General features: G+C 45.0%; 45 protein-coding genes, 4 pseudogenes and 1 other annotated feature. Of the genes and pseudogenes, 28 read left to right on the top strand and 21 right to left on the bottom strand.

Annotated features, from left to right (window positions below; translation table 11 throughout):
- Both JL57_RS25930 and JL57_RS25925 read left to right on the top strand, forming a co-directional pair.
- A pseudogene (locus tag JL57_RS25930) lies at nt 1–251 on the top strand (hypothetical protein); the annotation flags it as partial.
- 507 nt (nt 252–758) lie between these two features.
- Complete coding sequence (locus JL57_RS25925; protein ID WP_291300582.1) at nt 759–995, top strand: hypothetical protein; 237 nt, start codon at nt 759–761, stop codon at nt 993–995.
- 330 nt (nt 996–1,325) lie between these two features.
- Here JL57_RS25925 and JL57_RS25920 read toward each other — a convergent pair whose 3' ends face one another.
- The 6 genes from JL57_RS25920 to JL57_RS25895 form a co-directional block, all read right to left on the bottom strand.
- Nucleotides 1,326–1,604 (bottom strand): hypothetical protein, encoded by a 279-nt coding sequence (locus JL57_RS25920; protein ID WP_034144781.1) that lies wholly within the window; start codon nt 1,602–1,604, stop codon nt 1,326–1,328.
- Nucleotides 1,594–1,905 (bottom strand): AbrB/MazE/SpoVT family DNA-binding domain-containing protein, encoded by a 312-nt coding sequence (locus JL57_RS25915; RefSeq protein WP_034144780.1) that lies wholly within the window; start codon nt 1,903–1,905, stop codon nt 1,594–1,596. The genes JL57_RS25920 and JL57_RS25915 overlap by 11 nt, the downstream gene beginning before the upstream one ends.
- Before the next feature lie 176 nt (nt 1,906–2,081).
- Nucleotides 2,082–2,267 (bottom strand): hypothetical protein, encoded by a 186-nt coding sequence (locus JL57_RS25910; protein WP_034144779.1) that lies wholly within the window; start codon nt 2,265–2,267, stop codon nt 2,082–2,084.
- Between the two features lie 77 nt (nt 2,268–2,344).
- The gene (locus tag JL57_RS25905; protein WP_034144778.1) at nt 2,345–2,698 is read right to left on the bottom strand and encodes a DUF6262 family protein; all 354 of its coding nucleotides are present in this window, start codon (nt 2,696–2,698) and stop codon (nt 2,345–2,347) included.
- A gap of 116 nt (nt 2,699–2,814) precedes the next feature.
- Nucleotides 2,815–4,656 (bottom strand): tyrosine-type recombinase/integrase, encoded by a 1,842-nt coding sequence (locus JL57_RS25900; protein ID WP_291300581.1) that lies wholly within the window; start codon nt 4,654–4,656, stop codon nt 2,815–2,817.
- Nucleotides 4,649–5,701, bottom strand: a complete 1,053-nt coding sequence (locus JL57_RS25895; RefSeq protein ID WP_366557107.1) for a tyrosine-type recombinase/integrase — start codon at nt 5,699–5,701, stop codon at nt 4,649–4,651. The genes JL57_RS25900 and JL57_RS25895 overlap by 8 nt, the downstream gene beginning before the upstream one ends.
- Before the next feature lie 297 nt (nt 5,702–5,998).
- On the opposite strand from JL57_RS25895, the gene JL57_RS25890 reads away from it, so the two are divergent.
- Nucleotides 5,999–6,328, top strand: coding sequence for a hypothetical protein (locus JL57_RS25890; protein ID WP_034144777.1), 330 nt, complete (start codon nt 5,999–6,001; stop codon nt 6,326–6,328).
- Nucleotides 6,329–6,471: 143 nt separating this feature from the next.
- Here JL57_RS25890 and JL57_RS35590 read toward each other — a convergent pair whose 3' ends face one another.
- The 9 genes and pseudogenes from JL57_RS35590 to JL57_RS35575 all read right to left on the bottom strand — a co-directional run.
- On the bottom strand, nt 6,472–6,852 hold the full coding sequence (locus JL57_RS35590) for a FadR/GntR family transcriptional regulator (RefSeq protein ID WP_291300583.1): 381 nt from the start codon (nt 6,850–6,852) through the stop codon (nt 6,472–6,474).
- A 9-nt stretch (nt 6,853–6,861) separates the two neighbouring features.
- Nucleotides 6,862–8,244 carry an LUD domain-containing protein gene (locus JL57_RS25880; protein WP_291300580.1) on the bottom strand — a complete coding sequence of 461 codons (1,383 nt, stop codon included), beginning with the start codon at nt 8,242–8,244 and terminating at the stop codon, nt 6,862–6,864.
- Nucleotides 8,245–8,249: 5 nt separating this feature from the next.
- Entirely contained in the window at nt 8,250–9,422 is a 1,173-nt protein-coding gene (locus JL57_RS35585; RefSeq protein ID WP_291300579.1) for a (Fe-S)-binding protein, read from the bottom strand.
- Nucleotides 9,343–10,413 carry an LUD domain-containing protein gene (locus JL57_RS35580; RefSeq protein WP_291300578.1) on the bottom strand — a complete coding sequence of 357 codons (1,071 nt, stop codon included), beginning with the start codon at nt 10,411–10,413 and terminating at the stop codon, nt 9,343–9,345. Before JL57_RS35580 ends, JL57_RS35585 begins: the two co-directional genes overlap by 80 nt.
- Nucleotides 10,414–10,508: 95 nt before the next feature.
- A pseudogene (locus JL57_RS25870) lies at nt 10,509–11,225 on the bottom strand (ABC transporter ATP-binding protein).
- A 3-nt stretch (nt 11,226–11,228) separates the two neighbouring features.
- Nucleotides 11,229–11,990: an ABC transporter ATP-binding protein gene (locus JL57_RS25865; protein WP_034144776.1), complete on the bottom strand. Its 762-nt coding sequence runs from the start codon at nt 11,988–11,990 to the stop codon at nt 11,229–11,231.
- A complete protein-coding gene (locus tag JL57_RS25860) occupies nt 11,987–12,931 on the bottom strand; it encodes a branched-chain amino acid ABC transporter permease (RefSeq protein WP_034144775.1) in 945 nt (314 codons plus the stop codon). Before JL57_RS25860 ends, JL57_RS25865 begins: the two co-directional genes overlap by 4 nt.
- Nucleotides 12,932–13,333 (bottom strand): branched-chain amino acid ABC transporter permease, encoded by a 402-nt coding sequence (locus JL57_RS25855; RefSeq protein ID WP_291300577.1) that lies wholly within the window; start codon nt 13,331–13,333, stop codon nt 12,932–12,934. It abuts the gene before it with no gap.
- A gap of 96 nt (nt 13,334–13,429) precedes the next feature.
- Nucleotides 13,430–13,570, bottom strand: a pseudogene (locus JL57_RS35575) (Fic family protein); the annotation flags it as partial.
- A 167-nt stretch (nt 13,571–13,737) separates the two neighbouring features.
- Here JL57_RS35575 and JL57_RS25850 point away from each other — a divergent pair.
- The 4 genes and pseudogenes from JL57_RS25850 (at nt 13,738) to JL57_RS25835 (ending at nt 21,361) form a co-directional block, all read left to right on the top strand.
- On the top strand, nt 13,738–15,534 hold the full coding sequence (locus JL57_RS25850; protein WP_291300575.1) for a sensor domain-containing diguanylate cyclase: 1,797 nt from the start codon (nt 13,738–13,740) through the stop codon (nt 15,532–15,534).
- A gap of 40 nt (nt 15,535–15,574) precedes the next feature.
- Nucleotides 15,575–18,958 (top strand): [Fe-Fe] hydrogenase large subunit C-terminal domain-containing protein, encoded by a 3,384-nt coding sequence (locus tag JL57_RS35570; RefSeq protein ID WP_291300574.1) that lies wholly within the window; start codon nt 15,575–15,577, stop codon nt 18,956–18,958.
- A gap of 25 nt (nt 18,959–18,983) precedes the next feature.
- A pseudogene (locus JL57_RS25840) lies at nt 18,984–19,340 on the top strand (response regulator); the annotation flags it as partial.
- A gap of 629 nt (nt 19,341–19,969) precedes the next feature.
- Nucleotides 19,970–21,361: a pyruvate carboxylase subunit B gene (locus JL57_RS25835; RefSeq protein WP_045691673.1), complete on the top strand. Its 1,392-nt coding sequence runs from the start codon at nt 19,970–19,972 to the stop codon at nt 21,359–21,361.
- 282 nt (nt 21,362–21,643) lie between these two features.
- On the opposite strand, the gene JL57_RS25830 is transcribed toward JL57_RS25835, so the two are convergent.
- The 3 genes from JL57_RS25830 to JL57_RS25820 form a co-directional block, all read right to left on the bottom strand.
- A complete protein-coding gene (locus JL57_RS25830; protein ID WP_291300573.1) occupies nt 21,644–23,560 on the bottom strand; it encodes a cell wall-binding repeat-containing protein in 1,917 nt (638 codons plus the stop codon).
- Nucleotides 23,561–23,639: 79 nt separating this feature from the next.
- Nucleotides 23,640–24,776 (bottom strand): HD domain-containing phosphohydrolase, encoded by a 1,137-nt coding sequence (locus JL57_RS25825; RefSeq protein ID WP_034144774.1) that lies wholly within the window; start codon nt 24,774–24,776, stop codon nt 23,640–23,642.
- Between the two features lie 72 nt (nt 24,777–24,848).
- On the bottom strand, nt 24,849–25,196 hold the full coding sequence (locus tag JL57_RS25820) for a DUF3307 domain-containing protein (protein WP_034144773.1): 348 nt from the start codon (nt 25,194–25,196) through the stop codon (nt 24,849–24,851).
- A 234-nt stretch (nt 25,197–25,430) separates the two neighbouring features.
- Here JL57_RS25820 and JL57_RS35565 point away from each other — a divergent pair, with 234 nt between their 5' ends.
- The 3 genes from JL57_RS35565 to JL57_RS25805 all read left to right on the top strand — a co-directional run bounded on the left by JL57_RS35565 (nt 25,431) and on the right by JL57_RS25805 (nt 33,100).
- Nucleotides 25,431–27,632 (top strand): cell wall-binding repeat-containing protein, encoded by a 2,202-nt coding sequence (locus JL57_RS35565; protein ID WP_291300572.1) that lies wholly within the window; start codon nt 25,431–25,433, stop codon nt 27,630–27,632.
- 100 nt (nt 27,633–27,732) lie between these two features.
- Nucleotides 27,733–29,490 (top strand): adenylate/guanylate cyclase domain-containing protein, encoded by a 1,758-nt coding sequence (locus JL57_RS25810; RefSeq protein WP_291300571.1) that lies wholly within the window; start codon nt 27,733–27,735, stop codon nt 29,488–29,490.
- Nucleotides 29,474–33,100, top strand: coding sequence for a SwmB domain-containing protein (locus JL57_RS25805; protein WP_034144771.1), 3,627 nt, complete (start codon nt 29,474–29,476; stop codon nt 33,098–33,100). Before JL57_RS25810 ends, JL57_RS25805 begins: the two co-directional genes overlap by 17 nt.
- A 24-nt stretch (nt 33,101–33,124) precedes the next feature.
- Here JL57_RS25805 and JL57_RS25800 read toward each other — a convergent pair whose 3' ends face one another.
- Nucleotides 33,125–33,247, bottom strand: a complete 123-nt coding sequence (locus tag JL57_RS25800; RefSeq protein WP_034144770.1) for a hypothetical protein — start codon at nt 33,245–33,247, stop codon at nt 33,125–33,127.
- A gap of 315 nt (nt 33,248–33,562) precedes the next feature.
- Nucleotides 33,563–33,647: a sequence feature (ribosomal protein L21 leader region), on the top strand.
- 12 nt (nt 33,648–33,659) lie between these two features.
- Between JL57_RS25800 and rplU the strand changes: the two genes are divergently transcribed.
- The 8 genes from rplU (at nt 33,660) to yhbY (ending at nt 39,731) form a co-directional block, all read left to right on the top strand.
- A complete protein-coding gene (gene rplU / locus JL57_RS25795) occupies nt 33,660–33,971 on the top strand; it encodes a 50S ribosomal protein L21 (RefSeq protein WP_034144769.1) in 312 nt (103 codons plus the stop codon).
- Nucleotides 33,877–34,323: a ribosomal-processing cysteine protease Prp gene (locus JL57_RS25790; RefSeq protein WP_366557106.1), complete on the top strand. Its 447-nt coding sequence runs from the start codon at nt 33,877–33,879 to the stop codon at nt 34,321–34,323. Before rplU ends, JL57_RS25790 begins: the two co-directional genes overlap by 95 nt.
- Nucleotides 34,317–34,625 (top strand): 50S ribosomal protein L27, encoded by a 309-nt coding sequence (gene rpmA, locus JL57_RS25785; RefSeq protein ID WP_034144768.1) that lies wholly within the window; start codon nt 34,317–34,319, stop codon nt 34,623–34,625. Before JL57_RS25790 ends, rpmA begins: the two co-directional genes overlap by 7 nt.
- 102 nt (nt 34,626–34,727) lie before the next feature.
- Nucleotides 34,728–35,231, top strand: coding sequence for a Spo0B domain-containing protein (locus tag JL57_RS25780; RefSeq protein WP_034144767.1), 504 nt, complete (start codon nt 34,728–34,730; stop codon nt 35,229–35,231).
- A gap of 136 nt (nt 35,232–35,367) precedes the next feature.
- Nucleotides 35,368–36,636, top strand: coding sequence for a GTPase ObgE (gene obgE, locus JL57_RS25775; RefSeq protein ID WP_034144766.1), 1,269 nt, complete (start codon nt 35,368–35,370; stop codon nt 36,634–36,636).
- 49 nt (nt 36,637–36,685) lie between these two features.
- Nucleotides 36,686–38,038, top strand: coding sequence for an efflux RND transporter periplasmic adaptor subunit (locus JL57_RS25770; protein WP_034144765.1), 1,353 nt, complete (start codon nt 36,686–36,688; stop codon nt 38,036–38,038).
- A complete protein-coding gene (locus JL57_RS25765; protein ID WP_034144764.1) occupies nt 38,035–39,234 on the top strand; it encodes an ABC transporter permease in 1,200 nt (399 codons plus the stop codon). The genes JL57_RS25770 and JL57_RS25765 overlap by 4 nt, the downstream gene beginning before the upstream one ends.
- Nucleotides 39,235–39,437: 203 nt before the next feature.
- On the top strand, nt 39,438–39,731 hold the full coding sequence (yhbY, locus tag JL57_RS25760) for a ribosome assembly RNA-binding protein YhbY (RefSeq protein ID WP_034144763.1): 294 nt from the start codon (nt 39,438–39,440) through the stop codon (nt 39,729–39,731).
- 525 nt (nt 39,732–40,256) lie between these two features.
- Here the strand turns inward: yhbY and JL57_RS25755 are convergent.
- Nucleotides 40,257–40,565, bottom strand: coding sequence for a PIN domain-containing protein (locus JL57_RS25755; RefSeq protein WP_291300570.1), 309 nt, complete (start codon nt 40,563–40,565; stop codon nt 40,257–40,259).
- Complete coding sequence (locus JL57_RS25750) at nt 40,558–40,845, bottom strand: AbrB/MazE/SpoVT family DNA-binding domain-containing protein (protein WP_034144762.1); 288 nt, start codon at nt 40,843–40,845, stop codon at nt 40,558–40,560. The genes JL57_RS25755 and JL57_RS25750 overlap by 8 nt, the downstream gene beginning before the upstream one ends.
- A 290-nt stretch (nt 40,846–41,135) precedes the next feature.
- Here JL57_RS25750 and JL57_RS25745 point away from each other — a divergent pair, with 290 nt between their 5' ends.
- The 10 genes from JL57_RS25745 to JL57_RS25700 all read left to right on the top strand — a co-directional run bounded on the left by JL57_RS25745 (nt 41,136) and on the right by JL57_RS25700 (nt 53,621).
- Nucleotides 41,136–42,029, top strand: a complete 894-nt coding sequence (locus tag JL57_RS25745) for a xanthine dehydrogenase family protein subunit M (protein ID WP_034144761.1) — start codon at nt 41,136–41,138, stop codon at nt 42,027–42,029.
- 211 nt (nt 42,030–42,240) lie between these two features.
- The gene (locus JL57_RS25740; RefSeq protein ID WP_034144760.1) at nt 42,241–43,656 is read left to right on the top strand and encodes a sigma-54-dependent Fis family transcriptional regulator; all 1,416 of its coding nucleotides are present in this window, start codon (nt 42,241–42,243) and stop codon (nt 43,654–43,656) included.
- Between the two features lie 224 nt (nt 43,657–43,880).
- Nucleotides 43,881–44,537, top strand: coding sequence for an ABC transporter permease (locus JL57_RS25735; RefSeq protein WP_291300569.1), 657 nt, complete (start codon nt 43,881–43,883; stop codon nt 44,535–44,537).
- Nucleotides 44,538–44,601: 64 nt separating this feature from the next.
- The gene (locus JL57_RS25730) at nt 44,602–45,717 is read left to right on the top strand and encodes a betaine/proline/choline family ABC transporter ATP-binding protein (RefSeq protein ID WP_034144759.1); all 1,116 of its coding nucleotides are present in this window, start codon (nt 44,602–44,604) and stop codon (nt 45,715–45,717) included.
- Nucleotides 45,718–46,362: an ABC transporter permease gene (locus JL57_RS25725; RefSeq protein ID WP_034144758.1), complete on the top strand. Its 645-nt coding sequence runs from the start codon at nt 45,718–45,720 to the stop codon at nt 46,360–46,362. It abuts the gene before it with no gap.
- Nucleotides 46,363–46,986: 624 nt separating this feature from the next.
- A complete protein-coding gene (locus JL57_RS25720; RefSeq protein WP_291300568.1) occupies nt 46,987–47,937 on the top strand; it encodes a glycine betaine ABC transporter substrate-binding protein in 951 nt (316 codons plus the stop codon).
- Between the two features lie 474 nt (nt 47,938–48,411).
- A complete protein-coding gene (locus JL57_RS25715) occupies nt 48,412–49,506 on the top strand; it encodes an ATP-binding protein (RefSeq protein WP_034144756.1) in 1,095 nt (364 codons plus the stop codon).
- Nucleotides 49,507–49,974: 468 nt separating this feature from the next.
- Nucleotides 49,975–51,462: a trimethylamine methyltransferase family protein gene (locus tag JL57_RS25710; RefSeq protein ID WP_034144784.1), complete on the top strand. Its 1,488-nt coding sequence runs from the start codon at nt 49,975–49,977 to the stop codon at nt 51,460–51,462.
- A 15-nt stretch (nt 51,463–51,477) separates the two neighbouring features.
- A complete protein-coding gene (locus tag JL57_RS25705; protein ID WP_034144755.1) occupies nt 51,478–52,935 on the top strand; it encodes a trimethylamine methyltransferase family protein in 1,458 nt (485 codons plus the stop codon).
- Nucleotides 52,936–52,988: 53 nt separating this feature from the next.
- Complete coding sequence (locus tag JL57_RS25700) at nt 52,989–53,621, top strand: corrinoid protein (RefSeq protein WP_034144754.1); 633 nt, start codon at nt 52,989–52,991, stop codon at nt 53,619–53,621.
- Nucleotides 53,622–53,977: the final 356 nt, after the last annotated feature.

Here is a 53,977-nt window from a genome sequence, read left to right as displayed (position 1 = left end):
TTAAGAGCCAACTTATTGACCGTCTGATGAAGGATACATGTGAATTATGTGGATCAAGTGGAAATATTGAAATGCACCACGTCAAGAAGCTAAAAGACCTAGAGAAAAACGGTAGGAAAGAAAAACCGGAATGGATGAAACGAATGATGGCGATGAGAAGAAAAACACTCGCAGTATGTCTCGAATGCCACACCAAAATCCACTCAAGTAAATATGACGGTAAGAGATTTATAAACGCTAATGTCGGCTGACAGTTAATCACTGGCGAGCGGAGTGCACAGGAAACTTGCACGCTCCGTTCTGAGAGGGGCATCTGGAAAAGTACTATTTTAGGATAGCAACTCGCTGGGTGCCTACTCTACGCACGTCCGGTTCTGTGAGGGCTTGGGGTCGTGAGACCCCGGCTACTCGATCCTGACACCAACATATCAACTTATTCAACAACAATCTTGTCCCTGCAGTCGGGGCTGTGGATAGTACTCGCCGGAACGGCTCCTGGTGGTCACCGTTCCGGTCAGGTTCCTGGAACCTTTCTTTTCTTTAAAAATTCGACATTTTACTTAATATACTTAGAGACTTGGTGCTATTGCTATTGCCATAATGCTACTTATCGGACGCAAATATGAAGGAATTACTAAATAATTGATGAAGATCACTCCATGTTGAGCAGCTTAATAATTATCCTTTTACTGTGTAATATTCCCATACTTGTGTTATAATTGTTATGGAAGTTTAGAAGTAGGGTGATGGTCAACAACATGAAGATATATTTTGATATGAACGTATATAATCGTGTTTTCGATGACCAAAGCCAGATGAGAATTCGATTTGAGGCAATGGCTATAGACATATTATTTGAGCTTGTTGAAAAGGGACAGCATGGGCAGGACTATTTAAAAGAGCAGGGAGAGCTTTATAGAGATATGTCTTTAGATGAAATTTTTGAAGAAGCCCAGAAACATTGGGAATCTTCAGAGGTACGTAGTGCTCGATAATTTTTTTGATCGAGGGAAGGTACTATTGATGTTATCTATTGTAAACAAGAGCGAATCCACATTAATTGCGGGTTCGCTCTTGTTTGATTAGTTTGGTTACGCCCAGGGTCCGAACGGTTCCCCTCAGGATTCGACAAAGGGTTTGGACTCGGGCATACTTCACTTAACTCTCATTATCGGACGCAATGTTCACACTAATTTAAAGTCACTCTCGAATTAGAGAGACCTCCCGATAGCATCGGCCTATTTTTTTCAATAAGAAGTATCACTGTGTAGGGCATCAGATGCAAGGTGTTTTCGTCTATTTTCGTAAGGCTGCGATACATGAGCTCAGTATGGAGGACGCAAACAATGGTCATAGTCCCCAATATTTCGCATTAAACAATCATCGTTACCTTCATCGTCAGCAATCCATTCAAATGTAAAACGAATGGACATATTCAAGCTGCCTTCCCAAAGGCTATCGGTGCCTTGAATTCGTTTGACTCTGAAAGAAGGATGCTGCCAATCGTCCTGAAACTGATACATCTTGTCCATAAAGAGAGCTTGAACATTCTTAGGCAACTTTTTGAATGCTCGCTTGAAACGAGAGATACTATCAATCTTCATCTTCTTTCCCCAAATCTGTAAGGAACTCTTCCATGGAGTCAAAATGTTTAACTTTACCAGCTTCTATTTCAGCTTGAGCTTCACGTTCCCCGACTTGCCATTCTTCAGTCCAGAACCACTGCTGGTCTGCTGGAATGAGCTTTTTAGGTTCTAGAATTATTTTTCCATCTTCAACACATAACTCGAAAACGTCACCATCTGCCAATCGAAGCTCCCTTTTAACCTCGGCCCCAAGCGTGACCACAGTACGTTTTCCTAGTCGCACAAAGCCGAAGGATTTCTTTTTTGCTTGTGCTTGCACATCATTACCGCCTTTCAGTATTTCAGACATTCTGTTAAGCATAGTATACCATTTATTACTCAAACCTAGTTAATTTTTCTGATCGAGGGAAGGCCTCCCCCAAGGTTATCTATACCAAAGAAGAGCGAACCCGCATTAAATGCGGGTTCGCTCGTTGTTTACATATAAACAACGTACTACTTAGATTTCCTTGGTTGAGATATTAAATCAAAGAAAATTCTCATTCCTTCTGCTTCATATTTAACAACCATCGTGGTAACCGCAAGATTTATTAGAGCATTTTGCGTCATGCCAAAAGCTGTAGCCATCTTATCAAGCCCTTCTTTGACCGTTTCAGCTAGTTCAATAGACTGTCTAGCCAATTTTTCACCTCCTCATTTTGGTGTATTGGACTACGATTTTTACACCAGCACAACACCAATCTGCACCACTGTTTACGTTAAACACTATCGTACAATTCTCCACCAAGGCGCTTTAGCTGCTCTTTGAGGTGTTTGACCTCATCTTCCAATACCTTAATGCGTTTATTTTTAGCGGTTAGAAGAACATCTTTATTGGAATTTGTCATATCTTCTTTTATGTGTTTTCGAGAGGGCAGCCCTTGCTGTTGCTTGCGAAGTGCCTCAATGCGTTCGCGAATAGCTAGGTGCTCATACAAGTAAGTTTTCGAAACACCTGACAGTTTAGACACACAATTAAAATTGATGGCTCCTTTGTCTTTTATTAGAATCGTAATTGCTTCATCAACTTTCTTCGCCGTTTCAAACTGTTTCTGCCTAGAATAGGTTTTCAAGCCGTCTGATTACGAGGATGATCACCTAGCACTGCGGTCCCTCCCCAACATATTCACGGCCTTTCTTGCTTGCTTTGTTGTGAGTCTTGCCTTCTTTTAAAACAACTAGGATGGACTCATAACGCTCCAATAAGGTTTGGGTTTTTCTCCATCCAACTCGAACGCCCTTGGTCTTTACCGCGTTCAATCATTGCTTTCGTTTCCTGCATTTCAAGTTCATATTGAGGGATAAAGTCAGTGGTCGTGCAGAGGTTTCGGCAGGTCAGACAAGGGATTAATTGTGTGTGACATTCCTGCTTTTTAGGCTTCATGCAGTAACCAAGAGGCATTCTGACGGCATCAAGATTGGAACGAATATATTCCCATTCAACGAGATCCTCATTTCCTATGCCTGTTATGTCAATTCTCGCAGGTTTTCCGGATTCATTAATACGAAATAGACCTTGTTTAGTCGCTGTTTCCCAAGACGTTTGCATAGTGGTATCAAGGATTCTAGCGTATCTAAGGGTCATTTCAGGTGATACATGAGCCATCCACTTCTGAACATGGAGTAAATTCATACCATTGTTAATAAGTTCGACTCCTTTTGTATGACGAAACGCATGATTACCAAAGTGAAATACATTTCCTTGGTCGTCGACAATGTTTCGCTGTTTAGCAAGGCGATTTAATGCCTTCTGAATGGCATGTCCTTGTGGGCAACGCCCCTTACGTCTACCGTCAAAACGAACAAAGAGAAGTTTATTGGGGTTATTGTCAGGGGTGCTATTCTCTTTAACTTCCTCAACGACCGCTACTTGATCAGTAATCGGAACACGGTGATTGAGTACTTGTGTTTTTACAATATCGCCGCAAAGATACCAACCTTGACTGGTTCTATCTAAGCATGTATTAAATTTGAGGTTTAAAATATCGGAAATACGCCAACCGGATGCTCGTAAAATAAGAACGACGGGGATGTACTCAGCAGGGTATATATGTTCTAGCTGATCCTCTAGTTGTTGAAGGACTCCGTCAGGAATGTATTTAATATCATTTTCGGTTCTTTGGGATTGCCGTGGCAAATCTTCCTTAAACAAAAGCAACGCGGAAGGAAGTTCTGGCGCTTCTGGATATTGGGCTCTTTGAATGTAGTCTAGAAATGTTCTGATTCCAATGAAATATTTATAGTGCTGTTCTTTCCAGCCTTTAGTGTATACTCTAAACCAATATAGATAGGCTTCCATGTCTTTTCTGTCCAATTTATTTAAATCGTTCCATGTTACATATCGTTCGTGCAAGAATACCAAGAACAAACGCAGGCTCATTAAGTCCGTTCTTCCCTGACTATAAGAAATAATGGTTACTCTGAATTTAAGATACCTTTTTGCAAGGCTGCGAAACGGTATTGGTATTTTGATGAAATCAAGCAAATAATCACTTTTGTTTTCGGTAATTCTTGCCCCTGGAATCTTTCTCACATCCCATATGTCTTTTTCAGTTTCCTCACGAGTATCATAAAAGTTTACAAAGAAAGAGTATAGTTGGTTAAATACAACCTGGTAGATACTATTTACATACTTATAGTTGACCTTAGAGTCCCCTTCAATTAAAAATGTCCTCCATTGAATGTGTGCTTTATCATAGGGGAGATCAACGATGCTCGACGCTCCAGGGTAGTATGTGTTTAAAAATATCCCCAATCGTTTGATTGCGGGGCCGTATGCAAAGACTGTACTTAGCCGTAGTTCTTGGTTTTGCATACGGGTTGCAAGCATAAATTTTACTTCATCTCGTTGCAAAGGAGGGAAGAATGAAAAATTTACAGACTTGGTAGTTGATGACCACTTTGGGGGGCGTAGTTCATTTAAGAAGGAGTCATCTATTTTCCATACATCGTTCTTCCAGTAGCTCGTAAGACACTTGATGATCTCCTGCTGTTTTACACGGGTAGGTTCTACTCGGAAAGCTTCAATCAATCTGAGTGGCTCCTCTCTTGGTTTTATTTATCCGTATTCTTGCTTCGGTCTTTTCCCACGCCTCACGAACTTCTTCATCCGTTACATGGTAATACTCTTGCACAGTAGTTTGGTAATTCGCATGACCTGCACGTTTTTGTACCAGTTCGGGGGCCCAGCCGAGTCTTCGTAAGCTATCCAAATGGGTATGACGAAACATATGCGGGTGGACTTGAATTCCCGTTTTTGTACATAACCGTTTAAACAGGGAAGTAATATCACCATACTCTAGAGGCTGATATCTGTTTTCACCTGACATTTTAATAAAGACATGGTTAGTATCCACCTCGTCCATATGAAATTCCGTAATATAGTCCAAATACATATTCATTAAGTCGGCACTGACATCCAGCGTTCTGGGGCTGCATACCGTCTTAATCTCGGCTAAGTTAGACAGCTCACCACGGTCTCTAATGTGAATCCTTCGACCGTCAATTTCAAAATCCTCAAGCCATAGGGCTAGAGCTTCACCAATCCGCATACCCGATTCCCATAATAGGTACAATAAAAACTCATCCCTAAAATTGGTACATGCTTCAATCATTAAAGCGATGTCTTTCTTGGGTAGCGTTTTTGGACGAGATTTAGCCACTTTCAACTTAAGGATTTTTTTGTTAAAGAGCTTGTCCTTATTGATGTGATATAGAAAATCTTTAAAACCTCTTCGGGAACCCATCATCTGTCGTTTGAGTCTGTCTGAAAGCTTAATTGAGTAATCAACGTGCCGGTTCAAGTAATCGTAAAACACTTCAACGGCCGTCATTATGGTGTTAATGGTGCTGGGTTTCCTCATTGGAGCCCTTGGTGAAATAGAAAACACCTTGACGTTTGCATGTGGATTTTGAAGCCACCGCATGAATTCAGCCATTTCATCGATTCCTAAATCATAATAAAGTAAACCTTTTTGCTCTAGGAACTCAAAATAGAGTTTTAAGTGATGACAATAAGCTCTCAACGTTTCTCTCGCTGAACCGCTATTATCCTTAAACTTCAAAAACTTTATCACAGGCTCTACGAATTCCCCCTTGTTATTTAGCAAGATATACCTTGTCTTGCCTTCTTTTGTTAAGACTTCTTCAACTTCACGTCATTCTTTTCTCCTTTCTTCATGTTTTTTGCAAACAAAAAAGACATTTTACATACTCTCAAATGGGAATGGGAATCCCACCGTCAGTATAAAAATGCCTTTTCACAGTATACTCTGGAATAATAGTTGAACCTAACCGGTATTGGTTTATTTAAAGCTTAACCCACAGAAATTAAAACAGTGATAGCTCTGTTGGGCTGTGGATAGTGCCGCATTATGGACAACCCTGCGCTATCGCTGCGGGTTGACCACAATGCTTGGACAAGCCATTTGGGGTCTGTCTTAAAAGAGCTTGACCACACTATCCACAGCCCCGACTACACCGCTGCTGTCTTATTCTGCGCGCATCTTGATGATTATGGGATTATGATGGCTCAGTTCAGAGAATATTTTTGTGTGGCCAAGTCTCTGGAAGGGTGGCTCATTATTCCCGGAGATGAAGTAACGAAATATTCATCGCCCATTAAAATGGGTGTAAGGTTACTCTATGGTTGTTCCTGTGTGCTTAAAAACGCCATACTATTTTTGTCAGGGTTGCTTACGTAACTACGTTGACTACGTTGTTTATTTGGTATAGTTAAGCTGTAAACACAGTAAAGAAATAAGGGATAGTTTGTTCATAGACTACTATGACTACTATCCCTTTTCTTAGTATAGTTAAGATAGCAGGAGGTTTTAGTGCCCTATTTCTACCCCTCGCCCCTCGACCCTTCCAGATGTCTTCTCATAAGAAGCATTGCTTGTTCTGCGTTATGACTAGCAATAGCCTCGTATATGGAGATATGCTCTTGAATTGTGCATAGTCCCCCGATATCATGACTAAAACGGAGCGGTCCGGCTTTCTTGATGAGTTCTAAGATATGGACTACAAAGGTTTGCAGCAGTCGATTCATCATTAAATTCTGAGAAGCTTGAGTTACCAGAAAGTGAAACCGCATATCCGCTTTAGCATAAGCGTCTAAATTTTTTAAGGAAGACTGCATATCACGTAGGGCTTGGGAAATCCGCTGCAAGTCTTCACCAGAGGCTCGTATTGCCGCTAAGCCTGCACATTCGACTTCGAGGGCAATCCGAGTTTCCTAAAGCTCCTCTAATTTTGTCGGTTCAGCCGATAAAGCTAACGCCAAAGGGCTAATTACCTCATTTAACTGAGCGTTACGGATGAATGTGCCGTCTCCAGGTATAATTTCAACCCATCCTAAAAACTCCATGGTTCTTAAGGCCTCACGCAAGGTTGTCCGGCTAACACCCAATTCTACAGCCATTTCTCTTTCACCCATCAGTCGATCGCCGGGACGGAGCTTGCCACCGATGATCAACTTATTGATTTGCTTCAAAACTTCTTGATAGGTTCGGTGAGGTTTCGTAATCTTTTCAAACTGCATTAGTACCTCCCTAAAGTGTGCAAAGCTAAACTTGTATGCCTGTAGGGCAGTTTTATTACACAGTGAGCAGTCTCCACAATCCGCAGCGTCGACTTGTTTGGAGCCCTCTAAAAAAGCAGCTAAGACCTGTGCCTTTTTCCCGGTGTAATAATAGCCGCGCTCTAATCCTTCTCCGAGATATTGTGGGCAATCGACGAGACACCCTCCGCAGTGCAGGCATTTTAGTAAATCCCACTGCTGATTTTCAGCCGCTGCTAAACGTCCATTATCGAGCAAAATAACATACACCTCTTTGGGGCCGTGCATACCTTGGACCATTCTAAACTCGATATCAGCCGTTCTACTAGGGCCGCTGATAAAGGAGATATATTTAAGAACATCTTTTCCCATTCCATACACACTTGTGGCCCGACAAACCGTCAAAGCATCTTCGAGGGAAGGGACGATCTTATCGATTCCGGCCACCACGATATGATTATACGGCAGATTCGAGGTGAATCGTACATTTCCCTCACTTTCTAACAGGGCAAGGGTTCCATTTTCTTCAACAATAGCCTCGGCACCGGTAATTCCATACTGCATCTGAGCTGCCTGCTGTTTGATCTCATCCTTAATCTGAGCTACCCATTCTTTGTTGGGGATGGGCGTATTGATACTGGCAATCCAAGGGTGCGCGTCGACCTTTGTCCCGGCAACTCGTTCCCCCAGGTCGGTATCAAGAACCTCAACATTCTTTGATTTTAAATACTCTCTCAGGGCGATTTCGGTGAAAACAGAGTTTTTACTCATTGCTACGCTCTGATGACCCGCGAGGATTTTAAGGATTTGCTCTTGAGCCTCTCTGGTATCCTTAGCCAACGTCACATGGCATCCTTTACTTTTAAGGGAAGAAACCGCCTTTTCGACAGACTTTTGGAGATTATTCGCGATCCTACTTTTGATCTCCTGCACTTGGCTAGCTAAATCTGGGTACTCTTGAAGAAGCGTATCGCGGCGAGAACGAATTCCCTTTAAGATCCTTTGAGCTTTTGTACTGCTTGAATTGCTTGGACTGCTCGAAATACTCGTACTTTTCATCCTGCTCATCTCCTCCCATAGGCTCGGCTCAGAATCTGAACAACGTGAGAAACCTTTTGCTTCATTCCATGCTGAGCAAACCCATCGCGGAAATGAACCATGCATCCAGGACAACTCGTCGCCAACGTGGTGGCCTTAGTACCCGCAACGGTCTCTAATTTCCCTTGGTTAATCCGTTGCGAGAGTTCATAAAAACTTAAGCTAAAGGATCCACCAAACCCACAGCAGGTATCGGCATCCTGCATTTCTACATAATTTACTCCGGGGATCTTCCAGATAATTTCCCGGGGCTCCTTTTTCACACCCATACTTCGAGCGAGATGACAAGGATCATGATAGGTCACGGTTTCTGGGACTCTTTGGGCTGGAAGCTTCAACTCAATATCCTGGCTAAGAAATTCATTAATATCTTTGACCTTCAGAGCAAGGTTTTTCACTTTTTCCTGAAGCTCAGGGGAATCTTCGGCGAACAGTTTTGGGTACTCTTCTTTGAAAGCAACTGCACAACTCGGGCAAACAAAAACTAAGGCATCTATATCAAAGGAACTATAAGTTTCGATGTTTTTATGGGCCATGGTTTTGGCATGAGCTATATCTCCACTCACAATACTTGGGATTCCACAACAGACATCCTCTTTGGGGAGTTTCACCTCAACGTTGTTTTCTCCCAAGACGTGAAGCAGCGCTTCTCCCAGATCTGTCTCGGTGTAATTTACGACACAACCTGGGTAAAAGCCAACTTTTTTAGTTGGTTTAGCAATTGTTTTCGGTTTGGCGATTTCCATAAAGGACTTGCCGGAGAAGCGGGGAATGACACGCTCTTGCGGTAACCCGAAGGAATTGAAGGTCAAACGAGAGGTCATCCCTTGATCCGCCTCTTTTAAGGCCAGCTTCCCGAAGGTCGTCGCTAGTTTACTGACTACCGGTAGTGTCTGAGGTTTGGTTAACATTGAGAAGATTAAATCCTTCTTCCAACCAACCCCTTCTTTGGCCACAGCATTTTGCCGAAGCTTCCATATCATAGCCGGTGTCGCCATCTGTACCGGGCAGGCCGTTTGACACTTTTGACATCCGATACAGAGGGATAAGCCATTTGCTTCAGACTTTTCTAAGTCGCCATGAAAGGCGGCAAAAACCAGGCCGCGCCCCCCCCAGATATTTATAGCCGTACTTGCCACCAACCTCCTGATAGACTGGGCAAAAGTTCAAGCAACTTCCACAATTGATACAATAAAGGGACTCTTTAAATCCTGCCTCCAGCGCTGCCTTACGACCATTTGTTAATAAAACGATATGTACTTCTTTAGGGCCCTGACCGTGGATATCCTCTTCCAGATCGGGATCGAGGGATTCGCTGACTCCTGAGATCACCGAAACATAGGTTCCGATGTCCTGACCGACCCCGTAGACCGCTGCCGCTCGTACAACTTGCATGGCATCTTCAAGGGTCGAGACAATTTTCTCTACACCTGCGATCACAATGTGGATTTTAGGCATCATGGAAACTGCCCGAATATTTCCTTCGTTCTCAGTTACGAAAACGCTCCCCGTATCAGCTGCAATTGCATTGGCTCCCGAGATCCCCACATCCGCTTTAACCAAAAAGTCCCGGAGCCCTTTACGGGCAGAAATAACCAAGGCTTCAGGGGTACATTCTAACTGGGTTCCCTCTTCTTCAGAAAAAAGCTTAGTTACTTTTTCAATGGGAATATGGATCGCTGGTGCCAGGGAGTGACTGGCTTCACACTTCGCAAGCTGATTAATTCGATCTCCCAGATCCGTTTCGACGACCTTCACGCCACGATCTTCGAGGTAGTGGGAAATATTAATTTCTTTACCGGCATTTGACTTAGACTTGACGACCAAGCCGACCTTTGGAATAAGCCTCGCAATATAGTTCTGAGCATCCTCAGAGGTTTCGGCAAGATAGACTTTACAACCCTTTTCTTCCAACGACCGTTGTGCTTTGGCGATCATGTCATTTAAATGATCCATGCTGTATTCTTTGATACTCCGCAAACGATTGGAAAGCTCAGGATAATGGGGAACCATCTTCAACATGGCGGGGCGAATCGCATCAAAAGCGCGAAATCTCCCTTTCCGTGACTCCATATCATGAAGCCCTTCGGTGACTTTATTTTTTACGATTTTATGGGTTTGATTTCCCATGGATGAATGTCTCCTCTCTTCGGTTTACAGGTTGGACCACGATACCAAGCCCCCACTCCTTCAGAGAAAAGCGGGGGATGATCTTGGTCTTATCCTTAGGACCCCGACTTCGCTCCGCCCAGGTAGGCTTCCATAACACGAGGATTTTTGGCCACCTCTTCGGCTTTCCCATACAGGACGATTTTACCTGTTTCAAGAACATAGGCATAGTGAGCAATCTTTAAGGCTTAACGAACATTTTGCTCAACGAGAAGAATGGTCGCACCTTCTTGATTGATCTCTTGAATGACCTTGAAAATATCTGCAACGACCAGAGGGGCTAGGCCCATGGAGGGTTCATCAAGCAAGAGAAGCTTTGGTTTAGCCATGAGTGCGCGGCCGATGGCCAGCATTTGTTGCTGACCTCCAGACAGTGTTCCTCCTAATTGTTGCTTGCGTTCCTCTAAGATCGGAAAACGTTTGAAAACCTTCTCTAAATCTTCCTGAACGCCTTTATCTTTTCTCTGATAGGCTCCCATTTCCAAGTTCTCAAGAACCGTCATCCCTGCTAAAATATGCCGACCCTCTGGGACTAGAGACATTCCAAGGTTTACAATTTTATGAGGGGCGAAACCTCGAATCTCCCGGCCTTGGAACTTAATCTGTCCAGCCTGAGGTTTAAGAAGCCCAACCAGAGATTTCATCGTGGTCGTCTTTCCGGCCCCGTTCGCGCCGATCAAGGAAACAATCGAGCCTTCGGGAACGTCTATGTCAATCCCTTTAATTGCCTTTATACTACCATAGCTCGTCGACAAGTCTTTAATGTTCAGCATCTCTTAGCCCTCCTCCCGGCCCAAATAAGCCTCAATGACCAATGGGTTCTGCTGAATCTCAGCCGGAGTGCCCTCAGCAATCTTTTGTCCGAAATTTATGACCATAAGGCGGTCACAGACGTTCATGACAAGGTTCATATCATGTTCAATTAAGATGACTGTCTTGCCCATGGTTTGAATTTTCTTGATCAGATGACGTAAGTCTTCGGTTTCATTTTCATTCATCCCCGCCGCCGGTTCATCGAGAAGAATTAATTCGGGTTCTGTAGCGAGGGCTCTGGCAATCTCCAAGCGACGTTGTTGTCCATAGGGAAGTGAGCTTGCTGGGGAGTCCGTGTCCTCTTCTATTCCAACTAATTTAAGGAGAGCCTGGGCACGTTCCCGGGTTTGCTTCTCTTCCTTGCGTTGGGCAGGGGTGCGCCATAGCCCTTTCCATACCCCGGCTTTCGTTCGACAATGGGCCCCGACCATGACATTTTCTAAAGGACTCAAATGACCAAAGAGACGGATATTCTGGAAGGTTCGAGCTAAGCCTAGCTCCGTAACCCTATAGGGCCGTAATCCTAATAAATTCTTGCCTTGATAGGTGATATTTCCTTCAGTGGGAGGGAAAATTCCAGTGATTAGATTAAAGAGCGTTGTCTTTCCAGCACCATTTGGGCCGATAATTCCAACGATTTCCCCCTTATTCACCTTAAAACTTACGTTACTTAAGGCGGCCAAACCGCCAAAGCTTTTGCTTACTTGGTCAAGGACTAACATCATTGCTTACTCCTCCTTCCAAGCTTACCCTTCCAAAAACGAACCGTGTCCTCACTTATGAGGCCTTGAGGTCGGAAAGCCATCATAGTGACCAAAAGAGCTCCGTAAATCATAAGTCGGTAGTTTGAAGCTGAGCGCAACAGTTCGGGCAGCAAGGTTAGGAGTAATGCCCCGATGATAGGGCCAATAACCAAGTCGCTTCCTCCCAAGACTGCATAAAGAAGGATTTCAACGGTACGGTGATAAGCGAAATCTTTCGGTCCGATAAAAAAGGTTAAATGAGCGGATAGACCGCCGGCAATCCCGGCGATTAAAGCCCCTAAAGCAAAGGCCAGCAGTTTATAATAGGTCGTATTGATGCCCATGGCTTCGGCCGCCGACTCATCTGCTTTAATAGCTGCAAATGCCCGCCCGACTCTGGAGCGGTTAAGTCTTGTACAGAAAAATACCAGAAAAGCGAGGATGAGAAGTAGAATAACTAGCACCAGCAAGGTACTGCTCTGCTGTGCGCTTAAGCCTCCAAATCCCTTGGGGAAACCTAAGGAAGAAAGCACTTTGCCGATCTTTGTTCCAAGGGTCGGGATTCCGGATATCCCTAAGGCACCATTGGTAATGGTTAAATTTAAAACGATAACTCGAACGACTTCTCCGAATCCGAGGGTGGCAATCGCCAGGTAAATCCCCGTAAGTCTTAAAGCGGGAAAGCCTATGATGATGGACATCAAACTTGCGGCAATACCACCGATTGGAATGGCCAAATAGACAGGAAAGCCTGCTTTTACGGTCAGGATCGCACAGGTATAAGCTCCAATACTCATAAATCCGGCATTCCCCAGAGACAACTGGCCGGTGGATAGTGTCATATAAATGCCCACCCCAAGGATGGCATTCACCAAGACAAAGACTGCGATTTGCAGATAATATTGGTTAAATATAATATCCATTTAAAAACGTCCCCCTTGCCGTTTTCCAAAAAGTCCTTGAGGACGAATAAACAGAATCAGAATAATCATACCAAAGGCTACGGCGTCCCTATAGGAAGATGCACCATAAGCGACGGTGAATACTTCTGCAATTCCTAGAATCAGGCCTCCCAGCATTGCTCCGGTGATATTTCCCATACCACCAAGGATCAGAACGGCAAGGCCTTTCAAACCCATCGATAATCCCATCGTTGGCTCGACGGCATTAAAGGAGAGTCCAACTAGAACTCCTGCGATTCCCCCTAATCCTGAAGCAAGTGCAACGGTTAAAAAGATGATTTTGTTGGTGTTGATACCAAGAAGGTTGGCTGTCTCACAACGATCTAGCTGCTCCTGCACGTACTCGGCGATCATTTGGATCATCGGTATGGCATTACTATCGCGGTAATAGGCGTCAAAGGCCTCGTAATAGCGTTTGCGATCAGTAAACTTTACATTAATGGTAGGGTAGCCGTTTTACATCAAATTAAAATTGAGTAGCAGTCTTCCCGTTCTGCCGTTGCCGTCGATGAAGGGATGTATGCCCTCGAATTTAAGGTGGAACAGGGCTGCTGGTTCCAGCGGGTGCCGCTTGAACTTGGCAAACTCAGAAACCAGCTGATTAGAAAGAAGATTCATAAGATTTTTTTTATATTAAGAATTTTATCCCTTAATTTTAATGTATAATGACAATATGTGACATAGTAAGTAGATTACTGCCAAAGTTTGGAGTTCGTCTGGCAATTAACCGATGGGAACTAGTTTAGTGTAAAGAAGGTGGAGAGGCAATGCAGACGAGAGGATTAAGAATTACTGAGTTACAAGAACTCTTTTCTCAATGGCCCAATGGCCCGGTGGATTGGTTAGTGGCTAATCGAGATAAGCTGATCTATGCTTCGCCTGATGCGGAACTAAAATTAGGACTTAGATCAGGGCAACATGTGGCGAAACACCCATTTGTGCGTAAGGCTGTAATGAGTAGACGATCTTTGGTGGAGCACTATCAAACTTGGCAGGATGATCAGTTGGTGAGTACCACGGTGGTGGCAGTGCCAATGGAAATAGACGATGTGGAGGATGGCTCTGTATTAGTATATGGGGTGACTAATTCTCCTTCTGTTTGGAAGGCTGAGGAAATCATCACTCTAATTCAAGAAATAAATGGGCAAACAAGTTCCGTAGCTGCTTTACAAACCTTTGTCCGGGGCTGTATAACGTTGTTCGGTTGTAAGATGGCTGCTATTTGGGTGGCACGATCGGAGAAATATTACATACTGGCCCAAAGCACGGAAAACTCGCAAGATGAAAGATGCTTGAATGATTTCAGGGTTTCTGATGTTATGCGTGATATCGAAGAAAATAGACTGGCTTCAACTTGGGACGAACAGTCTGATGAGTTTATAAGTAGGCCAGTCGATAGACCTATTGCCGTCTTTAATCGTCCAGGTTATAAACATGTACTTAGTTTTCCCTTGAGACACCTGGGAGAAGAACTTGGAATATTAGAGCTGTTCTCCCAGGATGCGCTGTCGTTTGACGGAAGTGCTATGCTGTGGCTTAATCAATTAGGTCCTTTGGTGGCCTCCCTCGTATATGGACACGAAATGCGTGCAGTTGCATTGGAGCGAGAAAAGGACTTAAATCTATTATTATGGGGAACTGAAATCCTTGTTCAAATTCAGACAGAAGCCGAGTTGCTGGAGGAAGCAGGAGAGATGGCTATGGTCTTAAACCTTGAGGCTGGATTTTTCTTCATGCGGCAAGGGAATAACTGGCATGTACAGGCCCCCTTCGGTCGCCTTAAGCAAAATGACAAAGGTTGGGAGCAATGGGTTTTTGATCAAATACAGTTAGATCCGGACAATTATACTGGGAATAAGCAAACCGACGTATACGTTTTTTCTCCCCCTCGGCCCGGGCTGAAAGAGGATTTTCCTTGGCGCAAACTCCTAATTCAGCCGGTGGAGACGAATAGCGGAATCATTGGAGAACTGTGGTTACTAGATTTTGTCGATACCAAGTTGGAGTCTCGGAAAGAAGTTTTCGCGGCCTTTGCCCGAAGTTTAGGAGTGGCATTGGAAACTATCCGACAGCGCCGGAAGTTAGAGCAGATGGCTACTACCGACTCTTTGACCGGGATCCTAAACCGACAGGGGTTTAGTCAGCGCCTCTGGGCAGAAATCGCATCGACTCAACGTCGTGGTTCAACCTTTCTACTTTTGTTACTTGATTTAGATGGATTTAAAATACTGAACGATACTCAGGGGCACCCGATGGGAGACCGGGCCTTGGTCGTAATTTCAAATAACATTCAAACCTTTATCCGCGAAAATGATATTCTGGCTCGTAGTGGAGGAGACGAACTTTCTTTGGTATTGGTCGATATGCAGAAAGGTCCCGAGGCCGAAAGTGTAATTAATAGATTAAAGGAACGGATGGGGCTGGAAGAATTTATGCTTGGAGTAAGTATTGGGGTCGCGGAGTTTCCTACGGAAGCGGATAATTACGAAAGATTATACCATCTGGCTGATGAACGGCTGTATATTGGAAAACATTCCGGAAAGAACAAAGTTGTATTTGAATAAAGCCCAGATCATGGGGCTAATTTGAAAGGGTGAGTGGGAATTGGGCCTGCCTGAAGTAATCAGGGTCGATAAAACAAAATGCCAGCACTGTCTGGCTTGTATTCGAGTTTGTCCGGTAAAACTATGCAATGTGGTCGAACCGGATGGGATTTCTGTGAATTCCGAGCTGTGCATCGGTTGTGGTGAATGCATTAGAGCTTGTGTCGAAAAGGGTCATTTCGCACGTTATGGAGTAGACGATTTCCCAGAGTTCCAGCAAGACTTAGCGGCAGGAGTTCCTTTAGGTGTCTTGGTTGCACCGGCAGCCGCTGTTAATTACCATCCTTGGTTCCCACGATTACTAACCGCACTACGCAGTTTAGGTGTACGTTATGTCTTTGATGTGAGTTTTGGTGCGGAAATTACAACCTATTTATACAAGAAGGCTTTGGACGCCGGTGTAAAAACCCCAATTATTGCTCAACCATGTCCAGCTGTCGTTAGCTACATAGAGACTTACCACACTGATCTGGTACCCTATCTCGCCCCTACCCATTCACCGTCCCTGGATGCGGCGATCTGGCTCAAAAATCAACCGCAGTTTCGAGACCTGAAACTTGCGTTTCTCGGCCCTTGTCTAGCTAAACGTCGAGAATTTCATGATCCGAATACGGGTGGGGTCATAGCCTATAACGTGACCTTTAAGTCTTTAACTAGTTATTTGGAGCAGCAAGGAATCCAGCTAGATCAGCTGGAACCGTCAGGTTTCGATACGCCCGAGGCTGAACGAGCTGTTGGGTATTCTCAGCCGGGCGGTTTAACAGATACATTTAAACGTTTTGGGATGGAAGTCCGAAAGGCAGATTTTCCTAGGGTAGAGGGTCCAAGAGAGATTTATGGAAAATATCTACCGGAGTTGAAAGAGGATATCCGCTGCGGGCGGGTTCCAGTGTTGGTTGATATTCTTAATTGTACCCATGGTTGCAACGGCGGGCCTGCCGTGAGTCATAGGTTTTCTCAGTATCAGATTGATTTGATCATGGATGAACGTAAAGCGGCGCAGATTGAAAAATATCAGACTATGATGGAAGGTGACCCAAGGGACGTTTTCCGAGACTTTTATCGCAGTCTTGAGACCTCTGAGTCAACGTATTTACGACTTTACAGTGATAAAGGGTTCAACCGGTATCTTCGCTCTCCGTCCCCGGAAGAGGAAGAAAATCTCTGGCAACTCATGCATAAGCCCACCCCAGAAGAGCAGGGAATTAACTGTGCCTGTTGCGGTTACGGCAATTGTAGGGACATGATGTTAGCAATTTACAATGGTCTAAATCCTGTAGAAAGTTGCAAATATTATCTTCTCAAAGAAAATGAACGTAATCTGCACCAGGTTCAGGATCTGGCCTCGGAGATTGAAGAACAGCGAGACGAGATCGCAGCCTGGAATGAAGTGCTGGAACAAAAAGTTGTGGCGCGAACCATCGCTTTACGTAATCTATTAAATAACGCAGGCCAGGGTTTTCTGTCCTTTGGACCGGATTTAATCCTTCGCGAGGAGTACAGCAACGAATGTGTAAGAATTTTTGGCGGTCAGATTGCAGGGGTAAAATTTGCCGACCTTATTTACCCTAAAGACCAGGAACAACGAGATTTCGTAGAATCCCTGTTTATGGAAATCTTTAGTCAGCGGGACCAACATTTACGGGAAGTTTATCTACCCTTACTACCTACAGATGTATTGATCAACTCCAAGTACATAAATGTTGAGTATAAATTAATTGAGGATGCCGGACTTGAAGGCGCAGAAGTTTGTATGGCTATATTAAGTGATGTTACCGAGAATCGACTTTTGGAAAGCCAGGTGGAACAAGAACGCAATCTATTAAAAATGGTCGTTAAAGTGATTGTTAACCGAATTGACTTTATCCAAAATATCAAGGACTTCCACCGATTCTGTACTTCGGGCTTACTGAGTATTCTGGCAGAGCCGACAACCATCGAAGAAAAATTGGCCGCGATTTTCCGCCAGGTCCATACGTTTAAGGGTAATTTCAGTCAATTGAATATGAGCAATGTTGTTGAGCAGTTACACCAACTTGAAACAGAGATGACGAATTTTAAAAATGAGAGAGGATTAAACGTGGATCAACAAGAACTTATGCAATTATTTAGTGAGTTAGAGCCGGAGACTTGGTTGCAGGAAGACTTGGCTTATCTAGAGCAAGTTCTGGGGCCAAAGCTATTTACCCAGGATGATGAATTGGTCATTAGTAAGATCAAATTGATGGAAATTGAGAAAAGGATTGAAACCCTCTTGCCACCCTCCGAATGTAAACTGCTGATTCCCGAACTTCGTAGGCTCCGTTATAAGCCTCTGGCTGAGTTATTAAGCTCCTTCCCTGATTATGTAAACAGGTTAGCAGAACGCTTTGAGAAACCTGTGTATCCGGTTGAGGTTACGGCGGAACCGATCCAAATAGATCCGGATGCCTACAAAGGTTTCATAAAGGCTTTGGTTCACGTTTTTCGTAATGCGGTCGATCATGGCCTTGAGAATGTAGATGAACGGATTGAACAGGGCAAAGAGGAATATGGCCAGATCTCTATAACTATTTCTAGCAACGAAAGGTATATTATCGTGGCGATCAGCGATGACGGTCGGGGTATAGATGCCACTGCTGTACGTACGAAGGCTTTGGCTCAGGGGTTACTTCCGGAGGAACAATTACTTGCCGCTAGTGACGAAGAAATAATCCAACTTATTTTTGTCGAGGGTTTTTCTACCAAAGATGCTGTGACAGATGTTTCCGGTAGGGGTGTGGGTCTGGCTGCCCTAAAACATGAGTTAACAAAGCTCGGAGGTTATCCCAGAGTAGAAACTGTTTTAGGTCAGAGTACCATCTTCAACCTATATCTGCCGTTGGAGAACGAGGAGGTATGGACGTTACCTGTCAGTGATTTATTAGCACCCTTGCTTGAGACTGCGCAGGATTTTCTGGCTAAACAAATTGGTCTAGAAGCGGAACCCGCCGATCAGACGGCGATTATCCGGCAAAATTCCTTGGAACTCAATCGAAAAACTGCATTGTTACCGATTCGAGGAGCTATTGAATGCTACTTTGTTTTAAGTGTTGATGACGAGGTTTTGCGCTTAATGGTTCGTAATTATTTAATGGACGACCTCCAACCTGGTGAGGAAGAGGAGTATATGCAGGATATTTTAGGTGAAAGTGCTAATACAATCTTAGGAAATTCAGTAAAATATTTCCCTGGCCTAGAAGAATTGTTGATTATCGACTGTCCTGTTGCCCTAGCATCGGAGGAAGCTTTAATGAGATATAAAGAAGCGCAAATCTGGAATTGCCAATTACAAACAAGTGCTGGGCGATTTAGCCTAGGGCTGGTTGTACCTCGGGGTACTGCCGGTGGACGACTGGTTGATTAGATATAAGGGAGGAGGAAATATCAGTATGGCACGAATTCTTATCGTTGATGATTCTGCAATAATGCGCCGAAATTTAAAAACTATCCTCGTTCAAGCGGGTCACATAGTGGTTGGGGAAGCAATAAACGGAGGACAGGCTCACTTAATGTACCGTACGCATGTTCCGGATCTGGTAACTATGGATATCACGATGCCTAATGTTAACGGGATTGAGGCCGTTAAGTTAATTAAGAAAGAATTTCCAGATGCTAAAATAGTAATGGTTAGTGCTCTAGATCAACGAAGTATGGTATTGGAAGCTTTAAAACTGGGAGCAAAGCATTATATTATCAAACCGATCACTCCGGAAACAGTTATTGACGTGGTCAATAAGGTATTAGGTATCACCCCAATCGAAGAGACCCATGAGACAAACTTGCAGCCGGAGGAAACTGTACCAGAAGGAGCCGATGTTGCCCCGTTTATCATTGAAAACGCTGATAACACGTTTCAGATCAGGCTTTCTCCAAGTCTCACCGAAGAAAGCTTTGCTATGCTCATGCAGGCGGTTCAAGGGTTAATGTTTGTCAAGCCTTTAAAAGTCGTTTTGAATTTTGGCTCAATAGAAACATTGCCTGACTCGCTGCTTAATAAGATTGCAGGTATTGTTAGATCAGTTAAAAATTCCAAGGGAATGATTAGAGTCATCGCCAGAAACAAAAACCTTGTTAAAACCGTCAAGGAAAAAAAGATTGATAACTTAACCGAGGTTATCGAAGTTATTTAAGCTAAGAGCTTTAGGATACTAGAAACAGGGGAAACCAATCATGGTTTCTCTGTTTCTGCAAAAATGAAGGGGTTAGAATCCCCTTTGTTCAATATTCGACATTTTGTAGATATTTGTATCCATGAATATTGTATTCTTCTTGAAATACCTAATGAGTTTATGCTAGCATAGATGTATGTTGGCTGAATAATCACTAAAATCTAATTAGCGTCATAACTTTGCAAAGATTTATGAGGTGGAGAAACATGAGAAAAATTAATTTTACAGAAACCGTCTTAAGAGACGGCAACCAATCACTAATCGCTACAAGGTTGGCTTTCGAACAATTTGCTCCTATTCTCGAGGAGCTTGATAAGGTCGGGTACTACTCCTTAGAATGTTGGGGAGGAGCAACCTTTGACACCTGTATAAGGTACCTAAATGAAGATCCCTGGGATAGGCTGAGAAAAATAAAGGCGATTGTGAAAAAAACTCCCTTACAAATGCTGCTTAGGGGCCAAAACGTCCTGGGTTATAAACACTACCCTGATGACGTCGTCCGAAACTTTGTCAAGGCCGCTGTGGCTAACGGTATTGATATTCTCCGTGTTTTTGATGCCCTTAATGACTTGAATAATATTCAAGTCGCTATGGATGAAGTCAAGAAACAAGGCGCCCATGCCCAAGGAACCATTGTCTATACAGTGAGTCCTATTCATGATGTTAAGAATTACCGGAACTTGGCTAAACAGCTGGAGGAAATGGGGGCAGACTCTATCTGTCTCAAAGATATGGCGGGCCTTTTAATGCCTCAGGTGGCCTTTGATCTCATCAAGGACTTAAAGCAAACGGTTAAAATACCGATCTTCTTACATGCCCACTGTAATAATGGGCTGGCAGAAATGGCCTACTTTAAAGCTATCGAGGCTGGTGTGGACGGGATAGATTGTGCTATTTCTTCGTTCTCCAGTGGTTCATCCCAACCTCCTACTGAGACCATGCATTTCGCCTTAGAGGATGCTGGTTATACTACTGGCTTGGATGCTGTTAAATTGAAAACGGTGAATGACTTCTTTAAGCCTCTCAGAGAAGAATTTATCTCCTCTGGACTACTGGATAGTCAATTACTTACTCCTCAACCAGGAAGTTTACTCTACCAGGTTCCTGGCGGAATGTTATCTAATCTAATATCCCAACTTAAAGATCGTAATGCTCTTGATAAGTTGGAGGCTGTGCTTAGTGAAGTCCCTCAGGTTCGCAAAGACCTCGGCTATCCCCCTCTCGTAACTCCGACTAGCCAGATTGTTGGAGTTCAAGCTGTCTTTAACGTCTTAACGGGTGAACGGTATAAGGTGGTTATTAAAGAAGTTATTAATTACTTCATGGGAGAATACGGCAAGGTGCCAGGACCTATTAACGAAGAAGTTTCTAAAAAAGCTCTGCGCAAGAAACAACCTTTAGCAGGACGCTATGCCGATACCTTAGAGCCGGCTTTTGAAAAGGCCAAAGAACAGCTCAAGGATATTACTTCTAGCGATGAAGATGTCCTAACTTATTTGTTGTTCCCGCAAATTGCCGAAGAGTTTATCAAAAAGAAAAATGGCATGGATAGTTTTCCACCAGCCTCAGAAACCGTTTCCCAGCGGAGGATTGGTTAGGTGTATTTTTCCGTTGATAATTGTCGCTTTATGTAATAAAATATCACTAGAAGTTCGTTTCAGTTGAAAGGGGTAGCTAGTGATGTCCTTGCCATGGCATAAACTCAATTATAAGAAACAGAATTACTATATAATCTTAGCCGCGATTTCCTTGGCCTCGGTCTTGATTGGTATTGTTTATGTAATTAATGTGGCGTAGGCAGTCTAGTCTAGCAACAAAATCGAAAATCCCCCTCACCCATTGCGTATAGATGAGGGGGATTTTTCATGTCTGCTTCAGGGTTATAGCTTGAAGTCCTTGCGGGTTAGATTTTTATAATAGGAGCGGACTGGGCTATAATCAGGCGTATAACCAGGGATCTCAACTAAAGGTTCGTTATACTTCAGATAAAGGGTGGTTAATTTGGTCAGATATTTCAAGGGCGTAAAATCCTTAATATTATTATCGGATACGTCAAGATAGGTGAGGGAGGTTAGACCTTTTAGGGCAGTGAGATCCTTCAGTCGAGTATTCGTCATCTTTAAGGTTTTAAGATTAGTTAGCTTGGCTAGTGAAGAAACTTTCAGGAGGGGATTATTACCGAGATCAAGGGTTTTTAAGTTGGTCAAATACTCTAACCCGGTCAAGTCCGTGATCCCTTCACTGCGGGCATCTAACGAGGTGATATCCATAACATCACTCTTATAGATCGTCTCATCGCTATCCTTTTTCAATTTATACCCAATGGCTTCTTTTAAGGCTAGATCGGGGAAATTTATTTTGGCATCTTCGGAAACTTTAAGGGATAGGCTGACCTTTTGAGTCAAACCATCAATCGTTCCTTGAAATTGGTAAGTGCCAACTTTATTGATAGGGATAATATTACTACTCCAAGTAACGGGAAGAGTCTCTGTGCTGCCATCACTCATGGTTGCAGTCACCTTATCCGGGAAATCATAGGAATCGCCGAGAATGATCTCTGCGCTTATATTGTCTATTTTCGTCACTTTTGGATAGATCGTTAATTTAAGGTAAACATGACCATTATAGTTTTTTAAGGTGCCTTCGAATTGATAGGTCCCGGCACGAAGGGTGTGCACGGAGGAAAGACTCCAAGTTACGGGGACCTCTTCATTTAAGCCATTGGTTTTGGTAACTGTGATGGTTTTCGGTGGTTCGTATTTTTGTTGTTCTTGAACACTATCCGTGATGTCGGTCACTGACTTAATCTCGGCTGGCAGTCTCCGGAGTGTGGATTCAGTCGAGAAATCAATGACACTCGTGCCACCCAAAATCTTAAGTTTGGAGATGATTTTAGAACTAAGGAAGGAATTGCTGGAGAACGGAATGGAGTTTCCTTGAAGCAAGATGATGGGGTTTTTCCCCTTTTGAGCTAAGGCAGAGGCGGCAAGAGCATCTGGGAAGTTCTCACCGGTCGAGATATAAAGAGTGTCTAAATCTAGACTGTCTGCAAATCGTCTAATCAGGCTGATATTCCGATCATAAGGGTTTGGGCCGTAAATCAGTTCGTGATTCGGAAACTGATTGATCACGTTATCGCTAAGATCAGAGTAGCCAGTCACGATGACAATCAGGGGGATTTTATTGTTACTTAAGAAATCTTTCTGTGTTGAAGTCAGATCATTAGGAGGTACTAAGAGAAGGGGCATCTCATTGGCTGCGGCAATGGGACCTATGGACAAGGCATCCGGAAAATTCGTACCGCTGGTTACGATAACCCCTTTTTTGACACCGATTTCTTGAGCTACTAGGAGTGCTGTTTCATAGCGATCTGGGCCGGCTATTCGCTTAGCGGTGATATTCATTAAGGAAAGTTGATTTTCGACTTCTCCCGAGACAACTGCATACCCGCCAACAATGTAGACGTTTTTGACCTTCAGGCGTTTCAATTCGGCAGCAGTGTCACTATTTAAACCATAGGAACCGGTCAATAATATGGGGGCATTATACTTATGGGCTAATGGTCCAGCGCTTAAGGCGTCTGGAAAATTCTCTCCGAAGGCGAGAATTGCCGAATCTGCCCCATCCGGCCAGCCGTTTTGACTGATGGCAACGGCTGTTTGATAGCGGTCATAGCCTGCAATTCTGTCGGTCGAGGTAGAAGCGCTAGCTTTAGGCGGGTAGGCCAACATCAAGATGCTAATCAGGAAAAGACTTAGGAAAAAGTATTTCTTCGTCATCGAGAAAGTAATCCTCAAAGTGTACGCCTCCTTTTACGTATAACTTTCTCGAAATATTGACTAAATCCTGCTTTATATTTAAAAAATAGCGTAATTCCTAATCCGCGTATTGTTCTTTTAAAGCGAGGATTTCTTCTAGGCAGTTCAGAAAGGCATCGACGAGGTGGGGGTCGAATTGCACACCACGCTCCTCTTTGAAGAGATTGATGACCCGGTCGATTTCCCAGGCTTGCTTATAGCAACGATCACTGGCTAGGGCATCAAACACGTCAGCAAGGGCTGTTATGCGACCGTAGATGTGAATTTCTTCTCCTTTGAGGCCTTGGGGATAGCCGGTACCATTCCATTTTTCATGGTGCTGGTGGGCAATGATGGCTGCGGATTGCAGAATTTGGCGGTTGGATTTTTTCAGAAGTTGATTGCCAATGATGGTATGTGCTTGCATCTCAGTAAATTCCTGATCTGTGAGTTTGCCGGGTTTCTTTAAGATGGCGTCGGGAATGGCGACTTTACCAATGTCGTGCATGGGAGAAGAGATTTTGATCAGCTCGGCTTCTGCGGGGCTCATGCCTAGGCGAAGTGCGAGGATCTTAGAGTATTCTGCGACGCGTTTAACATGGTTGCCGGTTTCCTTAGAACGGCTTTCTCCGATTTCGCCCATGAGATAGATGATTTCCTTTTGAGTTTGCTCTATCTCCTGATTCAGCATGGCGGATTCTAGAGCCTTGCCGCTATAGGACGCGGCGAGGGTTAAGAGGTGCATGTCCTGATAATTAAATACTCCCTCAGTGGTCAATTTATTAATGGCTTGGAAGATACCCATGTTTTCTCCGTGCTGATTTTGGATCGGGATTACGAGGACAGACTTTGTATGGTAACCTGTCTGGAGATCAACTTCTGGGTTAAAACGCGCGTCTTGATAGGCATCCTCTATGAGGATGCTTTTATTATTTTTCAAAGCGTAGCCTGCAAAGCCTGCTTCCTCGGGCATAGTTAAGGCTTTTACGCCATGGGCGACTTTCGTCCAAAGCTGATGAGTCTCCTTATCATGGAGCCATAGGGTGCAACGATCCGCCAGAATTAGTTCTCGACCCATGTCTGCCATATAGAGCAAAATACGGTCTAAATCTTTTTCTGGGGCGATTAAGGATATGTAATGAAAGATGATGCGTAACATTTGCTCCGGCGCCAGGTCTTTTTTTAGCTTAACCTCAAGATCTTGGAGTTCGTGCATGAGAAGTACTCCTTTCGACAGTAGGTTAGAAGGGGCTCACCACTTTAGAAATTGTGGTCGCGGAGTCAATATTTAGGATATCTGCAAAATGAGGGCCAGGAGGGTGACGTGAAAAACTTGATCGACCATAATGCCGAGCCACTGATTTTTAGAGAGATCGGTGCGCATGACCTGAGTGATCCACCAAGTGACGAACCTACGGCGGTCCAGGAGGACATGGGCTAAAAAGATGGCCAGGAGTTGCCACCATGCTAGACCGCCAAAGCCAAAGAAGGCAATAACTCCTAGGGTAGCCGTATAGAGTAGGGAATGGGCGATCAAGGGGAACCACTTGGTTGTTTTATTGATGGCCATCCAACTGGTTTGGAGGGGGAAATCCCCCAGAAGATGGGCTAATATTAAGTAATCAAAAGGACTCAATTTCGGCAGCCCTCATTTCTTTAATTGACATTATTTTCATCGTCATAATATCATTTTCGTTAAAATTTGTATATATTCTTAGGCTATCTCGCGGATCATCAAGATTCAACCCTTGCTTTTTTTGCTATTTAAGATTATTTTGTAATACTCCCTAAAATTGCAGGATTTTTCTAATTAATGATGAATATTCTCAAATTAGACAGCTTTAGTAAGCTTAAGAAAGCAGGGATATTCGTGAAAAAAAGTTCTTATCGTCATGTTCTTCTTTTGATTAGCCTGAGTGCCTGCTTGGTTTTACAACCCTTGTTTGTTTTTGCCAGTCAAGCGACGAACCAACTCGAACGGTTATATGGTAACACACGGTTTCAGACTATGGCTCAAATTGCCTTAATGTTCCCAGGCATTGTGGATAATGTGGTCTTAACAACGGGAAGTAATTTTCCCGATGCGCTGGCGGGCGTGCCTCTAGCTCACCAAAAACAGGGCCCCCTTCTCTTGTTAGAGAGTACGCCGGAATTAAGTCAGGAAGCCTTTAATTATATTAAAGCACACCTCAAGCCAAACGGGCATATTTACATACTCGGGGGGACGGTGGCGGTTCCTGATCAGTTTCTCACTGCTCTGGAGAACTTAGGGTTTAAGCGCGAAAACATGCACCGGATTGCTGGGTATGATCGTTATGAAACGGCTTTAGCCATTGCTCAAGAACTTCAGCATGATGGATCTGAATTTTACCTTGTCCAAGGAGATAATTTCCCAGATGCCTTGTCCGCTTCTGTGCTGGCAGCGACAACTGGGTATGTCAGTGTGGATAAATCGAATTACTTTAAGGCGGAGGGTCAAACGCTGCCGCCTTCTCTGGGCGGGATTCCCTTGATTTTAGTACCTTCTAAGGGTGCTATCCCGGATTCGATCATTCAGTATCTCAATTCCCTACCCGGCGATAACACTTTAAAGCAAACCTTCCATGTGGTGGGAGGAACGGCCGTGATCCCGGAAGAACGTTTACTGCAACTTAAATCCCAGGTCAAACGGCTGGCACCTGACGGATTAACCCGGATTAGTGGAGACAATCGCTATGGAACCATGGGCCAACTTAATGCCCTGACGAGTAATTTTAATGCCTCTTGGCAAAACGAGGGAAGCGGTATTCCAATTCCTCATATTTATCTAGCCTCAGGAGAGAATTTCCCGGATGCTCTCACGGGTGCAGTACTTGCTGCTAAAAACGAGGCTCCCTTGGTTTTGGTCAATGACTTGCTGCCTCAGGAAACGATCGATTTACTGATGGGGTATTTTGAGCGTAACCAAAGGGGGATTCAACAGGGAGCAGCGGTTACGGCCTTAGGAGGTTCGAGTGTTATCTCAGACAAAACGATGACTGTTGTGAGTTACATTTTGAACTACGGAGGATCCATCACTAATCAACCGAGTGTGCAAACCTTGGCGGGTTCGGGGAGGCTCGGCTATCTGGATGGTCAAAACCAGAGGGCTGAATTTGCCATGCCTTCGGGAATTGCCGAAGCTAAGGATGGAACGGTCTATGTAGCGGATACCCAGAACCACAGAATTCGGGCTATCTCTGGCGGGAGTGTTCGTACGGTTGCGGGTGCTACTACGGCTAAGGATGACTATGGCATGTCGGTGGGTGGTTTTCAAGATGGTCCAGCGACACAAGCCCTCTTTAATCAGCCTAAGGGGCTCGTTGTCGATGACGGTGGAACGATTTTTGTCGCGGATTCTGCCAATGGTGCCATTCGCGTGATTGATAAGTCCGGTCAAGTGACAACTTTAGTGAAGGGATTAAAGGCTCCGTCAGATCTCGTACTGGGGACTAAGGGAGATCTTTATGTCACGGAAACCTTAAATCATCGGATTTTGAAGGTTGATAGAAATGGGAATTGGTCGGTTCTAGCGGGCGGTGGGTACGAGATGAGGAATAACTGGCTCTTTGGTGGCTATGCGGACGGACAAGGAGAACAGGCACGATTTAACGAGCCTTCCGGCCTGGCTTTAGGACCTCAAGGTTTCTTATATGTAGCCGACACGGGGAATCAAAGGATTCGGGTGGTTTCTCCCCAGGGGGAAGTAACGACGCTGGCTGGATCAGGTAGCACTCCGATTGTGGACACGACTTATTATAAGGGCGGGTTCCAGGATGGACCTGGCCTAAATGCTCAATTCCATTTTCCCAGTGGGATTGCCGTCAGCGCGGAGGGTACTGTTTACGTGGCGGATACGTATAATCATCGGCTTCGAGAGATCAGCCCTTTAGGAGTGGTCAAGACGTTAGCGGGAAATGGTCTGCACGGCAAGGAAAATGGATTTCCGGAACAAGTGCAATTTGATAGCCCGGTGGCAGTCAAGATCAGTCGAGAGGGTGACCTTTTGATTGTCGATCAGTTCAATAATTTGATTCGACTGCTTAAATGGTAACCGTAAGTAAGCTTTAGGACGAACGACTTATTAAAGAAGTTGAATAGGGGAGTGGTGGGCTATCCGAAAGATTTATGCCGTTTTAATCATCCTCTCAGTGATGTCGTTTTTTTACTATCAGGAAGTTCTTTATAATGCGGAGCGTAGTTTTACGGATCGTGTGACGATCGAACCGAGGGACGTTGATCCGAGAATCAAAATTCTGGCCATCGATGATCAGAGCCTTGCCGCAGTCGGAAAATGGCCTTGGCCACGCAACATCGTAGCGGAATTAAGCGACAAGCTTATGGCCAACGGTGCCCTTGCTGTTTGGCCGGACATCTTTTACAGTGATAAGAGTCAAAATCCGGAGGAAGATCAGGCTTTGGCGAAGGTAGTCGCAACCTATCCTCATGTTTTTCTCCCAGTGTACTTTGATTTTCAGACCAGAAAAGTGGACCATCAGGTGATCGTAGAACGCTTACAAAAACCCGTGATTCCCATTGACCCCCAACAAACCGGGCATATCAATGTGATTGAGGATGATGATCGGGTGGTGCGTAAGGTGATGCTGGGAATTTCAAGTGCTGAAACTCGAGTTCCGGCTATTAGTGTGAGATTGGCGAATTTGCTTTTGCCGTCAGAACGCAAGTTAGTCTGGACTGAGGATAACCGCTGGCTACAGGGTGACACTTCCCTGGGGACGGGTCCTCAACATGAACTCTTTTTTTCCTATGCTACAAAGCCACTCGATCAAAGGATCGAGACGATCCTCATTACTAAGGTCCTAAGTGGAGAGGTGGGTCCCGCCCATTTTGCGGGGTCTGTGGTGATGATTGGACCTTATGCTCTGGGTCTTGACGATGCGTATTACACTCCTGCGAGTAAAAAGTTAGAAATGTATGGGGTGGCGATTCATGCCAATATCATTCAGAGTTTGCTGGATGGGAAGGTTTATACTAGGGCAACTCCACTTGTGGGTATCGCCTTGATTTTTGGGCTTGGGCTGGGCGCATATTTGAGCATGGAACGGGTGCGTGCTAAGTGGTCCATCCTGATTATGATGGGGTTTTTAGGAACCTATCTTGTGGCCCATGTTCTGGTGTTCCAGTCGTTCAAGATTTTACTTCCCTATCTATATCCCGTCTTGACAATAATCGCTTTATATATCTTTTCTGTCGTTTCTCAATACCTTAAAGAGCGGAAAGAGCGCGGACGAGTCACTGGGATCTTCGGTCGCTATGTTTCGAAAGCAGTGGTCCAAGAACTCCTGGCCTCTCAGGAAGAGATTAAAGTAGGTGGGGTTCGCAAAGATATCACCTTGATCTTTGTCGATATCCGTGGCTTTACTCCCCTATCGGAAGCGATGGAACCCGAGGATATTATCAAGATTCTCAATGACTACTTAGACCTCTGTTCGCGAGCGGTGTTTGCTTATGAAGGGACCATCGATAAGTTTATCGGCGACGGTGTGATGTCCATCTTTGGGGCACCGATTGAGCAAGAAGACCACCCAGAAAGAGCGATTCGGGCGGCCCTACAAATGCAACGAGAGTCAGGTAACCTGGCGAAGCGCCTGCAGGAACAATATGGCCGTTCAGTGAGCTTTGGAATAGGGATTAATTCAGGGCCAGCGGTCGTGGGGAATATTGGCTCTCAGGAACGCCTAGATTATACGGCGATTGGGGATACGGTAAATTTAGCGGCTAGGCTGGAGTCAAATGCCAAACCAGGGCAGATCCTGATTAGTAAGGCGACCTATGAACGGGTCAAAGAGAGATTTCAAGTCACTGCTTTAGAGCCTATTAAGGTCAAAGGAAAACAAAGCCTAGTCGAGATTTATCAAGTAGAGGGAGAGTTCGATGAAACTAAAGTATAAATTTCTAACTGCCTCAGTGTTAGTTTTCCTCTTCTTTTTTAGCCAAATGATCATTCTTTCCCCTCAGGAGGTTTCTGCTGCCCAGCCGACGGTCATCCTGAGCGGGGTCAAAGGAGAGGTCATCGTTAAGAAAGGGGGCGGGCTGCGCGAGTTGCCCGCTGTCAATGGAATGGAGCTGGTTCAGGGAGACTGGCTGCGCACGGGTAAAGCGGGAATGGCCAAACTCATCTACCCTGATGGTACAGAGGCAACGCTAGGGTCTAATTCCACTTTAAATATTCAACGCTTAACCACCAGTGATAGGGTGGGGGTCTCTGTGCTTTCAGAAACCGGCAGCTCAGCCTCGTCACAAGGGCAGCAATCTTCCCTGCAATTGTGGGCGGGTAGTGTCTGGAGTAAAGTGAAAAGTCTTGTGAATCTGGATGATGAATATGAAGTGGAGACACCCACGGCAGTAATGGGTGTGCGGGGTACGTTGTATTTGGTCAGTGTTAATCCTGAAAATGGCTCTACTCAGGGGGATGTGATCGATGGGGTGGTAGGAGTCTCGCAAAATATCGAAGCGACGCAGGCTGCCCCGATCCAGCTCGTAACGATGGGTCGGACCCTAAGGTTAGTTTCTTTAAGCGAGCCTTTGCCCAATCAGCAAGTGATCAGCTCTCAGGAATTAATCAAGACTACTCAACCCGAAATCTTAGTGCAATTAATCAATGATATTCTGGAACGGACGAAGGAATTGGTCATACTAACGAAAGAGCAACAGCAGGCCTTCAGCCAAACTGGAAATGTGGAGGATATTAAAAGTGCGGTTGGAACGTCCTATAAATTAGACGAGTTAACTAGTTTTTCTAAGGAGTTTATGGCTAGTCTGGAGACGTCGGACAAGTTAGAAGAGATTAACCAGGTTTTGGTCGAAAATAATCAGTCTCTCGATCAGTTGCGATCAACGACAGAGACTCTGAGAACTGAGACTGAGCAATTAAGGACTGAAGTCGTAGAAACAGCTGAAGAGGCTGGAGTGAGTCAGGAAGAGATTGAGGATATCGGAAATCAGGCTGTAGGTGTACCGCCAAGTGCGGGGTCAGTACCGCCGCCCCCAACTCCGCTTGCGCCACCTCCAACACCACCGCTCCCGCCGGTTACTACACCGGACCCGAGCAATGGGGGAGGCGGTTCGAACAGTGGTGGCAGTAGCAGTAGTAGCGATACGACGGTATTATCCACTAATTATTTAGTAAGTTCAAGTACGATTAGTAATGTGTCTTATGCGACAAGCCGCGCTAGCTTTCTAGCCAACTTGGCGAAAGGTGAGAGCCATCAGAGCTGGGATACCTCGGGAGTACATGATCCAGTGCTGAACAACGATCGAATTGTGATGACCGCACAGAATAACACGCCAATGATCTACACCATTTCCGTGGCTTCAGCTCCCCTGTCGGCATTAGTACCCATATCTCAAGGTCAGCCGATCACATTTACAAATGGGGTAAACCTTGACTTTGGTGATTTAACCATTCCGTCTGGCGCGCAAGTCAGAGCAGAGGATGTATCGTCCTCGGTAGGGGAGAGTATTCCTGAGGGGATGGCCCTGGCCGGTGGAGCCGTTAATTTTACACTCAGTGGAATGGGGACGGGTTTATTAGAAGCGCCTGTTAGTTTAATCATGCCCTTGAATGGAGATGTAGACCCAGCGCAAGTGGGGGTTTATTATCTTAATGGCTCAGCGTGGGACTACCAAGACTCTGCCGTCCGAGATGGAACGGTGGTGGCCCAAGTTAATCACTTCTCCATTTATGCCGTTTTGTCGAGGGAGGATCCTGTTAATCTTCTGAGTCAATCGGTCTCGTCAGATGGTACACAAATCAAATTGTCGTTTGATCAGAGTCTTCATAGTAGTTCTAAACCAGAGACAACTGATTTTTCTATCACTTCGAATGGCACTCGGATCAATGTTCTAAGCGTAGCCGTGGATAATAAATCCCTTTACCTAGACCTTGAGCAACCAATCCGTAAGAATGACCACGTAAAGATCTCCTATAGTGTAGGACCTTACCACATCCGGGATTTAGAAGGAAATAGTGTTCGGGATTTTAGTAATCGCTCAGCTTTAACTGATTTTTTGCCGGGGCCCAGGGTAGTTATGAATAACCCTGGCACGGAGACTGTTCAGGAAATTACGGTGTATTTCTATAATAGTGAACTGAGTGCGGAAACATTATCCCTCCAAGCTGTGGACCAAGTTATCAAAGGGTCACAAATTATTCTTAATCCTACGGCGAATCCTGAGAACCCGATAGGTTTAGGAATATGCGAGATTGCTTGGGGACAAGAAGTTATGCCAACAGTGGAGACAAACGGTGATTTTGGTCAGAGTTTGAGCTTAACACTGTCAGAGCCCTATACCTTCAGCACAGGTGATACTATCGATATCCATTTTGTGCGCGGTGCTGTGAAGAATGCCCTAGGTGAGGTTACCGGGGCTGCAGAAACAGAGCTCGTTATTCCGTCTCCGCCCAGGTTTACTGTTAACCGTGATAATGTAGTTGTTCAGGGTATTGCTGGCGCGGAAGTAAAACTCTATCGATGGGGAGAGGTTACTCAATACGGTGAACCCCTTAGCTTGGATGCCAATGGGCAAGGGAATTTCTCTGACCTGATCGACTTAGACTATTATTTAGTTCAAACCGCAAATAATATTGGAGGTATGCCCAGTGACCGCTTTTTTGCTGGACCATCCTCGCGGGTTATAGCCGGAGTAATCTCATTACCGGAAGGGTCCGTGGCCTTGAGGAATATTCATGTTTATCTTAATACGGAGGGAAATGACTATAACGCTTGGACGAAGGTGAACATTAAAAAAAGTACGTCCTCCACGCCTTATTTTTTAACGCTGCCTGCCAATCAATCTGCTGAAGAGGGTTACCGTGTTTTCTATCATCTCAATTCATTAGAGGGATATTTCCCTGTTGGTTGGTACGCGGGTCCGGATAGAATGACGTTGAATCCCTATTTAGCGACGGAAGTTTACTTTACCAGTGAAGGGAACCATGAGATCGATCTCACACTCATGAAAGAACTAGCAGGCAGTACACCGCCTCTGGAAGAGGATATTGATGTGACTACTAACTTGGATGCTGAGGACAGTGTAACGGTCAGAGGGTTAGCGGTGGGGGATTTATTAAGAATTTATGACGCACCGATAGGCGGTAGTTTATTAGGAGAAGCGACTGTGAATGAAGCTGAAAACTCGACCACAGTGTCTGGCCTCAACTTGGGCTATGACGCTGGGAGTATTTGGGTCACAGTAACGAATCTTGGGCTAGGGGAAAGTAGCCTTATTCAAAAAGATTTCGCGGCAGAATTGTTACTTTCGGCAGCCGTTACTCCGATCACGACAAACGGGGCGATCAGTAGGGTTAGGGTGACCATCAAGAGTTCTGCGAGTGACCACTTTGTTGTGATTATTACGGATCAAGGGATAGATACTCCAGATGTTGGAGACCCTGTCCCTACCTGGCAGCGAGGAGACTTCCCTAGCTCTTCCGACTTCGACTTAAAGAAAAACAAAAAAGCCCCTAGATTAAGGGCTCGGTGCAGTGCAATGATTTGATGTTGAGATTATAGATTACTTATGTTAAGTAGTCAGAGCGAAATAAGCAATCACAATTATGCAGATTACTGCCGAAGCTGCAATTATCAAAATCTCTTGGCGAGTTGGTAAATGAAACGGGGATTCTTTATATTGCTTCCATGGCATACAATTTCACTCCTAACATATTTTGGTACTATTAATGCTATTCGGGCACTGACATGCTTATTCCTTCTTGAACCAGCATGAAAGCTTTGCTAAATTAGAGCTTATAATTCTAAATTTCAACAAAAAAAGACTCAAATCCGTTCTCTAAAAGGTTATGATCACAGAATTCGTTCTTTTGTAACTATTCATGAAAAGATATTCCCAAATTAGAGTTAAAGTAGGATGAAAAACATAACTCTGCGATCTTAGCCATTTAGATTTTTAAAAGGTTGACAAATGAAGTGGTCAAATGCTAAAATAATTAAATGTGGTGACTTCTCACCGCAACCGCTCGAATCAGGTATTAACGGGTTTTTTAGCTTTAAGAAACCGACCTGCAATGGCGAGTCTAGGGCATGGGAGGTGTATTTATATGTATGCAGTGATTGAAACTGGTGGTAAGCAATTTCGCGTTCAAGAGGGCGACGTACTTTACGTTGAGAAATTGGATGCTAACGTCGGAGATGCCGTAACGATTGATAAGGTTCTCCTCGTGGAAAAAGACGGAGCAGTTAATGTCGGAACCCCTGTTGTGGCGGGTGCTACAGCAGTGCTGAAAGTAGTGGAGCACGGTAAAGGGGAGAAGATTATTGTCTTCAAATTCAAGTCCAAGAAAAACTATCGTCGCAAGCAAGGACATCGTCAACCCTACACAAAAGTGGTTGTCGAGGCACTCCAAGCGTAAGCGCCAAGATGGCATTCGCTTCATAGTATGGGCGGATGAGCAAGGGCGAATTCGTGAATTTGAATTGTCTGGACATGCTGGGTTTGCCGAAGAGGGTCAGGACATAGTCTGTGCGGGGGTTTCTGCACTGAGTATTGCGGCTGTCAATGGGTTGGAGCATTTCTTATCGGTGGTCCCTAAAGCTCAGGAGGCTGATGGACATCTCTCCTGTCGGCTGGAGGGGATTTCTGAGCAAGACTTGGAGAAGGCCCAGTGGATTTTGCAAACGATGGCGTTAGGTATTGAAAAAATACGAACGACTTATAGTCAAAACTATATAATTATTGATCGAAGGAGGTGGACTCCATGCTAAAAATGAATCTTCAACTGTTCGCCCATAAAAAAGGGGTAGGTAGCTCACGAAATGGTCGTGATAGTAACGCTCAACGTCTGGGTGTGAAACGCGGCGATGGTCAATTCGTCAAAGCTGGTACGATTATTGTGCGTCAACGTGGAACGAAGTTTCATCCCGCTAAAAACTGTGGTCTGGGTAAAGATGACACCTTATTTGCTTTGATTGACGGCTACGTCAAGTTCGAGCATAAAGATCGCTTGCACAAACAAGTTAGTATTTATGCAGAACGTGCAAAAACCCCGATAGCTATCGCCCTATAAGCTGTTTCTTATTGACCCCTGGGTTTTCCCAGGGGTTTTATTCGTATATACAACTATCGATCAAACTGATTTGCAGAATTTAAGTGAGGGGGAAGGGTAACGATGTCAGAGGTTGAAGAAACTTTGTTGTCAGAGATGTTACAATGGTATCGCCTTCAGAGGCATGACTATCTAAATCACTGGCAGGTGATTATGGGCAATTTACAGCTCAACCATCCGGAGGAGGCTCTTCAGTATATGCGGGATACGGTCACCGGGTCGCAGGAAGAGCAAAAGATAGGGCATCTGGCCGAACCCCACTTAGCTGCAATCATGCTGGGTTTATTAATTCGTCTGAGTCAGAACAGGATTACTGTGACGATCGATTTTCCCGAGGAGATGAAACAGAACGAGTTTTGGCAAGATCATTGGCAAAAGGAATATGTAGAGCAGTTATACGGGTACACTAAAGAATGCATGGAAGCTTCTTTGCGGTCTAAGTCGTTGAAAGACTTGCAAGCTGAGCTGTATTTATTCGATGAGCCGGGTGGTTTCTCTTGCCAGTTTATCTTATCGGACGAGGAGACGGTCCTTTACGATAAAATGGTGCCGTTTAACGGGCTTTGAAATAAGTAATCCGTTGAATGTGGTAAGGGAAAGGCTAGATTAATCTAAATAGGCTAAAGTGAGTTAGAGTAAGTAGAGTAAGTAGAGTAAGCTAAGCTAAGCGGTAAGAGTTAACTTGATTAAGGAGATTTTAGGTATGTTTTACGATCAGGCAAAGATTTATGTTAAAGCTGGAGATGGCGGAGCGGGTGCTGTTGCCTTTCGCCGTGAGAAATATGTTCCGGAGGGCGGACCGAGTGGTGGAGACGGTGGTCGTGGGGGAAATGTAGTTTTCATAGGGGATGAGGGTTTAAGGACTCTTGTGGACTTTCGCTATAAACGCCATTATAAAGGGGATCGCGGTGATCATGGACAAGCCAAGAATATGAGCGGCAGGGGCGGAGAAGATATTATTCTGCGTATTCCCGTCGGAACTGTGGTCCTCGATGATAGTACAGGAGAGCCTATAGCCGATATTATTGAACATGACCAGCGTGTTGTAGTCGCAGCAGGTGGACGAGGTGGACGGGGTAATGCTCGGTTTATGAGTAATACTAATAAAGCGCCTACTTTGGCGGAAAATGGTGAACCGGGTGAGGAACGCTGGCTGCGTTTAGAGTTGAAGCTTTTGGCTGATGTAGGGTTGGTCGGGTTTCCAAATGTGGGAAAATCCACGATGATTTCCAAAGTGTCTGCGGCAAAACCCAAAATTGCCGATTATCATTTTACCACCCTGATACCTAATTTGGGGGTGGTCGATATCGAGGATGGGGAAAGCTTTGTGATGGCAGATATTCCAGGCTTGATTGAGGGTGCTCATTCGGGAGCGGGCTTGGGACATGAGTTCTTACGTCACACCGAGCGAACTCGCTTGATTCTGCATGTCTTAGATATTTCTGGGTCAGAGGAACGGGATCCCTTGGAGGATTTCCGGATTATTGAAGAAGAACTTCGGCTTTATAGTCCGGAGCTTGCTCTGCGACCGGTGATTATTGTGGCTAATAAAATGGATATCCCGGGTTCTGAGGAAAACTTGCAGCGTTTAAAAGAAGCCGTGGATGGTCGTAACGAAATCTTTTCAGTTTCGGCTGCGAAAGGGGAAGGCTTGCAAGCACTAATTTATCGTATTGCCCAGATCCTGCCGGATATCCCGGTTCCTGAGATTGTCAGCCTTCCGGTTGATCATCGTGTTACGAAAGCAGAATCAGATCCGCGCTTTGAGATCTTAAAGGAAGAGGATCTGTTTATCGTGGTCGGTAAAGAAATCGAGAGGCATGCTAAGATGACCTTGTTTGATCGAGAAGAGAGTGTCTATCGTTTCCAAAATATTATCAAGGCTATGGGAATTGACGATGCTTTAAATGCGGCAGGGATCAAAGAAGGGGACAAAGTGGAGATTGCGGGCTATAAATTTGATTGGGTCTAAGGGCCAGGTTCCTATGAGCTGGACGGATGGTTGTTAAGGGGGGAGCGCGGTGAAGAAGCAGCTTTGGTTAGGAATACTAACTGGATTCTTGATTCTGGCCTTAGCCCTTGGCGGATGGTGGATTTGGGGAACCCCTCAGGGTCCACTGAAGGTCAAAGCTGGAGCTGTAGCACCTATCTCGATGCAAGAAGACGTCTATGCGACGGGCAGCCTTGTTCCGGTGTCTCGTCAAGAGGTGCGTGTCCTAACGCCCGGGCGTGTTACGAGTGTGGCGGTGAAAGTAGGGGATTCCGTTCAACTGGGACAAACCCTGGTCACACTTGATACAACCCTTGTCGATGCCCAAGTAGCCCAAGCAAAGGCGAACGTTGAGGCCGCCCAAACGGGTGTCAATGTGGCGCAAGCTAATTTGGCGGATTTGAAGAAAGCTCAAAGTGTTAGTGCTGATGCTAGTGCTAGTGCTAGTGCTAGTGCTAGTGCTAGTGCTAGTGCTAGTGCTAGTGCCAATGCCAATGCTAGTGTTAGTGCTGATGCAGATGCAGATGTAAGTGCGGTCACTGTAGCCGGTCTCTTAGCCGATGCTTATGGAAACGGTATCGCTGGTGGTTTAGGTGATTCTGCCGGAACTGACAGTATCGGTGGAACTGCAAATGGTACTGGCGCTGGTGATTTACATAATAGTGGGATCTCAGTAAGTCCCGGCGTTGTTAAGCAAGCTGAGGGAGTACTATCCCAAAGTAAAGCGGCATTAAAGCAGGCGCAAGAGATGCTTAAAGTGGCTCAGGCGCAACAGGGGCAAATGATCCATAAAGCGATGATCCCTGGTACTGTCCTGGAGGTTAATGCTGAGGATGGAAATCTCTCGCCTGTGCAGGTCCCGCTGGTGGTTGTGGCCGATCTAACTCAGATGAACGTCGAGGCGCAACTGAATGAGGTCGATGCGGGAAAGGTGCAAATGGACGGGAAAGTGGCGATGACCAGTAAGGTGCTGGGAGATACGACGGTTCAAGGCAGAATTGTCGGGATCGCTCCGGCGGCGGTGACTAAGCCCAGCCTCCAAGGAAATGCTTCCCCGACGGTAGGGATAAAAATCCGGTTAGATCAAGTGCCAGCCGGATTGAAGCCAGGATTTACAGTGAGCATTCAAATAATTGTGGCGACCAAAGCGGGGATTTTGGCGGTTCCTCAAGAGGCCCTTTTTCAAGAAGGAAACAAGAACTATGTCTATCGGATTCAAGAGGGTCGCCTGCGTAAGACCGAGGTGAAGCTGGGAATCGGGAACGATACCCATCAGGAAATTTCCTCTGGTTTAAACGCCGGGGACCAAGTGGTCCTGAATCCCTCTAAGGAATTATCGGAAGGAATGACGGTAGCGCCTGAAGTAGGGAGTGGGGGAGCATGAGTCTCCTAGAAGGATTACGAGGGGCTCTCTTTAGTTTGCGGACTAATAAATTACGGACCGGCTTGACAATGCTGGGGATTATCATCGGAATTGCTGCAGTCATCGCTGTGGTCACCATCGGGCTGGGTGGTAAAGCAGCCATCATGCAGGAGATGGAGAAAAGCGGAGTTAACCTGTTCGTCTTGTACACGAAATCTGTCGGACAAACCGGACAAGCCGAAGCAAACCGCTTAACCCTTGCGGATGGAGAGAGTTTGAAACGGGCTCTGCCGCAAATTAAAAGCTTGCTGCCGGCCAGCATTGAGTATACTGCCGTAGAGGTGAGTCAAAAGCGTTCTTCCGCTATGCTCGTCGGAACAACCCCGGAGTTTGCAGATTTGAGGCGTCGAGATATTGCGAAGGGTCGCTTTTTCTCAGAAGAAGAGTTTTCCGCGGACCGTCGCGTAGTGGTGATCGACCAGACCTTAGCCGACAATTTAATAGGGGCTGGGAATCCTTTGGGGCAGCAGGTCATGATTCATAATGTCCCTTGCCGGGTGATTGGGGTTTTGGCTAAGGATCAATCAGCCTTTGCGCAATTTAATGTGGGTCCGCAGAATGCTTATGCCTATATGCCTTGGGGGACCTGGTCGGATATTTTCCAATCTCAAAGGGTGGATCAGCTAGAAGGTGCGACCTATCGGGAAACGGATTTGGAAAGCGTGATTGCCAATGTTAAGTGGATTTTGAATGTACGTCATGGGACCACTAATCAGTATGAGGCCTTTAATGTCCAACAATTGGTTCAATCGGCCAATAAGATCATGCGCATTCTGACAAGCTTTATCGGTCTCGTCGCTGGAATCTCCCTTTTGGTGGGGGGGATCGGCATTATGAATATTATGTTAGTTTCAGTAACAGAACGCACTCGTGAAATTGGCTTGCGCAAAGCGGTAGGAGCTAAGGAACGGGATATTCTGACCCAATTCTTATTAGAAGCCATCGTCTTATCCTTGATCGGAGGAATCGTGGGCATCGCTCTAGGGATAGGGAGTGCGCTGACGGTAGCCTATCTTTTGCACTGGCCGCCGCTTTTCTCAGGCTGGGCGATTCTAGCGGCCGTGTCCTTTTCCGTCGGAGTGGGACTGTTCTTTGGATTTTATCCAGCATTAAAGGCGGCTAAGCTCGAACCCATGGCCGCTTTGAGATATGAGTGAGTAATGCAAGTTGTGCAAGTTGGGGACGGTTCTTGACTTGCATTAATGCAAGCAAGACCGCCCCCATGTTCCAAGGACCGATGGTCGCTTTGAGATATGAGTTAAGTAACGTAAAAATTAGATACGTGTGAGTCAATGAGATATGTGATGAGAAACGAGATATGAATAATGGGTAATGAGTAATATTTAGGGGGAGATTATTCGTGTTAACAGGTAAACAAAAACGTTATTTAAGAGCTATGGGCAATGAAATGGATCCGATCTTGCAAGTGGGTAAGGGCGGAATCGCAGAAAATGTGGTCACCCAAACGAACGAAACCTTGGAGGCTAGAGAACTCATCAAAGGCCGTGTCTTGCAAAACTGTATGGAGGAGCCAAAAGCCGTGGCTGCAGAACTAGCTGAGCAGACAGGGTCCGAACTCGTGCAAGTTATCGGGCGGAATTTTCTACTCTTCAGACAATCTAAAGACAAGCCGTTCATAGTTCTACCCAAGTAAGTGTAATAGTGTAATAGTGTAAGTAGGGGACGGTTCGTGCATTTACTTGCACAACTTATATCAGAACTAAAAATACAATCAAGGACCTCTCTTATCAGGGGTCTTTTCTAGTACATTCAGACCTCCATGCCGCTGCCCGGAACCATTGATGAATGCAAATAGGCTATTTCCAAGGTAGATGTATTCACAATTATTTTTGCTAAACCCTGAACCTTATATTTGCAAAGCAGAAAAGACCTCACGTTGAGGTCTTTTCTGCATGCTTATTAGGCTCTTTCTCAAAGACGATGCTTTGTTACACAAATTGGTAGTTATCTTTCTTGCAAATCCTTGATATGACTGTATTGTGTTTTTCAAGTTTCGTTCAAATCATCTTATTTGAGAAAGAGCCGCTTATTATTCAAGAAATTTAAAAATAGCCTTATATTAAAAGATCGCGTGGTCTATAAAATTCACAGTCTAACTTTCTAAAATCCTTATTGTTCCAGGTCAAGATTGGTAGTTCCAAAATCCTTGATTTCTCGGCTAGTATACGTCTACAAAATCTATGTTTACGTCTCGAAACCGAGCTAAGACATGTTGCATCAGAATTTCTTCTTCGAGTTCAACACCGTCAGATTCAACAAAATTCTCAAATACTTGTATAATAGCATTTTTTTCAAATTTATATAATTTACGTAAGACCCAATAGGCTTCGATAAGGACAAGTGACAAAATATAGAACTTCGTGTCACCTTGTTCAATAAGTCGTACCAATTGTTCGGCTTGAACTTCGTCGTCTTTAACGAATAGACGAATGAGAATGTTGGTGTCGGCGATCATCGGTTTACTCATTTTCCGACTCATTTAACTGGCTGACAATTGCTTTCGCGCGTTCAATTCTTGCTAATTCAATAGCTTCGTCTACATCTATGGGGAACGTAGGTTTTAATGCTCCCATGACCCCTCGAATTGATTTTTTGGTTTTAGGCTGAACTTCAATAATTCTGTCGCTTTCATCTAAGACAAAAGCTAATCTATCTCCCTCTTTAATGTTTAAAAGAGTTCTTAGTTCAACCGGAATAGTTAACTGTCCCTTGCTAGTTAACTTTCCAGAGAGAAGTTGCTTTCCCATAATAAATGTCTCCCCTCCAAAAGTATTACCTATATTATAAGTAATACTTTTTAATAAGTCAAGTTTTACCATTTGTTATATAAAGCACAGTGCCTAAACCTGAAAGTGGCAATATCCTCGCAATTTAGATAAATGAATAAAAAAAAATCCACGTCCAGATAGACTTTAAACTATAGTTTTTTGGTATAATTCAAAGTATAGTCCAATTCTCTGGATACATTTACCTTTAGTTCAAACATAACTCTACCCAATTCGTTGATTTTGCTCAATTTAGGGAGGGGAGTTTTAGGATGCCGATTACTCAGTTTGCTAGTCCATTATCGGTTAGCGAGGGGCTTGAGTTAGTTTCTCGAATTGATGAAGAAGTTGTTTACATAAATGGGGGCACGGATCTAGTGATCCAGATGCAGAGCGGGAAGCTGCAACCTGCTTGGCTCATAGACCTTTCTCAGATTTCAGAATTGAAGTTTATTAAGCAAGATGAGGGCAGGATAAAAATCGGAAGTGGAACAACCTTCAGTCAAATCGGTGAGAGCAGCCTCATTAGGGAGAAGGCTAGGTGTCTGAGTCAGGCGGCGTCGCAGGTCGGGTCCACGCAAATCCGTAACCGGGCAACTCTCGGTGGAAATATCGCCAATGCTTCACCTGCTGGAGACAGTCTGCCTACGTTATTAGCACTTGAGGCTTGGGTCAGGATACAGGGACCACGGGGGTCTAGGAGGGTATCTTTTGCTGAGTTTCAGGCAGGAAACGGCTCAGGGCTGAAGGAAAAGGAATTAATAACTGAGATCGATTTCCCAGTGTGGGAACCTAAAGAGAAGACACAGGTTATAAGCGCCTTCAAAAAATTAGGCACTCGGACTGCTGTAACGATTGCTCGTCTGAATATTGCAGCATGGCTGGAAGTGGATTCGGAAAATGAAACGATCCATCATTCAAGATGGGCTGTGGGAGCTTTAGGGCGGACTCCCTTTCGTTTAGAGGACTTGGAGCGGGAATTGCACGGCAAGAGGGCTATTCCAGCGCTGGCTCGGGAGATTGCAGATCGACTGACAGAGGTTGTTGACCGGGCAATCCCTGGACGGGCTTCACAGGAGTATAAACGTCAGGCTATTCGCGGTCTCGCGTATGATCTACTCAATGACTTGTTTCCAAGGTCAGAACAGATCATACAGAATTGGTAATCGAGCGCTCTAACGTAGTGCCAATCTGAGATACTAGTGAATTGATTGAGATATGGGCGTATTAATGCAACTGCGAACATAGTGATCACCTGATCCTGTATTCATGAGTCATATCATTGATTCTTAGGGTTGTCAAAGAGGAGATTAGCTAAATTCGAGAATTAACACGATAAGTTTAAAATAGTATGAGATTTAACTGGGAGGTTAAGAGATGCCTGATGATGAGATAATGATTCCAGTATTTAGGCAGCTCTTTAATTCGATCGAAGAAGGGGTTATTGTTACTGACCGCAATGGCAAAATCATCTTCTATAATACTGAGATGGCTAAATTAGAAGAGTTAGCAACTGAAAATGTCATCGGAAAGAATTTAGCCGAAGTCTATGATGCGGTGACTCTGGAAAGTAGTGAACACCTAAGTGTTGTTCTAAGCGGAGAACCTGTTCTGGAAAAGCATAAAACCTATTTCACCAATCAAGGGAAAGAAGTCAATATTATTGCCAGTACGTTTCCTGTCATAGAAAATCATGAGGTTATAGCGGTCTATTCGGTGTGTAAAAACATTACCAAGTATAAAGAACTCTTGACCAAGACGATGCAATTACAGGATCAAATCGCTCTTGAAGGGCAAGATCAGCGTGGTAATAACGGAACTCGCTATACCTTTGATTCGATTGTCTCTGCCAGCTCTGCCATGCAGAGTCTGATTGCGTCCGCCAAGAAGGCAGCTGTGGCCGACGGGTTTATCTTAGTCTTCGGAGAAACTGGAACAGGTAAGGAATTACTGGTTCAAGCAATTCATAATTACAGTGCTCGCAAGAAGGAGCCTTTCGTGGCGATTAACTGTGCCGCGATTCCGGAAACGTTGCTGGAGAGCATTCTCTTTGGGACAACCAAGGGGGCTTTTACAGGGGCGGTGGAATCGAAAGGTCTGTTTCAACAAGCTGGGAACGGGACCTTGTTCTTAGATGAACTTAATTCTATGAGTAATGCCCTCCAGGCTAAGCTTTTGCGCGTTGTGCAAGAGAAAATGGTGAGGCGGGTCGGCGGGACCACAGAGATTCCCATTCACTGCCGAGTGATCAGTTCTACCAATATTGATCCTTGGGAATCCATCAACAACGGCAGTTTGCGCAAAGACCTTTTTTATCGGTTAGCGGTTATGACTCTCTTTCTTCCCCCTTTGAAAGATCGCCAGGAAGATATCGAGGCGTTAATGAATTATTTTTTAAACCGCTATCAGAACATATATGGCTTGGGCGGGGTCGTGATGGGTGAGGAGTTAAAGAATGTTTTCTTAAATTATTTGTGGCCAGGGAATGTTCGAGAATTAGAACATATTCTAGAAAGTGCTATGAACATGCTTGATGGTCGCAAAGTCATTACTATTGACCATCTGCCCCATTATCTAAGGGCAAAGTTCCTCAGTCAAGTGGGGACGTCTACTGAATTCTATCGAAAAGAATCTAGTAGCTTGGCTCATGCTTTACGTGAGGTAGAGAAGCAAGTCCTCACAGAAGCGCTAGCAAACCATGGGGGTAATATCACCAAAGCAGCTGATTCCATCGGAATTGCCCGGCAGAATCTCCAATACCGGATGAAAAAATTAGGGATGCAAAATTCTTAGGCAGGCAACAAAGTTTTGCACGTAACCTTAACGATCCCTGTAAGCGGGTTTAGAGGATTTATCTAAGCAAATAAATTTTGCGTCCAGGTTATCAGGAAGGACAAAAGGGCAGATGACACAATTATCTGAAATTAGGCACCATTCTTGCAACAAGTATTAGGTTTACTCTATAAAATATGGAACTCTTCGCCTGGAAAAAACGAAAGAATGTGGGGTGATGGCGATTGGCTTTTACGGATTTTATTAATTTTCTGATGAAGAATACTAAAACGATTATAGAGTATTCTGAGAATCATTTTACGCTGGTCTTGTTGGCAGTGGGGATTTCCTTGGCGATCTGGGTACCTGTCGGGTTGTTGTTGACGAAAAGCGATAAATGGGCGGCGAGAGTCTTGGCTTTGGCGAACACGATATTCTGTATTCCAAGTTTGTCCATGTTTGCTATTTTAGTAACAATCCCAATGTTTGGCTTAGGTCGAAAGTCTGCTTTGCTGGCGTTAGTGCTTTATGCCATGATGCCTTTGATTCGTAGCGTCTATGACGGAGTTAAAAACGTCGATCGCAATGTGATCGAAGCGGCTAAAGGGATGGGTATGAGTACGAGAAGGATTCTCGTCGAAATTCTTGTGCCACTAGGTATGCCAATCATTTTTGCGGGGTTTCGAGTTACTGTGGTCATGACGACCGGCATTGCAGCGATTGCTACCTATATTGGAGAACGTAATTTAGGACGATTTATCCAGGAAGGTCTTGTACGTTCTAATACGCCTATGATGATCACAGGAGCCTTGATCATCTCGGTGATTGCCATCGGTTTAGATACTATCCTTGGCCTGATTGAGAAAAGGATTGTTCCTAAAGGATTAAGAATTAGTCGCTAACTCCTCATCAACAGAGAAAAGTCTATCTGAGGACAGGAGAACGTTTGCAGAGGAGGATTCAAAATTGATTGAACTAAAGCAAATTACGAAACAGTACCCAGGTCAAGCAATGCCAGCAGTCGACCAATTATCTCTTTCTATTCCTAAAGGGGAGATATGTGTCTTAGTCGGACCCTCAGGCTGCGGGAAGAGTACTATTTTGCGTATGATTAATCGAATGATCGAGCCTACGTCCGGGGTAGTCAATATTAACGGAGAAGATGTAACGCACACCGACTCAGACCAACTGAGGATGGGGATTGGCTATGTCATTCAACAGATTGGCCTACTGCCGCACCGAACGATTGCCGAGAACATTGCCATCGTGCCCCGCTTATATAAATGGCCGAAAGAGAAGATCAAGCAACGTGTTGATGAGCTGATCGTTATGATGGGGCTCGACTTAGAAAAGACAAGGGGAAAGTATCCGTCTCAGCTTAGTGGGGGGCAAATGCAGAGAGTTGGAGTCGCCAGGGCCATGGCTGTTGATCCTCCGATTATGCTGATGGATGAGCCCTTTGGAGCGGTTGACCCGATAGCACGGACGCATTTGCAGGATGAATTTCTTCGTTTACAGAAAGAGATTAAGAAGACTATTGTCTTTGTCACCCATGATATTAACGAAGCTATTAAAATGGGAGATAGCATTGCTATTTTTAATGCTGGAAAATTAGTTCAATTTGGGACTCCGGAAGAGATCTTAACCAATCCGGTCAATGAGTTTGTCGAGGACTTCATCGGTCGCGATCGGGTTGTTAAAAAGTTGAATTTGTATCTCGCGGAAGATGCCATGCAACCTATTGGGTGTGTGTTAAGGGGAAATGAATGGCAGAATGCAGCCCAGAAAATGAAGGACGCAGGGGTAGAGGTGGCTTTCCTTTTAAATGAAGCGGGTAAGGTTTGGGGACATATCACGTCTTCGGATCTTCGTGAGTTTGGAAGTGATATGGAGGGGTTAAGGAAACAAGTTCTGAGGACGCAAAAAGCCTTTGTCCAAACGACAACTCCTTTCCCGGATGCCCTCTCTTTATTGCTGGAATATGATGCGGATTACCTCGGAATTCTGAAGGATAAAGAACTATGTGGGATGCTCTCTTTCAAAGGCATTAGGAAGCATGTTTACAGGAAAGAGGGTGAGTAAATGAATTGGGAGCATTTCAGGTATGCTCTTTTCGAGAAGGCCCCAGAGGCTTTGTGGGAGCATTCCATGATCGTTCTGATTACCATAACTCTTGCCATCCTGATTTCCATACCGCTTGGAGTCTTCTTAAGCCGTCCAAAATATAAAAGGTTCGGTCTTGTTACCCTTAATGTTCTTAACCTGTTACAAGCTGTTCCAGGGATTGCTGTGATTGCCTTGGCTTTACCGATTCTCGGTTTGGGAATGAAACCTGCCATAGTCGCGCTTTTAGTCCAAAGTTTGTTGCCCATCGTTAGAAATACGATTGCTGGTTTAATGGGAGTTAGTTCGGATGTGAAGGAAGCTGCTTGCGGCATGGGGATGTCCCAACGAAGAATTCTTATAGAAGTGGAGATTCCCTTGGCCATACCGATTATTCTTAGCGGTATCCGGACCGCGACTGTTTATGTCGTGAGTATAGGTACACTGGCCGCTCTGATTGGGGCTGGCGGTTTGGGCAATCTCATTATGGGCGGCTTGGCTCTCTTCCGGCCTGAATACTTGCTGGTTGGGGCAGGGCTCGGGGCGCTGATGGCTATCTCCTTGGATCGGATGATTAATTACTTAGAGTTTAGGATTACTCCGCCTGGGATGCGGGTTGAGTAGGGAGGAATTGTTTTAGCCCGTTCGCACATCCTTCGCCGGTAGGTATACTTTGGGGATCGCGGCTTCGGCGATACTCTCCACTGGAGACTATCGTGATTCATCGCTATTCACTTGACGCCGAGGCTAAAACGCAAAACCTCCGAGCTTTCTGAATGTGAACCGTTGCGTTTCTTAACGCCTCGTCGCCTGCGTTCATTGACGCGATTCCTCTCACATGCTCTCTCAGCTAAAACAATTCCTCTAGCTTGGGTCGACGGGTAGAACGACGGGGTATAGAACGCGGGGTTTAGAATGATGGAGGGGTCTGGGTACTGTTTGCGTTTATGACGCAAAAGCGCTTTTGAGGGGAACACTAGGGGAACATATGGGGAAGGCGGGACGGTTCTTGGCTTGCTTTCTAAGTAAGAGGAATCCTTTGGGATTGTCGATGGGGGTTTAGAAGGTGTTGATGGACTCTGTGAAAGGGGTTGTATCGTTTAGGCGAAAAGGAGATATGGCGAGGGTTTAAGTTTGCATTACTTGAGATTTGAAGGAGGGGATGCCAGAAATTTGAAATAAAGGCTACGTAAGTATTGTGAAAAGATGTATAATTGGACCAACTTATTAAAAGGAAGGGGTATGTACATGAAGAAACGATCATTATTTCTCGTTGCAATCTTGTCCCTGACACTAGCTTTAGGAGGGGTAATGGGTTGCGGTGCAAAGGCGCCTGCAGCAGCACCTACACCTGCTCCAGATAAGGCAAAAGAAGGACCTACTATTAAGATTTCGTCCAAGACCTTTACAGAAGCAGCACTCTTAGGAACGATGAGCTTCCAGTATCTAAAAGGTTTAGGGTATCCGGTTGAGAATAAAATGGGGCTTGGTGAATTGGCTGTTATCAGACCAGCCTTGACTTCTGGGCAAATCGATCATTATTGGGAGTACACTGGAACGGGTGTTATGAATTTAATGGAGCATGCTCCCGTGTTTGAGGCGGATGAAAGCTACAAACTCATTAAAGAGTGGGATGCTAAGAATGGAATTGCGTGGTTGGATTATGCACCACTTAATGACACCTATGGGATTGTTGTTCGGGCCGATGTTGCCGAAAAGTATAAGCTGAAAACTATCTCTGACTATGTTGCCCAAGTGAAGAAGGGTGAAAGCTTAAAATTCGTTGGTTTCCCTGAATGGGAAGGACGGGCAGATGGTTTGCCATCGTTTGAAAAGGTCTATGAGTTCAAAATGCCTAAAGGGGATTTTGTCAACGTAGCTATGGGTCTAAACTATGATACTCTTAAAGCTCAAAAAGGGGATTTAGCTTTAGCCTTCACTACAGAACCGAGGATTGTCACGGATAAGCTAGTGATGCTTGAAGATGATAAAAAGGCGTTCCCGGTCTATAATGCTGCTCCTGTCTTCCGTCAGCAAATCTTGGATGCGTATCCTAACTTAGCTGGCGAACTTAAGAAATTGAGCGCTGTGTTAGATACTGAGACGATCACTCAATTGAATATGCAAGCTGATGTTGAGAAGAAGTCCATTGAGGAAGTTTCGACGACTTTCTTGAAGAGTAAAGGGTTGCTGAAATAAGGCGGCTTGGAGGGAGTAGAGGTGCGGGGTCCGAACGGGGGAGGAGAAAGTCGCTTAGCATCCTACGGCGATAAGTGTTCGTTGTGGGTAATGCGCCTTCGGCGATACTCTCCACTGGAGACTATCGTGATCGCACAACGTTCCATTGCTATTCCCTTGTCGCTCAGGCTAAACCGCAAAACTTCTGGGCTTTCTGCATGTGAACAGTTGCGGTTCTTAACGCCTGATCGACTGCGCTCATTGACGCAATTCCACTAATCGTGCTCTCTCAGCTAAGCCACTTCCTCCTATGCATGTTGCGGGGGGAACGTGCACCTCTGAATCGGTGCTGCGCCGCCGGGCTGGGTAACGGAGGGAATGTTTGGGTTGCTTATTAAGTTATATTTATTGGCCACTTTATGCCCCGTGAAATATTGGTTTGGGGAATAGGGTGGTCTTTCTTTAACTCGGATTCGTGAAAGGTTGGATTTTTAGATGTCGATGATTGAGAAGTTTGTTAGTTTGTTTGGTGTGCCGGATTTTGTGGTGCCTTATTTGTCATGGTTTGTGTCTGAGGCTGAGATGGATTTGGTGGTTCGATTGGAGGGTCAGAAGTGTTCTGTTTCTGAAGTTGCTAAAAGGATGGGATGTGCTTCTGAGCAGGCTCAGGGGTTGTTGGAGGGTTGTTATTATAAGCATATTGTTCAGAGGGAAGAGATTGACGGGGAGATTGTTTATTTTGGGGCGGATTTCTATGGCCGGTTGGATTATATGTGCAAGTTTGACGATAGCTATAAGCTAGAAATTAGGAGTCTGAAGGCCAATAATATAGATGACGAGAGAGATAAGGATAAGGATAACAACGATAACAACGATAGCAACGATGATAACAATAACAACGAAAAGGTTAAAGATGACGGTGGCGATTTGCTGAAGGCTTTGGATGAGTGGTGTTATCAAGTGTACGCGGAGCGGATGGAGCCTTATCTGGAGCAGCTTAGGAATAAAGAGGCGGTGGATAGGGCGCCGGAGACGTTTTTTATGATCGATGAGCTTGAGGAATTACTGAATTCCGTGAAGGATATTCGCTTGGTTCCTTGTAATTGTCGTAAGTTAGCGGAGCGGTGCGAGAAGCCGACAGAAACCTGTCTGAGTTTTGATGCTTCGATTACGGATCGTACGTATGGGCGTTCGCTTTCGAAGGATGAAGCTCGAGAGATTGTAATACTCTCACATCGGAAGGGTTTGATGCACCAGATTAATAGTGACTGGCGGGAGAAGGGGCCGACCTGGATGTGTAATTGTTGTTCTTGCTGTTGCTATCCGACGCGTCTGGCTCAGGACAGGGGAATGAAGGGTATATTTCCGGTTATTCAATATGTGGCTCAGCGCAATGAAGTGAAGTGTTCGCATTGTGGGGCTTGTGTCAAACGGTGCAATTTTTCGGCTTTTCAGCTCGGGGAAACCGAAATCATGGTCAACGGCAAGCCAAGGAAGAGGGTTGAGTTTGATCAGGATAAGTGCTGGGGTTGCGGAATTTGTGTAGATAGTTGCGTAACGAAGGCTATTTCTATGGTCAGTTTAGGATGAGAAATTGATTGCCGTAAAATTGGGCAGTGCCAACTTTTTTTGCGGCTAGACTATAGACAGGGATTATTACGTTAAGTGGAATAACACAGGCTAAAAAAACGATAAGACGATATGATAAGCTGCTAAAAATTTTTGCATTTGCATTTTTTACCCACAGTTAACACCAGTGATGTATGATCAAAAAGAGGGCTTGACGCAAGGTTTAAGGCCTCTGTAACAGAAGGTTATTCACATTCTTAGCAGGACATAGGCTAAGGATGGAATTGAGTACCGTTTATGATGAGAATGGCATATATCTTGCAAGGTTAACTTAGGCATACCCACCTAGAGTGTAGCAGTGTAAGTGAAGGGAACATGGAAGAATAGGTCGTTGGGTAGGTCGGTTACTCTGGAGATTCACTAAGATAGATAAGTTGATTTGAACTTGGAGAAGGTACAAAAAATGTGGAAAGGCTAGGTATAGGACTGATGAGAAAGATTCGATCTAATAGCATAGAACACGCAACGCCACAGCTCCAATGGGTCAGTGAGGGACAGATCGAGCAGATTCATCTTGCGACCTTGGAGGTCCTTGAACGTACGGGGGTTAAAGTAGATCACCCAGAAGCATTACAGTTATTGAAAGATGCTGGTTGTATTGTCAATGAAAACCGGGTTCGGATTCCGAGCTGGTTGGTTGACGAATGTATTCGTTTGGCGCCGAGCAAGATTGTGGTGGCTAACCGTAAGGGCCAAAGGGTCATGCCTTTGGAGAAAAATAGGACTTATTTTGGAACAGGTTCTGATCTCCCCTATACCCTTGATTTAGAAACGGGTAAGCGGCGGCGCTCTACGAAGAAGGATGTCGAGTTAGCTTGCCGGGTCATGGACTATTTACCAAATTATGACTTTGTAATGAGTTATGCGATTGCTTCCGATCAAAATCCTAAAGTGAGTGACCTTCATCAATTAGAGGCTATGGTTTCTAATACTGTTAAACCAATGATTGTTACTGCTCACGATGAAATAAACATGCGCGCTCAATTAGAGATGGCTGCTTTAGTGGTCGGCGGTAAAGAAGAGCTGAGAAAAAATCCGTTCTTGATTCTTTATTCTGAGCCCATCACTCCGTTGGTCCATACCAATGATGGGATCGGAAAGATGTTTGCTTGTTTTGAATATGGAGTTCCTGTAGTGTATACTCCTGGAATTTTGTCTGGGGCAACTACGCCGGTTACGAAAGCGGGAACGATTGTTTTGATGAATGCTGAGGCTTTGGCGGGAGTTGTCATGGCCCAACTAAAGCAAAAAGGAGCCCCAATTATTATTGGCGGTGGGGCGACTCCCATGGATATGAGGACTACTGCGACGTTGTATGGCTCTCCGGAGACGATGATGAACTATGCCATCATGACTCAATTATCTCAGTTTTACGGAATTCCTAACTTTACGGAGGCTGGGTGTGTTAATGCTCCAGTGCCAGATGCTCAGGCAGGGATGGAAGCAGGCAACGGTATCCTGCTGGCACAGCTGATGGGCGCTAATTTAGTGCATGATGTCGGGTATCTGGAAGGTGGAAAAACTGGTTCATTAACCTTCCTGACGATGTGCAATGATTTCATGGATAATGCGCGTTACATGGGTAGAGGAACTCGAATTGATGAAGAGACGATGGCGGTTGATGTGATTGATGAAATAGGCCCTGGTGGGAACTTTGTGAGTCATGCCCATACCTATGAGCATTTCCGGGAAGAGATTTGGACTCCTAAGCAGTTTAATCGTTCTTTCTGGGAGATTTGGGAAGAGCAGGGGTCTAAAACTGTGGAAGACCACGCTGGGGATTTGGCTAAAGAGATTGTGGCAACGCATACGGCGGAACTGTTGGATGATTCAATCCGTCAGGGCTTAAATGAGATAATTGCTGAAACAGAGAAAGTGAAAGCGGAAAAGAAACGTGAAAGAAGAGTTAAGAGCTAAGAGGGGGTTAAGATTATGGGAGTAGGAAGCTCACACGGAAATGGGCTGTTTTTCCGAACACTGACTGAGAAGCAAGCGGAAGAAATTCATCTGGCGAGTAGTCGGATTCTTGAAGAGACGGGTATGGTGATTCACCATCCAGAGGCGGTTGAACTTCTTCGACAGGCGGGGGCCTATGTTGAAAAGGGCAACCGGGTTTATTTCCCCAATCACCTGGTCAAGAAAGCCTTGCAATCTGCCCCTTCACATGTAACTTTATATAATCGAAACGGAGAAGCTGCGCTTCAATTAGAAGGGGCCAAGGTTCACTTTGGCACAGGTTCAGACACGCTCAACTATTTAGATCCGGTCAGCCTAGAACGGCGGAAATGGCGTCAAGAGGATGTAGCCAATGCCATCAGGCTATGTGATAAGTTACCGAATATTGATTTTGTGATGTCGATGGGTCTTTTATCCGATGTCGATCGTCGTATGATCAATCGCGAACAATATGCTATCATGGTCCAGAACACTGTGAAACCCCAAGTGGTCATTGCGGAAGATGGAGATACCTTGCGGGATATTATTGAGATGGCAGCCAGTGCCGTCGGTGGCAAAGCACGCTTGCGTCAGAAACCACTGTTCATGCTCTACACGGAGCCGACCTCTCCACTTCAACATCCTCAAGAGTCAGTGGATAAATTGTTAATTGCTGCTGAAAATGGAATTCCGACTAATTTTGCCTGTGGTGGTGTGGCAGGAGCTTCCGTACCGACTACGGTAGGAGGGGCTTTAGTCCAGGCTAATGCCGAAGCCTTGAGCGGCTTAGTGATCCATCAATTGAAAGCGCCAGGAGCCCCGTTTGTGTACGGTTATGGTAATTCTCCCCTTGATATGCGGACCATGCAGGCGGTTTATGGTACTCCGGAAGCGGTGCTCTTTCAAGGGGGAATGGTCGATCTGGCCCACTATTACGAACTTCCTTCCTGGGGATATGCCGGGTGCTGCAATGCTAAGGTTTGTGATGAGCAGGCGATTGCAGAATCGACAATGTTTACCTTGATGGGTGCGCTGCAAGGGTGCAATATCATGCATGATGTTTTCTACATGGAATTTGGCTTAACCGGATCCTTGGAATTACTGATGATTTCTAACGAGGTTATCGGGCGAACACGAAAGATGCTCAAAGGGATTGCGACGGATAAAGAATCCTTAGGGGTAGAGGCAATTATGCGGGTTGGTCCAGGTGGGAATTTCCTGGGGGATGACCATACTGCGAATCACTTTAGGGAGAATTGGCGGCCAGAGCTCTCTGATTTCAATAATTACGAGAATTGGTCTGAAAACGGTAGTAAGACGATGGTCGTCCGCGCTCGAGAACAGATTAAGCAGATCCTAGAAACTTATCAGCCCAAACCTGTTAGTGACGAGGTTAGGGAGAAGATAGAAGCGGTTCTAAAAGAGGCCCGGAAAAAGGTTGGAGCAAAGGACTAAATTAGTACAAAGAAATATGGTAGTATAAAGATAAGGTAGAGGAGAGATTACAATTGAGTGATTTTAACAACTTGGCTGAACTTGTGATTAAGGGGGATTATGCTGGAGCTCAGTCTTTAACCCAGAAAATGATTGACAATGGCAGCGATCCACTAGAGATTATTAATCAAGGGTTAATGGCGGGTATGAATGTTGTCGGAGTTCGTTTTAAAGCTGGGGATATGTATGTCCCTGAGGTTATGATGTCAGCCAAAGCCATGAGCAAGGGCATCGAAATGGTAAAGCCTTTGATTGCTGAAAAGGATATGCCCACGGCGGGTAAAGTGTTGATCGGAACGGTGAAGGGTGACCTTCATGATATTGGGAAGAATCTTGTACTTATGATGATGGAGAGTGCTGGGTTCGAGATGATTGACTTAGGTGTTGATATCGATCCTGACACCTTCGTTAAAGCGGTCAAGGAGCATAAGCCTCAAGCGATTGGGATGTCTGCGCTTTTGACCACGACGATGCTGTCCATGAAGGATACGATAGAAGCGTTGAAGGAAGAGGGCCTGCGCGATTCGGTTAAGATCATTGTCGGAGGGGCTCCGATTTCCCAAGGGTTTGCAGATGAAATTGGTGCTGATGGATATGCACCTGATGCTGCAGCTGCGACGGATTTATGTAAAGGATTGATTGCTTAATTAGGGCTTGCTAACCAAACCTCTTTTTTCCTCTTAGCAAGCAGAATCTTACGATTTTCCGCCTTAAATCCAACTCAGACTTTGGGCAACCCGAAAAGGGTGGATTGGCGCTATAGCCCTCATGAGCAGCCGGTATGAGGATGGAAATTTCCAACAGGACGCCTGAGCAAATCACGTCCGAGGTTAACTTTATCAAGGAACAAAGAGGCCAAATGGTGCATCGATGCAACATTTGATTTTAACTCTATGTGCATGGTTTTTGACGCCAAAGGCTGTTTTTCCATGCACATATTTATTAAGACACTACCCTTAAACCCTTGCGGAGTCTAGACTTTTCGATAAATTAGCAAGCCCTA

Source organism: Desulfosporosinus sp. BICA1-9 (assembly GCF_000802135.1).
This window is presented reverse-complemented; position numbering and strand designations above follow the sequence as displayed.

Coding starts and splice junctions, on each gene's coding strand:
- JL57_RS25725 (WP_034144758.1), top strand. CDS start 45,718: ATGAATTGGGAGCATTTCAGGTATGCTCTTTTCGAGAAGGCCCCAGAG.
- obgE (WP_034144766.1), top strand. CDS start 35,368: ATGTTTTACGATCAGGCAAAGATTTATGTTAAAGCTGGAGATGGCGGA.
- JL57_RS25855 (WP_291300577.1), bottom strand. CDS start 13,333: ATGATCCAAATGATCGCCGAGTACGTGCAGGAGCAGCTAGATCGTTGT.
- JL57_RS25740 (WP_034144760.1), top strand. CDS start 42,241: ATGCCTGATGATGAGATAATGATTCCAGTATTTAGGCAGCTCTTTAAT.
- JL57_RS25925 (WP_291300582.1), top strand. CDS start 759: ATGAAGATATATTTTGATATGAACGTATATAATCGTGTTTTCGATGAC.
- JL57_RS25715 (WP_034144756.1), top strand. CDS start 48,412: ATGTCGATGATTGAGAAGTTTGTTAGTTTGTTTGGTGTGCCGGATTTT.
- JL57_RS25800 (WP_034144770.1), bottom strand. CDS start 33,247: ATGCCATGGAAGCAATATAAAGAATCCCCGTTTCATTTACCAACTCGC.
- JL57_RS25850 (WP_291300575.1), top strand. CDS start 13,738: ATGCAGACGAGAGGATTAAGAATTACTGAGTTACAAGAACTCTTTTCT.
- JL57_RS25810 (WP_291300571.1), top strand. CDS start 27,733: ATGTCGTTTTTTTACTATCAGGAAGTTCTTTATAATGCGGAGCGTAGT.
- JL57_RS25835 (WP_045691673.1), top strand. CDS start 19,970: ATGAGAAAAATTAATTTTACAGAAACCGTCTTAAGAGACGGCAACCAA.
- JL57_RS25765 (WP_034144764.1), top strand. CDS start 38,035: ATGAGTCTCCTAGAAGGATTACGAGGGGCTCTCTTTAGTTTGCGGACT.
- rpmA (WP_034144768.1), top strand. CDS start 34,317: ATGCTAAAAATGAATCTTCAACTGTTCGCCCATAAAAAAGGGGTAGGT.
- JL57_RS25860 (WP_034144775.1), bottom strand. CDS start 12,931: ATGGATATTATATTTAACCAATATTATCTGCAAATCGCAGTCTTTGTC.
- JL57_RS25825 (WP_034144774.1), bottom strand. CDS start 24,776: ATGCACGAACTCCAAGATCTTGAGGTTAAGCTAAAAAAAGACCTGGCG.
- JL57_RS25720 (WP_291300568.1), top strand. CDS start 46,987: ATGAAGAAACGATCATTATTTCTCGTTGCAATCTTGTCCCTGACACTA.
- JL57_RS35580 (WP_291300578.1), bottom strand. CDS start 10,413: ATGGGAAATCAAACCCATAAAATCGTAAAAAATAAAGTCACCGAAGGG.
- JL57_RS25750 (WP_034144762.1), bottom strand. CDS start 40,845: ATGGGAAAGCAACTTCTCTCTGGAAAGTTAACTAGCAAGGGACAGTTA.
- JL57_RS25880 (WP_291300580.1), bottom strand. CDS start 8,244: ATGAAAAGTACGAGTATTTCGAGCAGTCCAAGCAATTCAAGCAGTACA.
- rplU (WP_034144769.1), top strand. CDS start 33,660: ATGTATGCAGTGATTGAAACTGGTGGTAAGCAATTTCGCGTTCAAGAG.
- JL57_RS25890 (WP_034144777.1), top strand. CDS start 5,999: ATGGACAACCCTGCGCTATCGCTGCGGGTTGACCACAATGCTTGGACA.
- JL57_RS25780 (WP_034144767.1), top strand. CDS start 34,728: ATGTCAGAGGTTGAAGAAACTTTGTTGTCAGAGATGTTACAATGGTAT.
- JL57_RS25745 (WP_034144761.1), top strand. CDS start 41,136: ATGCCGATTACTCAGTTTGCTAGTCCATTATCGGTTAGCGAGGGGCTT.
- JL57_RS25805 (WP_034144771.1), top strand. CDS start 29,474: ATGAAACTAAAGTATAAATTTCTAACTGCCTCAGTGTTAGTTTTCCTC.
- JL57_RS25710 (WP_034144784.1), top strand. CDS start 49,975: ATGAGAAAGATTCGATCTAATAGCATAGAACACGCAACGCCACAGCTC.
- JL57_RS25865 (WP_034144776.1), bottom strand. CDS start 11,990: ATGATGTTAGTCCTTGACCAAGTAAGCAAAAGCTTTGGCGGTTTGGCC.
- JL57_RS25755 (WP_291300570.1), bottom strand. CDS start 40,565: ATGAGTAAACCGATGATCGCCGACACCAACATTCTCATTCGTCTATTC.
- JL57_RS25705 (WP_034144755.1), top strand. CDS start 51,478: ATGGGAGTAGGAAGCTCACACGGAAATGGGCTGTTTTTCCGAACACTG.
- JL57_RS25920 (WP_034144781.1), bottom strand. CDS start 1,604: ATGAAGATTGATAGTATCTCTCGTTTCAAGCGAGCATTCAAAAAGTTG.